The organism is Sulfitobacter sp. 1A13496, assembly GCF_043557225.1.
GTDB classification, from domain to species: Bacteria; Pseudomonadota; Alphaproteobacteria; order Rhodobacterales; family Rhodobacteraceae; genus Sulfitobacter; species Sulfitobacter faviae.
In genome coordinates, this window is sequence record NZ_JBIFFP010000008.1 from 110,558 (window position 1) to 163,710 (window position 53,153).

The window sequence follows — 53,153 nt, forward strand, 5'->3', positions numbered from 1 at the left end:
GTCATGCCCGAGGACAGCCCGCGGCTGAAGATCGCCAACACCCGCGCCTATGGCGCCGAGGTGGTGCTCTATGACCGCGCGAATGAGAGCCGCGAGGAGATCGGTGCGGCCTTGGCCGAGGAACGTGGCCTCACGCTAATCAAACCCTATGATGAGCCACAGGTCATCGCGGGCCAAGGGACCACCGGCCTCGAGATCGCCCAGCAGGCCGCCGAGGCCGGGATCGAGGAGGCCCAGGTGATCGTCTGCTGCGGCGGCGGCGGCCTGACTTCCGGCATCGCGCTGGCACTGGAGGCTGAGGCGCCGGGGTTCCGCGTGCGCCCGGCGGAACCGGAAGGCTTCGACGATGCCACCCGCTCGCTGGTTTCCGGCCAGATCGAGCGGAATGCGAAGGCGCTCGGCTCGATCTGCGACGCCATCGTCACGCCTGCGCCGGGGGAGCTGACCTTTCCGATCATGCAGCGGTTGGTGGGGCCGGGGCTGGTGGTGAGTGATGAGGAGGCCTTGCAAGCGATGGGTCATGCCTTCAACCGGTTGAAACTCGTGGCCGAGCCGGGCGGTGCCGTGGCGCTTGCCGCGGCGTTGTTCCGGGGCGGAGAGATTGACGGGGACGATGTGATCGTCACCATCTCCGGCGGGAACGTTGATGCGGATATGTTCGCCCGCGCGCTGCAGACGCTGGGGTAACGATTAGGGCAGCGCCGGCCCGCGGGGTGGTGCTGAAAGCGCCGCCCCAGGGGGGCGGGTCGGCGCTGCCCGGTGTGCCACCGGGCGGTACCTATTCGAACTGTCCCGCCTTTGACCTCCCGCGTTCGCGCGATATGCTGCACCCTCAACGCCGCCCAAAGGAGACCTCCCATGCAGATTTTCGACACCGGCGAGGTGCAACTGCACTACCGCGTCGACGGCCCCGAGGACGGCGCGCCAGTGGTCTTCGCCAACTCGCTCGGCACCGACATGCGCCTGTGGGACCCGATCCTGCCGCTGCTCGCGCCCGGCCTGCGCATCATCCGCTTCGACAAACGCGGCCACGGCCTGTCGTCCTGCCCGCCCGCGCCCTATTCTATGGGCTCGCTTATCACAGATACCGAGCGGCTGCTCGACCACCTTCAGGTGCGCAACTGCGTCTTCGTGGGCCTCTCGATCGGCGGGATGATCGCGCAGGGGCTGGCGGTCAAACGGCTCGACATGATCCGCGCGCTGGTGCTGAGCAACACCGCCACCAAAATCGGCAACCGCGACATCTGGGATGCCCGGATCGCCGACGTCGAGAAAGGCGGTATCGAAAGCCTTGCCGATGCGGTGATGGAGCGTTGGTTTTCGCCCCAGTTCCGCGCCACGCCGGAACTGGCGCTCTGGCGCAACATGCTAACGCGGCAGCCCGACGCTGGCTATGCGGGCTGTTCGGCGGCGATCTCGCACAGTGATTTCATGACGCCGACCTCCGGCCTGCGCCTGCCCGCGCTTGGCATCGCAGGGTCGGAAGACGGCTCAACCCCGCCCGATCTGGTGCGCGAGCTGATGGACCTGATCCCTGCCTCGAGATTCAAACTGATCCGCCGCGCGGGCCATCTGCCCTGTGTCGAGCAGCCGCAGGAATACGCAGAAACGCTGAACGAATTCCTCGCCAGTGTCGGACATATCCCGAAGGCGCAGGGCTGATCGTGGCGGCAGGTGTCTCTGGCAGCGAGCGGGTCAAACGCCTGCAACGCGCGCCGCATTCGCGCCCTATCGCGACGTCGGCCCTTGCCTTTGGCCCCCGCGCGGACCACATCTGACCGAATGCCGCTGCCACTGATCTTTATCCTTGTGACGGTGATGATCGATGCCATGGGCGTCGGCCTGATCCTGCCCGTCATGCCTGACCTGATCCGCGAAGTTCGCGGCGGCGGGCTGAGCGATGCGGCCCTTTGGGGCGGGGTGTTGGCCACGGGCTTTGCGGCGATGCAATTCCTTTTCGGCCCGGTGCTGGGGGGGCTCTCCGACCGTTTTGGCCGCCGCCCGGTCCTGCTGCTGGCGCTGATCGTGATGACGGTGGACTATGGCGTGATGGCACTCGCGGGCAGCATCTGGCTGCTGCTGATCGGACGGCTCGTGGGGGGCATCACGGCGGCGACCCATGCCACGGCCTCGGCCTATATGGCCGATATCTCTCCGGCGCAGGACCGCGCGGCGCGTTTCGGGCTGATCGGCGCGGCCTTTGGCGCGGGCTTTGTTCTGGGGCCGCTGATGGGCGGCGTCTTGGGCGAATATGGCACCCGCGCGCCCTTCTGGGCGGCGGCGGTGCTGGCGGCGGGCAATGCGGTGCTTGGCTGGGCCGTGCTGCGCGAAACCCTGCCCCCGACGCAACGCCGCGCTTTCGACTGGCGACGGGCCAATCCGCTGGGCGCGCTGCGCGCCCTTGGCCGACTGCCCGAGGTCGGCAGGCTGCTCGCGGTCTATTTCATCTACCATGTGGGCTTTGCCGCCTATCCGGCGGTCTGGGCCTATTTCGGGGTCGAGCGTTTTGGCTGGTCGCCGACGATGATCGGCCTTTCACTGTGCCTCTTCGGCGTGCTGATGGCGCTTGTCCAAGGCGCCTTGATCGGCCCCGTGATCCGCCGCCTGGGCGCGCGCGCCACAGTGATCTTAGGCCATATCTTTGCCCTTGCCGCCTTTGCCGCGCTGACCGTGCTGACCTCGGGCACTTGGGCGCTGATCATGACCCCGCTCGCCGCGCTGGCCGGGGTGATCCCGCCCGCGCTTCAAGGCATCATGTCGGCCCGCGTCAGCGCCGATGCGCAAGGGGAGCTGCATGGCGCGCTCAGTTCCTCCACCGCGCTGGCGATGATCCTCTCGCCGCTGACGATGACGGCGGTTTTCGCCTATTTCACCGCGCCGGAAGCTGCGCTTTACCTGCCCGGCGCGCCCTTCCTGCTGGCGCTTTTGCTGGCCCTTGGCGGCTTGGTGCTCTTTGCCAGCCGCCCTACCCCCACGTCACAAGGTGAAACTTCGCCGCAGTAGGTCCAATACCCGTCTTGCGCCACCGGCCCATCCGCGTCAGGCTGGCGAAAATTGAAAGAAAGGGACAGGCCATTGCAAACCATCAAAGCCGCCGTCTGCCATGCCTTTGACACACCGCTAAGCGTCGAAGACATCCGCATCAAAGCACCGCAATCGGGCGAGGTTGAAGTGACCTTGGATGCCGTGGCGATCTGCCATTCCGACATCCTGTTTGCCGAAGGTGGCTGGGGCGGCACACTGCCTGCCGTCTATGGCCATGAGGCCGCAGGCCGGGTCAGCGCGGTGGGGCCGAATGTGCAGGGTCTGGCCCAAGGCGACAGCGTGGTGGTCACCCTGATCCGTGCCTGCGGCAGCTGCCCCAACTGCGCCTCGGGCCAGCCGACGATCTGCGAAACCCCGCAAGCGCCCGAAGGGCCGCTGCAAACGGCGGAGGGCGCACCGCTCGTTCAAGCGATGAACACCGGTGGTTTCGCCGAGAAGGTCGTCGTCGACCGGTCGCAGGTCGTGAAAATCTCGCATGACATCCCCAAAGACGCCGCCTGCCTGATCGCCTGTGGCGTGATCACCGGCGTCGGCGCCGTGGTCAATGCGGCGGGCCTGCGGGCGGGACAAGACGTGGTGGTGATCGGCGCAGGCGGGGTCGGCCTCAACGCCATCCAAGGGGCGCGCATCGCGGGCGCGCGGCGGATCGTGGCGGTCGACATGACCGAAGACAAACTCGCCATCGCCCGCGAATTCGGCGCGACCGACACCGTGCTCGCGACCGAGGCGAAGCCGTGGCGCGCGGCCTTCAAGGCCATGGGGCGCGGGGCGGATGCCGTGATCGTCACCGTGGGCGCGATCCCCGCCTATGAAACCGCGCCGCGCTACCTCGCCGCCGGGGGCCGGGTGATCATGGTCGGCATGCCCCACAGCGGGGCCGAGGCCAGCTATGAACCGGTGGTCCTCGCCGCCCTAGGGCAAGGCATGGTCGGCTCCAAAATGGGCGATGTGGTGATCCAGCGCGACATTCCGTGGATGGTCGACCTCTATCTTCAGGGCCGCCTGCAACTCGACAGCCTGATCTCTGGCCGCTGGCGGCTGGATCAGATCAACGAGGCGATTGCCGACACCAAGACCGGCGCCGCGCGGCGCAATGTGATCGTCTTCGACCGGTCCTAAATCTGCCCCGTGGCGGGCGAACGGTCCGGCAGATCGCCGATCAGAAGGGCGCGAAAATCATTCACATTGGTCCCGGTGGGGCCAGTGTGGAACAGTGCATCTATCGCCTCGAAGGCCCCGAAAGCATCGTTGCGCTGCAAAGCGCCGCGCGGATCCACACCCGCCGCGCGCATGGCAGCCGCCGTGCCCGCCTCGACGAAGGCGCCCGCGTTATCCTCTGACCCGTCAATCCCGTCGGTATCTGCGGCCAAAGCGGTGATCCCCTCCCGCCCTTCGAGCGCCAGCGCAAGGGACAGCGCAAACTCACTGTTGCGTCCGCCGCGCCCATTGTGGCGCAGGGTGACCGTCGTCTCCCCACCCGAGAGCAGCACCAGCGGTGCAGAATGGGGAAAACCGCTTTCCTGCGCCTGCCGGGCAAGGGCCGCATGAACCAGCGCCACCTCCCGCGCCTCACCCTCGATCGCGTCCGACAGGATCCATGCGTTCACGCCCCGTGCCCGCGCAGCCTTGGCTGCGGCGGCGAGGGACAGGCCCGCAGAAGCGATGACATGGGTGGTCGTGTTGCTCGGCGCGTCCTGAGCAGGCCGCTCCGCCGCCTTTTCCAGAAACGCCATGCAACGGGGCGGCAGCTCAAGCCCCCGCGCGGCCACCTCCTCCAACACCGCCGCCGCAGTACGCCGGCCCGGCACCGTGGGGCCAGAGGCCACGGCCCCCGGATCATCCCCCGGCACATCAGAGACCACAAGGCTCACCACCTGCGCGGGATGGGCCAGTTCCGCCAAACGTCCGCCGTTGACCGTGCTGAACTGCTTGCGGATGTCGTTCATGACAGAGATCGGCGCGCCCGAGGCCAAAAGCGCCGCGTTCAACGCCTGCAAATTTTCCAGCGTCAGCCCCTCGGGCGGGGCGGGCAAAAGCGATGAGCCGCCGCCGCAGATCAGCGCGATCACCTGATCCTCCGGCCCCAGACCTTGCACCGCTTCCTGCAAGGCGCGGGCAGCCTCGATCCCGGCCTGATCGGGCACGGGATGGGCGGCCTCCAGCACCTTGATCCGCTGACAAGGCGCGCCATAGCCGTAGCGGGTGACCACGACACCATCATAGGGGTGCGGCCAGATGGCCTCGAACGCCTGCGCCAACTGCGCGGCCCCCTTGCCCGCACCGATCACCACCGTGCGCCCTTTGGGCGGCGGCGGCAGCTGGTTTTTCAGGATCAAATGCGGATCGGCGGCGGCGACGGCGGTGTCGAACAATTCGGCCAAGAACTGGCGTTTCGGGTCATTGAGGTTGGACATAGGGCACTCCGACTGCTGCAGCGATCATGGCGGCCCGTTGTCTGCTGTCAATCCGGAGGGGGCGTTCATGCTGAACAAACAGGCAGTTGCGCGCGCCCAGCAGGCCAAAGTCGGGGTCGCTGCACAGGCCCAAGGGCATCGCCGCGCGCCATTTGCTGTGCCGCCCCCCTGCGTTGAAGGCGGCGAGGAAATTGTCATCCAGCATCCACTGGTTCTGCTGCGCCACGCCCCCCGTGACGAAGACCCCGCCCCGCGCACCCATGACCAAGCCCAGATCCCCCGCGACCCCGCCAAGATACTGCACCATCAGAGCGACCGCGCGACAGGCGCTCGCGTCCTCCCCGGCCTTGGCCGCCGCGAAAATCGCCGCCGCCCCCTCCAAATGCGCCGCCTCGCCCCGGGCGGAGGCGATGGCGCGATACCAATAGGGCATGCCGGTGCCCGACAGGATCGCCTCGGCCTCGACCGCCAGCGCCGCGCCCATCTGCACCTCGGGCCGAAGCGCGATCAGCGCTTCGAAATAGGCCACTTCCTCGGCGCTATGGGGGGTGAGCCGCAGATGCCCGCCTTCGCCCGGCACCGCCGTGGGCCGCACGCCCTGCCAGACCAGAGACCCGACGCCAAGGCCCGTCCCCGGGCCGATGATCACCCGCGCCCCCGGTTGCGGTTCGGGCCCGCCCTGAAGATAGGTCACTTTCTCCGCATCCAGCGTGGCCAAAGACCAAGCCGCCGCCTCGAAATCATTGAGCAACAGCACCTTGGCGGGGTCCAAACCGCAGGCCCGTGCCAGATCATCGCGCGAGATGCTGCGCGCCGCATTGGTCATGCGCACCTGCCCGTCGACAACCACCCCGGCCACCGCCATGGCGACCCCTTCGGGCGGGCGGCCCATCTCGCTACAAAACGTCGCGCAGGCGTCGGGCAAAGTGGTCAGCCCGTCGGTGGGATGGGTGCGGCGTTCCACCACCGCCCCCGCCGGGTCTACCGCTGCGAGGCGCAGATTGGTTCCGCCGATGTCCCCTACCAAATACCACATGTGCCTGCCCCGCTGCCCTCGATACCGATGCAAGATGGCCCGCCCGCGCGGCCAAGGTCAAACAACAAAACCCGAAAGCCGAGGCTTCCGGGATTCGCATTTGGGTGCTGTCCGTTTGGATTAATCAGGGGCGATCGGCACCGATGCTTCATCGTCGCCCTCGATGACGTTTTCCTCGTCGACGATCACTTCTTCTTCCGTCTCGGGCGCGGTGGCGACTTCTTCGCCCGTCCAATAGACGATGATCCCGACGCCAAAGATCACCACAAGCGCCATGCCGATCAGGGGCCATTTGTGACGGCTTTCCTGTTTTTTGAGGTTCGTGTCCGGTGGACTCATGATCCGCTCCCTTTCGCTGTCTTCGGGCTGTGCCGCGCAGCTCTTCGCGCGGTCCTCGTTACCGGGCCAACCCGGCAAACCGCGCTAAAGTTCCCGAAAAGGGAAGGTTTCACAAAAGCGCCATCACCTCTGCCATGGCGCGACGGTAACCCGCCACGATCCGATCCCGCTGCCGGTGCCGCCCGCACGTCACCGCATGGCGGCCCGCTGACCACAGATCGGTCACCACCCGGTCCTTGGCGGCAAAGGCCAGACCGTCGAGCAATTGGTCGGGCCGCAGCGCGCAGAGCGCCGGGTCTTGGCTGTCGATCGCCACAAGATCGGCCCATTCGCCGACTGCGATCTCGCCCCGGCCCCGGCCAAGCGCTTGGGCCCCGCCACGCGCCGCACCTGTGTAAAGCGCCGCCCCGACCGAACCTTCGTCCGCCACCATCACATTGCGCGCCAAATCCCGCAGACGTTGCGAATATTCCAGCGTGCGCAATTCCTCAGTCAGCGAAATCAACACATTGGAATCCGATCCGATGCCAAACCGCCCCCCGGCGGCGAGGTAGCCCGGCCCGTTGAACGGCCCATCGCCCAGATTGGCCTCCGTCACCGGGCAAAGCCCTGCCACCGCGCCGCTGTGGGACATGGCAGCGGTCTCACCTTCCGTCATATGGGTGGCGTGGATCAGGCACCAGTTCTCGGCCACCTCGGCATTGGCCAGCAACCACTCGACCGGGCGTGCGCCAAGCCAAGCGGAGATATCCGCGACCTCTTTGGGCTGTTCGGCGAGGTGGATATGGGTCGGCACATCGGGATGGGCGGCCAGCACCTCGGCCAATTCCGCCGGAGCGGTGGCGCGCAGCGAATGGGGCGCGATGCCGACGCGGCAATCGGGGGGGAGGTCCCGCACCGCCCGCTGCGCCTGCTCAACCAGCGCGCCGAAGCGCGCCACCCCATTGCCAAAACGCGCCTGCCCCGCCTGCAAGGGCTGCTGCCCCGCCCCGCCATAGGTATAGAGCACCGGCAGATGGGTCAGCCCGATCCCCGTCTGTGCTGCCGCCGCCGCGATCCGGGCCGATAGCTCCCCCAGATCGTCATAGGGCGAGCCGTCGGGTTGGTGGTGGAGGTAGTGAAACTCTCCCACGCTGGCGAAACCGGCCTCTTGCATCTCTAGAAAGACGAAGGCCGCGATGGCTTCGATATGCGCGGGCGTCAGATGGGCGGTGAAGCGATACATCAAATCACGCCATGTCCAGAAACTGTCTTTCCCGGCCAAGCGCGTCTCGGTCATCCCGGCCATGGCGCGCTGGAAGCTGTGGCTGTGCAGATTGGCCAGCGCGGGCAGCAGGGTATCGACACGGGTGTCATCGGCCTGCGGGGCCTGCCCGGTCTCCACCTGTGTCACCCGCCCATCGGCAACCGTGATCCGAACGTCACGCGCCCATCCCTGCGGCAGTTTTGCATGTGTAGCGAAAATCATTTGACGGCCCTCTGCTTCCTTATGTATAGACATATAGCAAATAAAACCGATGTAGAAAAGTGAAACCTTAGGAGGAGGCGATAGGATGACAGCGCAGGATCGGGTCTTGGTCGATTTCACGGCGGCGACGATGGATGGCCCACAGCCCTATGGTTTGATCGAAGATGCGGCGATCGCGATTGCCGAGGGCCAGATCGCATGGGTCGGCCCGCGCGGTGATCTGCCGCAAGGCTACCGCGACCTGCCCGCCGAATCGCTGGGTCAGCGCCTCGTCACCCCCGGGCTGATCGATTGCCACACCCATATCGTGCACGGCGGCGACCGCGCGCGAGAGTTCGAGATGCGGCTGGAGGGGGCCAGCTATGAGGAAATCGCCCGCGCCGGGGGCGGCATCGTCTCAACCGTCACCGCCACCCGCGCCGCCGATGAGGCAGAGTTGCTGGCCGATGCCCTGGGCCGCATCGACGTGCTGATCGCCGAAGGGGTCACGGCCATCGAAGTCAAATCCGGCTACGGTCTGGATATCGAGACCGAGCTGCGCATGTTGCGCACCGCCCGTGCCATTGGCCAGCAGCGCCCGATCCGCGTCTCAACCACCTTCCTCGGCGCCCATGCGGTGCCTGCCGAATACGCAGGCCGCGCGGATGCCTATATCGACGATGTCTGCCTCCCTGCCCTGCGCGCCGCCCATGCCGAAGGGCTGGTCGATGCGGTCGACGGGTTCTGCGAGGGCATCGCCTTTCAACCCGCCCAGATCGCACGGGTCTTTGACCTGGCGCGGGAATTGGGCCTGCCGGTGAAACTCCATGCCGAGCAATTGTCGAACTTGGGCGGCGCGCGGCTGGCGGCCTCCTATGGCGCGCTCTCGGCGGATCATATCGAATACCTTGATGAGAGCGGCGTGAGCGCGATGGCCGAGGCGGGCAGCGTCGCCGTTCTGCTGCCCGGTGCCTTCTATACATTGCGCGAGACCCAAGCGCCGCCCATCGACCTGCTGCGCCGCCATGGCGTGCCGATGGCGCTGGCGACGGATATCAACCCCGGCTCTTCGCCGCTGAACTCGCTGCTGCTGACCCTCAACATGGGCTGCACCCTGTTCCGCCTGACGCCCGAAGAGGCGCTGCGCGGCGCAACGCAGCACGCCGCCCGCGCGCTCGGGCTGGCGGATTGCGGCATGATCCGCCCCGGCCTGCGCGCCGACCTCGCCGTTTGGGACATTAAACACCCGGCCGAGCTTGCCTACCGCATCGGCTTCAACCCGCTTCATTCCCGCATTTTCGGAGGCCAATCGTGACCACCCTGACCCTCACCCCCGGCGCGGCCACGTTGGACGATCTGGCCCGCATCTACCGCGAAGAGGCATCTGTGCGGCTCGCCCCCGCCTGCCGCCCCGCGATCGAAGAGGCCCATGCGCGCATCGCTCGGGCCGTGGCGGGCGAGGATGCCGTTTACGGCGTGAACACGGGTTTCGGCAAGCTCGCCTCGGTCAAGATCGCGGCGGAGGACACGGCGGCGCTGCAACGCAACCTGATCCTGTCGCATTGCTGCGGTGTCGGCCCCGCGATCCCGCGCGGCCATGCGCGGCTGCTGATGGCGCTGAAACTGCTGAGCCTCGGGCGCGGTGCCTCGGGCGTGCGGCTGGCGGTCGTGGACCTGATCGAAGCCATGCTGGAGCGGGGCGTGACCCCGGTGATCCCGGCCCAAGGGTCGGTCGGCGCCTCGGGCGATCTGGCCCCCTTGGCGCATATGGCCGCCGTGATGATGGGCCATGGCGAGGCGGAGTTCGAGGGCCGCGTCATGACGGGCAGCGCGGCGCTGGCCGCCGCGGATCTGACCCCGCTGGAGTTCGGCCCCAAGGAAGGGCTGGCGCTGATCAACGGCACGCAATTCTCCACCGCATTCGCGCTGGCGGGGCTGTTCGACGGATGGCAGGCCGCGAACTCGGCGCTGGTGATCTCGGCCCTATCGACCGATGCAATCATGGGCTCCACCGCGCCGCTACAGCCCGAGATCCACGCCCTGCGCGGCCATCGCGGCCAGATCGAGGCGGGCGAGACCATGCGCGCCCTGCTTGCAGGTTCGGAAATACGCGAAAGCCATGTGGCGAATGATGCCCGTGTCCAAGACCCTTACTGCATCCGCTGCCAGCCGCAGGTGACGGGGGCGGCGATGGATGTGCTGCGCATGGCCGCCGCCACGCTGGAGGTCGAAGCCAATGCCGCCACCGACAACCCGCTGGTGCTGACGGGGGCGGACCTCATCGTCTCGGGCGGGAATTTCCATGCCGAGCCGGTGGGTTTCGCCGCCGATATGATCGCCCTCGCCCTGGCCGAGATCGGCGCCATCGCGCAGCGCCGGGTGGCGCTGATCGTGGACCCGGTGCTCAGCTTCAACCTGCCGCCCTTCCTGACGCCGACCCCCGGCCTCAACAGCGGCTATATGATCGCCGAGGTCACCACCGCCGCCCTGATGAGCGAGAACAAACATCTCGCCAATCCTTGCGTCACCGACAGCACGCCGACCTCGGCCAACCAAGAGGATCACGTCAGCATGGCCGCCCATGGCGCGCGACGGCTGGGGCAAATGGTCGAGAACCTGAACCGCATCCTTGGGGTTGAATTGCTCTGCGCCGCGCAGGGCATCGATTTTCGCGCGCCGCTGGCCACCAGCGAGACCTTGCAGCGGGTGGTCGCGCGGGTCCGCGAAGAGGTCGCGACGCTGGAGGAGGACCGCTACCTCGCCCCCGATCTGGAACGCGCGGCACGGATGGTGGCGGGCGGTGAGATCACCCGCGCCGCCGCCTGCGACATGCCGGGGCTTTCCACATGACTTCCGCTGAGATCACACCCGTCGAGATCACCCGCGGCGACAGCCCCATCGTGCTCGGCCTACCCCACACCGGCACTGACCTGCCCGAGGGCATCCGGCGTGATCTGAACCCGCGCGGGCGGGAATTGACGGATACCGATTGGCATATCGACCGGCTCTACGACGGGTTGCTGCCCGGCGCGACCACGGTGCGCGCGACCTTCCACCGCTATGTCATCGACGCCAACCGCGACCCTTCGGGCGCATCGCTCTACCCCGGGCAGAACACCACCGGGCTGGTGCCGCTGACGGATTTCGACGGGCAAGACATCTGGACCACCCCGCCCGACGCAGCCGAGGTTGAGGCCCGCCGCGTGGCATACCACGCGCCCTATCACGCAGCGCTCGAGGCCGAACTGGCCCGCGTTCGCGACCTGCATGGGGTCGCGATCCTCTATGACTGCCACTCGATCCGCTCGCTGATCCCCTTCCTCTTTGACGGCCCGCTGCCCGATTTCAACATCGGCACGAACCTCGGCACCACCTGCGCGCCCAAGATCGAAACGGCTGTTGAGAAGATCTGCGCTGCAGCACCCGGCTACACGTCCGTCAGCAACGGACGCTTCAAGGGAGGCTGGACCACGCGCCACTATGGCCGCCCCTCCGAAGGGGTCCACGCGATCCAGATGGAACTGGCCCAAAGCAGCTACCTCGGCGCCGAGGCGCCGCCTTGGCCCTATGACCCCGACAAGGCCGCGCGGCTGCGCGTGCATTTGACCGATATCCTGACAACTCTGGCCGCAATGGCCCCTACCCTGAAAGGCACAGCATGAGCGATCCGCGTAAGAACACCCGTGACGTCTATCCCGCCACCGGCACCGAGCTTTCGGCGAAAAGCTGGCTGACCGAAGCGCCGCTGCGGATGCTGATGAACAACCTGCACCCCGACGTGGCCGAGAACCCGCATGAGCTGGTCGTCTACGGCGGCATCGGGCGCGCGGCGCGGACGTGGAAGGACTATGACCAGATCGTCGCCTCCCTGCGCGCGCTGGAAGAGGACCAAACGCTGCTGGTGCAATCGGGCAAGCCCGTGGGGGTTTTCCAAACCCATAAGGACGCGCCGCGCGTGCTGATCGCCAACTCCAACCTCGTGCCGCATTGGGCGAATTGGGACCATTTCAACGAACTCGATAAGAAGGGTCTAGCGATGTACGGCCAGATGACCGCCGGATCGTGGATCTACATCGGCAGCCAAGGCATCGTCCAAGGCACCTATGAGACCTTCGTCGAGGCGGGCCGCCAGCACTATGGCGGTGATCTCAAAGGCAAATGGATCCTCACCGGGGGCTTGGGCGGCATGGGCGGCGCGCAGCCTTTGGCCGCGGTCATGGCCGGGGCCTGCTGTCTGGCGGTGGAGTGCAATCCCGACAGCATCGATTTCCGCCTGCGCACCCGCTATGTCGATGAAAAGACCGACAGCCTTGATGAGGCGCTGGCGATGATCGACCGCTGGACCGCAGCGGGCGAGGCGAAGTCCGTGGCGCTTCTGGGCAATGCCGCAGATGTCTTTCCCGAACTGGTGAAACGCGGGGTCCGCCCCGATATCGTGACCGACCAGACCTCGGCCCATGACCCGGTGAACGGCTACCTGCCGCAGGGCTGGACGATGGGCGCATGGCGCGAGAAACGCGAGAGCGACCCCAAAGCCGTCGAAAAAGCCGCCCGCGCCTCGATGAAGGTGCAGGTGCAGGCGATGGTCGATTTCCACACCGCGGGCATCCCCACGGTCGACTATGGCAACAACATCCGCCAGATGGCGCTAGAGGAAGGCTTGCAGAACGCTTTCGACTTCCCCGGTTTCGTGCCCGCCTACATCCGCCCGCTGTTCTGCCGCGGCATCGGCCCCTTCCGCTGGGCGGCGCTGTCGGGCGATCCTGAGGATATCTACAAGACCGACGCCAAGGTGAAGGAAATCCTCGCTGAGGACACGCATCTGCACAACTGGCTCGACATGGCGCGGGAGCGTATCTCTTTCCAAGGGCTGCCCGCACGGATTTGTTGGGTGGGCTTAGGCGTGCGCCACAAGCTGGGGCTGGCCTTCAATGAGATGGTCCGCACAGGCGAACTCAGCGCGCCGGTGGTGATTGGCCGCGATCACCTCGACAGCGGCTCCGTCGCCTCGCCCAACCGCGAGACGGAGGCGATGAAAGACGGCTCCGACGCCGTGTCAGACTGGCCGCTGCTGAACGCGCTTTTGAACACCGCTTCGGGGGCGACCTGGGTGTCGCTGCACCACGGCGGCGGGGTCGGCATGGGCTTCTCGCAGCACTCAGGCATGGTGATCTGCTGTGACGGGTCCGAAGACGCCGACCGGCGGATCGCGCGGGTGCTGTGGAACGACCCGGCGACGGGCGTGATGCGCCATGCGGATGCGGGCTATAACGAAGCGCGCGATTGCGCCCGCGAACACGGGCTGAACCTGCCGGGTATCCTTTGAGCGCTGAGCGCTGTCGCCCACCCGCGGCGGCGGCAGCTTAATAGCGCGTGGTCAGACGGTGGCCGGGGCGGTAGGACAGCCGCACATAGGTCACCGCCTGCCCCTCCCACCACGTCGAACGCTCGACGGTAAAAACCGGATCGCCCAAGCCGCAGGCGAGGTATTCGCTCAGCCGCTGATCGGCCAGTCCGGCGGAGAGGCTGATCTCCACATCCGAAAAGGGAATGGCCGAGATCAGCCATTCGTTCGGCCCGACATCGGTGAAACTCTCCTCCCGCGCCTGCGGGAGGGTGGCGAGGTTGATCCAACGGTCCTCAAATTGATAGGGGTCGCCATCGGCGTAATGCATGCAAACCAGATGCAACGCCTCGCTCCCCGCGCCCAGTTTGAGCCGGGCGCGCAGCCAGTCGGGCGCAGGCTCGACCCGGTGGCTCACCCGCGAATACCGGTAGTCGGCGCCCTTCTCTTCGATCTCGGCCCGGACCAGCGGAATGTCGAAACGGGCCTGCCGCAGCGGGGCCATGCGCACCCGCGTGCCCGCCTTCCGCCGCCGTTCGATGAACCCCTCTTCGGCCAATTCGCGCATGGCGCGGTTGACCGTCGCCCGGGCGCAGCCATAGGTCTCGGCCAGATCGACCTCATTGGGCACAAGGCTGCCCAACGGCCACTCGCCCTTGGTGATCTTTGACAGGATGTCGGTTTTCACATCCCGGTAGGTGACTTTCATAGGGCGGCCTGCTGCGATCATGACTGTTTTACCAAGCATTACACTAGATCAATCCCCAGCCCAAGCGCCCCCGCGCGCCCCGCCCGGAGGGATACCGCCTGAGCCGGGCGCGGGTCTTGCCTCCCGCCGCATTTGCTGAAAAATTATGTGCCACCTGCCCTCTCAGCCAGAAAGGCCGCCCATGCGCGTTCAGCCCCCGAAAATCCGCACTGCCGCTTTGCTCTTGGGCCTTGGCCTGCTCGCCGCCTGCGGTGGCAAGCAGACCGAAGTCGTCGCGGTTCCGGCGGATGAGGTGGAGTGTATGGCCCGCGCGATGTATTTCGAATCCAACCGTTCCAGCCGCGACGGGATGGTGGCCGTGGGCACGGTGGTGCTGAACCGCGTCCACTCCGACGCCTTCCCCGACACGGTCTGCGGTGTGGTCGGCCAGCCCAATCAATTCGCCCCCGGCGTGATGACGAAACCGATGACCGACCGCGGCGCCCCGCTGGCCCGCGCCACGGCACTTGCCGTGCTTCAGGGGGAGCGGCATCCGAAAGTCACCCGCGCAAAATTCTTCCACGCGGCGTGGTACAATGCGAACTACAACAACATGCATTATGTGGTGACGGCGGGGGGCAATGCCTTTTACGAAAAGCGCCGCGCCCATCTTGTGACCGCGCCCAACCCGCTGCCGCCGCTCGAAGGGATCACCCCGCACTAAGGGTCACAAAACCCCGCGGGCGATCAGAATCAGCACGAGGTAACGCCCGCCCTTGGCAAGGGTGACGATCAGCAAGAACCGCCAAAGCGGTTCGCGCAACATGCCCGCGGCCAAGGTCAGCGGATCGCCGATGATCGGCACCCAACTGGCCAGCAGGCTCCAATAGCCCCAACGGCGATACCAGCCAGAGGCGCGGGCCATCTGCTTGGCCGAGAAGGGAAACCAGCGGTGATCGGCGAAATGGCTGAGGTAGCGCCCCAGCAGCCAATTGAGCAGCGATCCCAGCACATTGCCCAGCGTCGCCACCAGCCACAAAAGCGCCGTGGCATGAGCGTCCGACCACATCAGCCCCAAAAGCACCGCTTCGGACTGCGCGGGGATCAGGGTGGCCGCCAGCAGCGCCGCGAAGAACAGGCTCAGCAGGGCCAGCATGTCGGCGGCGAGGGTGGGCAAAGACGGCAGGGCATGGCGCGTCAGTAAAGACGCCGCGCCCACAGGGCAAGCCGCCCTTTGGGAAAGCGCGCAGGCTTATTTGGTCAGGATCAACTTGCCCGCCCGCGTGATGCGCAGCGTATAGGTCTGGCCGTCCAAGACGATATTCGCGGTCGAGCCATTGGGCACCAAGGCACGGGCATCATGCACGGCCTCTTGGGCCGGTTGGGCGGCGGGCGATGGATCGGGCAGTTTTTGCATCAGGCTCATGCCATCTCTCCCATTTGGCGGGCGCGTTGCAGATCGATGAGATGCTCCAGCCCGAAACCCTCGCAGGCGGCAGCATCGTTGCTGCCAAGCGCGATGTCGCGCCAGCTATTGTTGGATGGGGTCTGTAGCCGGGCATGGGCCATTGGCTCGGGCGTGGTCACGGGTGTCCTCACGGGGCGGGCTCCTTTCCATTGACATCCGGGCTTCCGACGCGCGGTGGCTTGGACGGTTTCGGCGTAAAGTCGTTCATACCCCGGCGAAACGCCCGGGTTCCTTTAACGGCTACTTAATCTGATTATTTTAGTCAAGTATAGAAACCCCGGCCCTCCCGCGTTATTCCGCGTCGATCTTCTGAATGGCACTGAAGCCTTCGAACTGCGGTGAACCCTCGTGCAGCTTGCGGGTCTGCCCCGTCCGCGCATGGGCGGCACGAAAGGCATCGCTGGTCGTCCAAGCCCGAAAATGCGCCTCGCTCTCCCAAACGGTGTGAGAGGCATAGAGGATCGCCCCCTCTGCCTCGGGCCCTTTAAGCATGTGGAAGGAGACGAAGCCTTCGCTCTCCTTCAGGTGGCTTTCGCGGTTCAGCCAAAGCGCTTCGAAAGCGGCGGCATTCTCGGGCAAGACGGTGAAACGGTTCATGGCAAGATACATGGGCCTGTCCTTTAGTTCTCGATCAGGGCGTTGCAGGGGTCGTCGCGCTCGGCGGGCTGGATGAGGCGGGTCTCATCGAAAGGCACTGCGGTCTCGGCCTCTACGAAGCCGATGGCGTGGGTCGTGACTTCGGGCGCGGCTTGGGCGATGAGGGCCGGAATGCCCCAATCGGTGCGGGCATGGCCATTGCCGGTGATCACCGCCACCGGCGGGCCGTAGGCTTTGAGCGCGTCGAGCGCGGCGCGGGCGAAGGTGGCGTCGCGGTAGCGCTGCACGGCGACCATGCCGCCCATCATCTCGCGCGGCATGGCCTCGCAATGGGCGGCGAATTGCAACTCTACCCGCGCGGCCTGCTGATCCTCCGGCAAGGGCTGGTCAAGGCCGAAGCGCGCCGCCTCAGGCCCGAAGAGCGCGGCTGCCCCCTCGCGGTACACGCGCTGCACAGCCTCCCGCGGGGCGGCGGCGCCGATAATGCGGGCGTCTCCCAAAGCGTCAAAGATCGGGACATAGATATCGAAGTGCTGCCACCCGCTCGCCGCCCAAGCCTGCGCAATCTGGCTGCGATCGGCGTCGGCCTTTGCCGCCTCTTCGGCGGTGAGCATCTCGAACACCACAGCCGTAGGACGCAGCGCCTTTAACTCAGCGGCCTGTTCGAGATGGGCATGGGGATTGTCATGCACCTCGCCCAAGATCACGATCTCGGCGGGGGTGTCAGCGTTCGCGGGCAGCGCCAGCCAGAACAGCAGCGCGGCGCAAAGACGCTTCGCGCTCACGATTTGCGCTCATCCGTGTCGGTTTTGATTTCGGGGTCGTTGTAATCGTTGGGGTCAAAGTCTTCGGGGTCGAACGGGTCTTCGTCCTCGGCGATGCCGCTGACATGGGTGGTGCCGCTTTCCTCGTCAAAGACCAACCCGTAGTTCGCCTTGCCCTCGCTTTTGTAGCGCCGAAACTCGTGGATGCCTGCGTAGACGAAAACCAGCGTGATCGGCAGCAGAATCAGAAATGCGATAACTTGGGCGTCCATGAACGCGCTCCTTTGAATGCTTGTCGGGGGCCTGTCTCACCATAGGGGGCGCGGGTGGAGGACACTGCGCGCGCGGTGATCCGGCCAAAGATCTTAACGGTCGCTGCGCCAATTGCGCGGCCTGACCAGATGCGGCCCTATCTGAACCGCCTTGTGAGAGAAAGCATTAATCCGCCCAGTTTGTTCCGCAAGCTCTATTTCGCAGGCCCTTGTTTCATTGCGTTAAACCGGCCCTTAGGCCCTCGCAGCCCCGCTCGTTTGCCCCATGCGCAGCGGCGGCGGCATCGCACAAGCGCCTATGAAACCAGCACAAACGCGCGGACTTAGGCAGCCGTTCCGCAAAAAGGGACGCGTTACAAAAGCTTCGTCAAACTTAAACATTCGTGACATTCACCACTGCGATAGCTCGCCCCGCAAACCCCGGGGGACTTATGCTCGTCATTTCTGAACTGACCAAAACATTCGGCGCGAACACAGCGGTGGCCCGCGCCAACCTAGAGGTCGACAAGCCGCAGATGATCGGAATCATCGGCCGCTCCGGCGCGGGGAAATCCACACTCCTGCGGATGCTCAACCGGCTGACCGATGCCTCCTCGGGGCAGATCCTGTTTCAGGGGCGCGATGTGACCGCCCTGCGCGGCGCGGCCCGGCGCGGCTGGCAGGCGGAATGCGCGATGATCTTTCAGCAGTTCAACCTCGTCCCGCGGATGGATGTGGTGTCGAACGTGCTGCACGGCACGCTCAACCGCCGCTCGACGCTGAGCAGCATCTTCAACCTCTACCCCGATGCCGACATCACCCGCGCCATCGAAATCCTCGACCGGCTGGGCATCGCACAGCACGCGCTCAAACGGGCCGAGGCGCTTTCCGGCGGGCAGCAACAGCGCGTCGCCATCGCCCGCGCCCTGATGCAGGACCCGCAGATCATTCTGGCGGATGAACCCATCGCCAGCCTCGACCCGATGAACGCGCAAGTGGTGATGCAATCGCTGCGCCGCATTCACGAGGAAGATGGCCGCATGGTCATCGCCAACCTTCACACGCTGGATACCGCGCGCCGCTACTGCGACCGCGTGGTGGGGATGCGCGACGGGAAAATCGTCTTTGACGGCACGCCCGAGCAGCTGACCACCGGCATGGCCCGCGAAATCTACGGTGCGGACAGCAGCTTTTCCGAAGCCGCCACCTCAACCGAGATCGAAACGCTGGACAAAGTGCCAGCCTGACACGACCCGCCCCAAAGGGCATTTTTTGCAAACGGAGACGACACAATGAAAAAGCTCATCGCCGCCGCCTTGGCAACCACGGCCCTCACCGGCACCGCCATGGCCCAAAGTGCCGAGATCGACGAATTCCGCATCGGCATCCTCGGCGGGGAAAACGCGCAGGACCGGATGAACTCCTACGAATGTCTGCGCGGCTACACCGAAGAGCGCCTTGGCGTTCCGGCCAAACTCTTTGCCCCGGCCGACTATAACGGCGTGATCCAAGGTCTGCTGGGCGGCACGCTCGACATGGCATGGCTGGGCGCTTCGGCCTATGCCGCCGTGCACCTGCAAGACCCCGAAGCGGTCGAGCCGGTGCTGGTCAAGATCAACCTCGACGGCTCCTACGGCTATCACTCCATCGGTTTCGCGCGCAAAGATGCGGGCATCAACAGCCTCGAAGACATGCAGGGCAAGGTCTTTGGCTTTGGCGATCCGAACTCCACCTCGGGCTACCTGATCCCCTCCATCGAAATCCCCCAGACGACCGGCGCCACCATGGAATCCGGCGACTACTTCGGCGAAGTGAAATTCACCGGTGGCCATGAGCAGACCATCGTCGCGGTCAACAACGGTGACGTCGACGGCGGCGTGACATGGGCCGACGGTCAGGGCAACTGGGAAGACGGCTACAACTCCGGCGCGCTGCGCAAAGCCGTGGACGCGGGCCTCGTCGACATGAACGATCTGGTGGAAATCTGGCGCTCCAAGCCGATCCCCGAAGGCCCGGTTGTACTGCGCAAGGCCCTGCCTGAAGAGGTCAAGGCGACCATGACCCAACTGGTGGATGAACTGCACGAGAAAGACGCCGATTGCGCCTACGGCGTGGCCGCGGGCGAGAGCCTCGGTTTCGATCCGATCGCGCATGACGCCTATGTTTCCATCGTCGAAGCGCGCAAGGCGAAATCCAACTGATCGCAGCGATTACAAGACATCTGGCAGGTCCCGACAACGATTGTCGGGGCCTGTCGTCATAGGGGGACGACAGATGCACCAGACCACCACCGCACCGCAGATCACGGCGGATTACCTTGCCCACACCCGACAAAAGCGGGTGATGAACATGATCCTGCTGGTCGTTTTCCTGGCCCTGCTGATCGGCGGTTTCGGCACCGCCAATGCCCGCAACGCAGGCGGTTTCTGGAACGGGCTGCCCAATATCTTTGACTTCCCCGCCGATGTACTGGGCGAGGCTTGGGAGCGCATCCATCTGCTGCCCGGCTATTTCGTGAAATACCTCCCCTCTCTGATCGAGACGGTGAACATCGCCGGGGCCGCCACGCTGATCGGCGCGCTGCTGGCTTTCTTCGCTGCCCTTCTGGCCACCCGCGGCCTTGCCCCGGCCCCGTGGCTCGTGGCGCCGCTGCGCCGCCTGCTGGACGTGCTGCGCGCGGTGCCTGAGATCGTCGTCGCGCTGGTGCTGATCTTCCTTCTAGGCGGCGGCCCGGTGCCCGCCATGATCGCCATCGCGCTGCATACCGTGGGCGCGCTCGGCAAGCTTTTCTCCGAGGTGAACGAGAACGCCTCTCTCAAACCTGTCGACGGCCTTGCCTCTGTCGGGGCGGGCTGGCTGCAACGCATGGTGCTGGGCGTCGTGCCGCAGGTCGCGCCCAACTACCTCTCCTACGCTCTGCTGCGGTTCGAGATCAACATCCGCGCCTCGGCCATCCTCGGCTTCGTCGGCGCAGGCGGCATCGGCTATGACCTGCGCAACACGATGTCTTGGGGCCAAGGCAAATTCGACGAGGCGGCGGCGATCTTTCTGCTGCTCTTCGGCACCATCATCATCGTCGACCAAGTCTCAAGCCATTTCCGCGATCGGCTGACCCATGGCCGCGCCTATAAGGACAAGGGAGCCATCCTGTGACCGACCTTACCGCTTCCACCCTCCCCGCTCAGCAGGTCGCCAGCCGTAGCTTCCGGCGCAAACGCATGGCGAGCCTTGGCGCTCCGGTGCTGATCCTTGCCTATCTCACTTACGTCTTCTTTGCCTTCGACGTGGCCGGGCTGGGTGACCGCATCAATGTGTCGAACATGAAGACGCTGGTGGCCGACAGCTATAGCTACAAAACCCATGTCGCCCGCGACAACCGCAACGGCGAGATGGAGATCGCCATCGAAGGGGAGCGCAAGGGCCGCTATGCCCCCGGCACCGCGCCTGATTGGGTCACCTTGGGCGAGACCTCTATCGTCGAGTTGGGCAACGGCCATACCGTCGAACTGGGACCGGAAGTGCGCTATGACGTGCCGGGCTACGGGCTGATCACCGCCACGCCGGGGCGCAGCGGCGTCAACGCCACCCTGCCCGACGGCCCCTTGCCCGCGTGGATCAACGCCTCGAAAAACCGTCTTGCCGTGACCACGGAGGCAGGCCGCCTGACGATCACCCGCAACCGCGCCGAGGTGTTCCGCTATTTCAACGGGTGGGAGCTGTTCTTCTTCACGCTCGACAGCCCCTACTACGGCATGTCCCCGCTTGAGCTGTTGCGCAGCGGTGAATATGGCGCGATCTGGCAGGACTTCTGGACCAACAAGATGTGGCGTCACGGCGATGTGGCTTGGGCGCTGGTCGAGACCGTTCTCATGGCCTTCCTCGGCACTTTTGGCGCGGCGATGATCGCCCTGCCGCTGGGGTTTCTTGCGGCCAAGAACTTCTCTCCGCTCGGCGTGCTGCGCTTTGCCGCGCGGCGGCTCTTTGACTTCCTGCGCGGGGTCGATGGGCTGATCTGGACCATCGTGCTGTCCCGTGCCTTTGGCCCCGGCCCGCTGACCGGCTCGCTCGCAATCCTGCTGACAGACACCGGCACCTTCGGCAAAATCTTCTCCGAGGCGCTTGAGAATGTGGATGACAAACAGATCGAAGGCATCGCCTCCACCGGGGCCGCCCCCGTGCAGCGCTATCGCTTTGGCGTGATCCCGCAGATCACCCCGGTTCTGCTGAGCCAAGTGCTCTACTATCTGGAATCCAACACCCGATCCGCCACCATCATCGGCGCGATCACCGGCGGCGGCATCGGCCTGCTGCTGACCCAAGCGATCATCACCCAAAAGGATTGGGAAGAGGTCAGCTATTACATCGTGCTGATCATTCTGATGGTCGTGGCGATGGACAGCTTCTCGGGCTGGCTGCGCCGCAAGCTGATCGCGGGCAATGGGGCGGGCCACTGATGGCGCGTCTCAAAGCGGATGCGCCCTTCCTTCACCCGGACTGCGAAGTGACTGACACGCAGTTCGGGCGCTATGTCGAGATCGGGCGCGCCACGCGCCTCGCCCATTCCGAGATCGGCGATTACTCCTATTGCGACCGCTGGTGCGACATCGCCAACACGCAAGTCGGCAAGTTCAGCAATATCGCCGCCAGCGTGCGCATCGGAGCCACCGATCACCCGATGGAAAAGGCCAGCCTGCACCACTTCCACTACCGCGCCGGGGACTACTTCGACGGGGCCGAGGATGACGCCGACTGGTTTGCCCTGCGCCGCAGCCGCCGCACGGTGATTGGCCATGACACGTGGCTGGGACACGGCGCGCAGGTCCGGCCCGAGGTAACCATCGGCCACGGCGCGGTGGTGGCAGGCGGGGCCATCGTCACCCGCGATGTCGCCCCCTATATGATCGTCGCAGGCATTCCGGCCAAACCGCTCCGCCGGCGCTTTTCCGAAAGCATCGCCGCGCGGATGGAGGAATTGGCGTGGTGGGATTGGCCCCATGACCGACTGCAAGCATCGCTCAAGGACTTCCAAACATTGCCCGCCGAAGCGTTTCTTGAGCAATACGGCTAGTCGCCGGGGTTGAGCGTCAGCGTCACCCGGTCACCCGCGAACCAAGTCACCCCATATTCCACCGGTACGCCTTCGGGGTCCACGTTGATCCCCGCCGAGCGCAGGATCGGCGCGCCTTCGGACAGCCGCAGATGCAGTGCCTGCGTGGCAGTGGCAAGCTTCGCCGTCAGCCGGGTCGAGGCGCGGGTGTAGTCCGCCACCCCGCCCTGCGCCAAAGCCGTGGTGACCGAGCGGCTGGCCGCAAGCGCCGCTAATAAGTCAGGAAACCGCGCGGCGGGAAAGATGCTGCGAAAGATCGCGATGGGCTGCTCATCGGCCAGCGACAGCCCCTCATAGACATGCACCATTGCATCCCCACCCAGCCCCAACTGCGCGGCCTCATGGGCCGAAGCCGCCCGTGTCTCCAACATCAAAACCTCCTTCGCCGGCACCCGCCCCGCCGCCGCAAGGTTCTGGTGAAAGCGCACCCGTTTGCCGATGGGATAATCCGTGGGCCGCTGCGCCACGAAGACCCCGGCCCCGCGACGGCTGTAGGTCAGCCCGCTCTCGTTCATGTCACCGATCGCGCGGCGCACCGTGTGACGGTTCACGCCAAACCGCGCCGCCAACTGCGCCTCGGTCGGGAGCCGGTCGCCGGGGGCGTATTTCCCCGTTGCGATGTCATGGGTGAGCGTGGCGGTGATGGTTTTCCAGATCGCAGTTCGGGCCATGTCGCAGAAGTTTCACATATCCAAGCTTGCGCCAGCGGAAGGCCAGCGGCTAATACTTGTCTAGTTGTATAGTAAATTAGACAAATGCACAAGGTGTCTAGATGACGGTTGAAACCAAGGAAAAGTCCCGCGACAGGCAGGCGTGGATGGGCCTGCTCGCACGGGCCGAGGCCCGCGATCTCGCCCGGCTATGGGAGGGCTTCGGCCCCCTGCCCGCCCATGAGGTGCTCCGCGCGCCTGAGATCGGCGGCGTCATGCTGCGGGGCCGGATGGGCGCTGTGGGCGATGCCTTCAACATGGGCGAGATATCGGTCACGCGCTGTTCGGTGCGGCTGACGGATGGGGCAGACGGCCACGCCTATGTGCAGGGCCGCAGCCGCGACAAGGCGCTGCAAGCGGCCCTTACCGACGCGCTGATGCAGGGCGATGCGGCGGATGAGGTCCGCGCCAAACTGCTCGACCCGCTGGCCGAGATCGAAAGCCGGCGCCGCGCCAGCCGGGCCGCCAAGGCCGCCGCCACCAAGGTCGACTTTTTCACCATGGTCAGGGGAGAAGACTGATGCAGACCCTATCGCTGACAGGCGGGTTTCGCGACGCGCCCAAAGACGCCGCTTTTGCCTTTCGCGCGGTGATGAACGCCATGGCCAAACCGGGGGAGATCAACAGCGTGACCGGGGCCGAACCGCCTGCGGGTCTCTCCACCGCCGCCGGGGTTGTTCTGCTGACGCTTTGCGACCCCGAAACGCCGCTCTACCTTGCCCCCGGCTTCGACCGACCCGAAGTGCGCGACTGGATCACCTTCCACACCGGCGCGCCCTTCGCCCCCGCAACTGCGGCACAATTCGCCTTGGGCGCTTGGGACGACCTGCCGCGCGGCGACTTCCCCCTCGGGACCGCCGCCTACCCCGACCGCTCTGCCACGCTGATCGTCGAGGTGGATGATCTACGCGCCGAGGGTGCGACCCTCTCCGGCCCCGGCATCAAAGACAGCGCGGCATTGTCTCTGCCCGAGCGTGCCGCCTTCGAACAAAACGCGGCGTTCTTCCCGCGTGGGCTGGATTTCATTTTCACCTGCGGCGACCGTCTGGCGGCGCTGCCCCGAAGCACAAAGGTGTCCTGATGTATGTAGCGGTAAAAGGCGGCGAGCGGGCGATCGACAACGCCCACGCATGGCTTGCCGAAGAGCGGCGCGGTGACGCAAAGGTGCCCGAACTCAGCGTCGCGCAGATTCGCGAGCAGATGACGCTGGCGGTGAACCGGGTGATGGCCGAAGGCTCGCTCTATGATCCTGACCTCGCCGCGTTGGCGATCAAACAGGCGCGCGGCGACCTGATCGAAGCGGTGTTCTTGATCCGCGCCTATCGCACCACCCTGCCGCGTTTCGGGGCCTCGCGCCCGATGGACACCGGCACCATGGCCTGCGACCGCCGCGTCTCGGCCACCTTCAAGGATGCGCCGGGCGGACAGGTCTTGGGGCCGACCTTCGACTACACGCACCGGCTGCTGGATTTCAAACTCGCCGCCGATGGTGAGGTGCCCCCGGCCCCCGAAGCGCCCGAGGCCGAACCGCCCGCGGAGACGCCGCACATCATGGAATTCCTCGACCGCGAAGGGCTGATGCAGCGCGACACGGACAGCAAGACCCCGCCGCGCGACCTGACGCGCGAGCCTTTGGAACTCCCCGCCACCCGCGACCTGCGCCTGCAAGCGCTGACCCGCGGTGACGAGGGCTTCGTGCTCGGCATGGCCTACTCCACGCAACGCGGCTATGCGCGCAACCACGCTTTCGTCGCGGAACTGCGCATCGGCAAAGTCGCTGTCGAAATGGATATTCCCGAACTGGGTTTCGCCATCGAGATCGGCGAGGTCGAGCTGACCGAATGCGAGACGGTGAACCAATTTGCAGGCTCCAAGACCGAGCCGCCGCAGTTCACCCGCGGCTATGGGCTGGTCTTTGGCATGTCTGAGCGCAAGGCGATCTCCATGGCGCTGGTGGACCGGGCATTGCGTTGGGAGGAGTTGGGCGAAGACAACCTCGGCGCGCCGGCGCAGGACGCGGAATTCGTGCTCTATCACGCCGACAACATCCAAGCGACAGGGTTCTTGGAGCATATCAAACTGCCCCATTACGTCGACTTCCAATCCGAACTCGAACTGATCCGCAAACTGCGCCGCGAGGCGACAGCCGCGGCGCAAGACGCACCACGGGAGGCCGCGGAATGAACCCTGCCATGACACATAGTGACCAAGACAGGCATGAGGACCGGGGCATGAACGACTACAATTTTGCCTATCTGGACGAGCAGACCAAGCGGATGATCCGCCGCGCAATCCTGAAAGGGCTGGCGATCCCGGGCTATCAGGTGCCCTTTGCCAGCCGCGAGATGCCGATGCCTTACGGCTGGGGCACTGGCGGGGTGCAAGTCTCTGCCGCGGTGCTGACGCCCGAGGATACCTTCAAGGTGATCGACCAAGGGGCCGACGACACGACCAACGCCGTCTCAATCCGCCGCTTTTTCCAAAAGACCGCTGGCGTTGCGGTGACCGAAGCCACGACCGAAGCCAGCGTCATCCAAACCCGCCACCGCATCCCCGAAGCCGCGCTGCGCGAGGATCAGGTGCTGGTCTATCAGGTGCCGATCCCCGAACCGCTGCGCTTTCTGGAGCCTTCGGAGGTCGAGACCCGCAAAATGCACGAGCTGGAGGAATACGGGCTGATGCATGTGAAACTTTACGAAGACATCGCCCAGCACGGCGCGATTGCCACGGCCTATGCCTATCCGGTCAAGGTCGAGGGGCGCTATGTGATGGACCCTTCGCCGATCCCGAAATTCGACAATCCGAAACTTGAAATGGCCGCGATCCAACTCTTCGGCGCGGGGCGCGAGCAGCGGATCTATGCGCTGCCGCCCTATACGCAGGTCGTGTCGCTGGATTTCGAGGACCACCCCTTTGAGGCGAGCAAGGCCGACCATCCTTGCGGCCTCTGCGGGGCCGAGGACAGCTATCTGGATGAGTTGATCGTCGATGACGCAGGCGGGCGTCTGTTCATGTGTTCCGACACCGATTATTGCGCGGCCCGTCAGGCCGCCGGGCATCGCGGTGCGGATGGGGCACCAGTGGTGGAGGGCATGGCATGACCCCCTTGTTGCAAGTTGAAAACATCGCGAAATTCTATGGCGCGCGGATCGGCTGCACCGATGTCAGCTTTGACCTCTTCCCCGGCGAAGTCATGGGGATCGTCGGGGAAAGCGGCTCGGGCAAGTCGACGCTGCTGAACACGCTGGCGGGGCATCTGACGCCGGATCGCGGGGCGGTGCGTTTCGACACCCGCGCCGATGGGCTGCGCGACACGGTGACGATGAGCGAGCCGGAGCGCCGGATGCTGTCGCGCACCGATTGGGCCTTTGTCCACCAGCACGCCCGCGACGGGCTGCGCATGAACGTCAGCGCAGGCGGCAATGTGGGCGAGCGGCTGATGGCCGTGGGCGCGCGGCATTACGGCGACATCCGCGCCAGCGCCACCGATTGGCTGGGCCGGGTGGAGATCAGCGAAGACCGGATCGACGACCGGCCCTCGGCCTTCTCTGGCGGGATGCAGCAGCGTTTGCAGATCGCCCGAAACCTTGTGACCGGGCCGCGGCTGGTCTTCATGGATGAACCCACCGGCGGGCTGGACGTGAGCGTGCAAGCGCGGCTGCTCGACCTGCTGCGCGGGCTTGTGCGCGAGATGGGGCTGAGCGCCATCATCGTGACCCATGATCTAGCGGTGGTGCGGCTGTTGGCGGATCGGTTGATAGTGATGAAGGATGGCCATGTGGTGGAAACCGGCCTGACCGATCAGGTGCTCGACGACCCGCAGCACGGCTATACGCAGCTTTTGGTCTCTAGCGTGCTACAGGTGTGAACATGCAAAGAAAACCATTCAATTTCAAAATTATACCGAGCAAGGCTAAACCATGATACGCGTGGAAAATGTAAGCAAATCCTTCACCCTGCATAATCAGGGCGCTGCGGTGATCCCGGTGATGCGCGGCGGTGAGTTGACCGTGGCGCGAGGCGAATGCGTGGCGTTGACTGGCGCTTCGGGCGCCGGGAAATCGACGCTGATGCGGATGATCTATGGCAACTACCTGACCGCCTCGGGCCGGATCATGGTGGGCGATCTGGATGTCGCCCAAGCCGCCCCGCGCGAGATACTGGAGCTGCGCCGTCATGTGCTAGGCTATGTCAGCCAGTTCCTGCGCGTCGTGCCACGGGTGGCAACGCTGGATGTCGTGGCCGAGCCGCTGCGCGCGGTGGGCAGCAGCGAGGCCGAGGCACGGGCGCGGGCCGGGGAATTGCTGGCACAACTCAACATCTCCGAACGGCTTTGGCAGCTCAGCCCCACGACCTTTTCCGGCGGGGAGCAGCAGCGGGTGAACATCGCGCGCGGCTTTGCGCATCCCTACCCCGTCCTGCTGCTGGACGAGCCGACGGCGAGCCTTGACGCCACCAACCGCGCCACGGTGCTGGCGCTGATCGAAGAGGCCAAGGCCCGCGGCACGGCGATCTTGGGCATTTTCCATGACGAAGCCGCCCGGGACCAAATCTGCGACCGCGAAGTGGACGTGACCCGCTTCACCCCCGGATTGGCGGCATGAGGCGCGGGCGTTTCATCGCGGTGGTGGGGCCGTCGGGCGTGGGCAAAGACAGCGTGATGGCAGCGCTGGCGGAAGCGCGGCCCGACCTCTTCCTCGCCCGCCGCGCCATCACCCGGCCCAGCGAAGCGGGCGGCGAAGACTTCGACGGGATCGACGAGGACACGTTCCTGCGGCTTGAGGCGGAGGGCGCCTTTGCCCTCAGCTGGGCCGCGCATGGGCTGCGCTATGGCATCCCCATCGCGGTCGATATGGCGCTGGCCGAGGGGCGCGACGTGCTGGCCAACCTCTCGCGCGCGGTGCTGACCGAAGCGAAGCTCAGGTTTGAGCGGTTCGAGGTGCTGTCGCTCACCGCCGCGCCCGAAGTGCTGGCCGCGCGGCTGCAGGGACGTGGGCGCGAGAGCGAAGCGGAAATCACCGCCCGGCTGGCCCGCGCCGAACGCGCCCTGCCCGACCATATCGCTGCGATCGAGATCGACAACTCCGGCCCGCTTACGCAGACCGTGGCACAGGCGCTGGCGGCGTTTTATCCCGAAAGGGCCGCGCGGTGAACCTCATGGAACATACCGTCTTCGGCCTGCCCCACCAGCGTCAGGCTGTCCAGCACGAAGGGCTGCGGCAGATGCGGCGTGATATAGGGGGCGAGCGCTGCGGTGACCTGCGGCGGATCGGCCTTGGGCAGTTTGCCGGTCAGGGTGATGTGAAAGCGGAACGCCTCCATCACATAAGGATAGCCCCATTGGCTGAGGTTGGCCTCCTGCTCTGGGGTCAGATTGGCTTGACGTCTGCGGGCCAGATCGGCCTCGGTCGGCGGCGCGCGGAAAGTATCGAGGCCGCGCACCACCTCGGCGGCCATGGCGTTGAGCGCGGCGGTGTCCCCCGCGGGCGTCAGCGCCAGAAACCGGCCCAGCGGGGTCAGCGCCAGCCCATCCAGCGTGACGGGCGCAAGCCGCCTGCAAAGCGTCTTGAACTCGGTCAGCACCCCGTCAGCCGATGCGCCTTCGGCCAGCACGAACGGCGGTTTGATTGTCGCGTGCAGCCCGTATTTGCGCGGCGTTTCGGTCAGGGCGGCCACGTCCAGCCCCGCGACCTCAGGATGCGCCACGGCACGCCCGCGCGCCAGATCCCACCCCAGCCAAGCGGCCCCAGCCTCGGCCAATGCGCCCTTGGGCGTGTAATAGATCGCGTAGCGGTCGAACTTCATTCATCTTCTCCCTGCATCCATAGATGCGCAACAAGCGTGACCTTCACATGACAAAAGAAACCATTCTCGCCAATGCCAAAATCATCCTGCCCGATGCGGTGATCCCCGGCAGCGTGGTGCTGCGCGACGGGGTGATCGCCGATATCGCAGAAGGCACCACCCTGCCCAAGGGGGCGATCGATTGCGAGGGCCGCTACGTCGCCCCCGGGCTGGTGGAGCTGCATACCGACAACCTAGAGCGCCACATGAAGCCGCGGCCCAAGGTCGACTGGCCGCACCGTGCCGCTATCATCGCCCATGACCGCGAACTGGCGGGCACCGGGATCACCACCGTCTTCGACGCGATCCGGGTGGGGTCGATCCTGTCGGACGAAGGGCGCAAACGTTACGGAAAATACGCCCGCGACATGGCCGATGAGATCCTGATGATGCGTGACAGCGGGGCGCTGGCGATCAGCCACCACATCCACCTGCGCGCCGAGATCTGTTCCGAAACGCTGGAGGAGGAACTGGCCGAGTTTGGCCCCGACGACAAGGTTGGCATCGTCAGCCTGATGGATCACACCCCCGGCCAGCGGCAATTCCGCGACGTGCAAAAGTTCGAAGATTACGTCTGTGGCAAGAACGGCCTGCCGCGGGAGGATTTCGGCGATTACGTCACCTTCCTACATGGGTTGCAGGACCGGCTTGGCGCGAGACATGAGGCGGCAGCGGTCGCGGCGGCGGCGCGCTATGGCGCGGCGCTGGCCAGCCATGATGACACCACCGCCGAACAGGTCGCGACCAGCCACGCCCATGGCGTGCGGCTGGCCGAATTCCCCACCACCCGCGAGGCGGCAGAGGCGTGCCATGCCCAAGACATCGCCACGATCATGGGCGCGCCCAACCTCGTGCGCGGCGGCTCGCATTCAGGCAATGTCGCGGCCAAGGAACTGGCGGAACTGGACCTGCTCGATATCCTGTCGTCCGACTATGTGCCCGCAGCCCTTTTGCTGGGCGCGGTGCAACTGGGCAACCTATGGGGCGACATGGCACGGGGCCTCGCCACCGTGACCCGCACGCCCGCGCATCATGCAGGGCTTACCGACCGGGGCGAGATCGCTCTGGGCGCGCGGGCCGATCTGATCCTCTTTGACATCATGAAAGACGCGCCGATCCTGGCTTCGGTCTATGCCATGGGCAACCGCGTGGCGTGACGGCGCCCTGCCCCCTGCGCATCCGCCGGTCCCGGCGGATGCGCCTCCCTTTGATCTGCGCGAAAACCCGCCCCTTGTACGAATGCGGCTTTTTGCCCTCGTCTTGTCGCTCCATAAGGCTAGGTTAAGCAAACCTGCATCTTGCAGAATAATTTAGCCGGTCATCATGGCCGACAAGTTTGAGGAAAGTGGTGCGAGAAGCATTCAGATTGGCGAGTGATCGTCTTGGCCAGATCGTCGAAGATGCGGCCAGCGAAGTTTACCTGTTTTCAGTCGAAGATTTCACCTTCACCCTCGCCAATCGCGGCGCGCGGGAGAACCTTGGCTATTCGATGGATGAGCTGCGCGGCATGGCGGCTTGGGACATCAAGCCCGAACTCTCGCGCGAGGCGTTTCTGGACCTCGTCCAACCGCTGCTGAGCGGTGAGAAGACGGCGCTGGAATATGAGACGATCCACCAACGCAAGGACGGGTCGCGCTATAACGTGCTGACCCATCTGCAATTGATCGTGACCGAGAATGACACGGTCCTCTACGCGGCCATTCAGGACATCACGAAACAAAAAGAGGCCAACGCGGCGCTGACCAAGGTCTCGGCCCGGCTGGACGCCATCCTGAGCAACACGACGATGGCCATCTTCATGATGGACGACAAGCAGCAATGCGTTTTCATGAACCGCGCGGCAGAAGAGCTGACCGGCTATCGGTTCGAGGAAACCGGAGGCCGACCGTTGCATGATGTGATCCACCACACCCATCCCGACGGGCGGCATTTCCCCATCGAAGACTGCGCCATCGACCGCGCCTTTCCCGAGAACCACCAGACCCAAGGGGAAGAGACCTTTGTCCATAAGGACGGCAGCTTCTACCCCGTGGGTTTCACCGCCTCCCCGATGAAGGACGAGACCGGCAAAACTGTGGGCACGGTGATCGAGGTGCGCGACCTGCGCGAAGAACTGCGCGCCCGCAATGCCGAGATCGAGTTCAACAACGCGCTGAAAACCAAGATCGAAGAGGCCATGGCCGAGCGGGACCGGCTTGAGGCGCAATTGGTGCAGGCACAAAAGATGGAAGCCGTGGGCCAGTTGACCGGCGGCATCGCGCATGACTTCAACAACCTGTTGCAAGTGGTGGGCAGCAACCTGCAACTTCTGTCGAAAGAATTGCCCGAGGGCGACGCCAAGCGGCGGTTCGTCGACAATGCCATGGCAGGCGTGTCGCGCGGGGCCAAGCTCACCGCGCAGTTGCTGGCCTTTGGGCGGCAGCAGCCCTTGGAGCCGAAACCGCAGAACCTTGGCCGATTGGTGCGGGGCATGGACGACATGCTGCGCCGCACGCTTGGCGAAGGGATCGAGGTCGAGACGGTGATCTCGGGGGGCCTGTGGAACTGTCTTGTCGACCCGGCGCAGTTGGAGAACGGGATCCTGAACCTCGCTATCAACGCGCGCGATGCAATGGCCCATCACGGCAAGCTGACGATCGAAGTGGGCAATGCCGCGCTGGATGATGCCTATACGCAGAACCATCCGAACGTGGCGCCGGGCCAATATGTCATGCTGGCGATCACCGACACCGGCACCGGCATCCCGCCCGAGATCATGGAGAAGGTCTTTGACCCCTTCTTCACCACAAAGGAGACCGGAGAGGGCACGGGGCTGGGCCTCAGCATGGTTTACGGTTTCGTCAAACAATCCGGCGGGCACATCAAGCTCTACAGCGAAGAGAAGCAAGGCACGACCGTACGGGTCTACCTGCCACGCACACAGCGCAAGGAGGAAAGCGCCCCGCTGCCCGCCACCACCGACACGCCCACCGGCAGTGGCGAGGTGATCCTTGTGGTCGAAGACGATGCCGCCGTGCGCGAGACTGCCGTCGATCAACTGCGCGATCTTGGCTATGGCGTGCTTACTGCCGAGAATGCGGACAGCGCGCTGGCGATCATCAAAAGCGGGGTGCAGATCAACCTGCTGTTCACCGATGTGGTCATGCCCGGCAAAATCCGCAGCCCCGAGCTTGCCCGCGAGGCCAAGGCGCATCTGCCGAATGTCGGCGTGCTCTTTACCTCGGGCTATACGCAGAACGCCATCGTTCATGCCGGACGGCTCGACGAAGGGGTCGACCTGCTGAGCAAACCCTACACCCGCGAGCGGCTGGCGCTGAAAATCCATGAGATCCTCTCGCGCCAAACCAGTGCCGACACCACCCCGCCAGCGGCGGAGGCCGCGCCGAGCGCCGATGACGCGCCGAAGGTGCTGTTGGTCGAAGACGATGCGCTGATCTGCATGGCCACGGCGGATATGCTCTCTGATCTGGGCTATGTCGTGACCGAGGCCGACAGCGTCGCCGCCGCGGAGCGCAGCCTTCAGGCCGAGCGGTTCGATGTCATGTTCACCGACCTTGGCCTGCCCGATGGCTCCGGCATGGAACTGGTGCGGCATGTGACGCAACTGCGCCCCGAGATCGCCGTGATCATCGCCTCGGGCGCCGATCCGCGGGAATATGCCGAAGGCGATGCAGAGGCGGCGCGCTATGTCAGCTTGATGAAACCCTATGACGAACATTCGTTGAAACGGGCGTTGGAGCAGTGCAAGACGGCGGCGGAATAAGGCGGCTAGGATCAGCCCGGTTTTCGATCTATGAGAAAGAAAACAAAAGAGAGGCAGATCATGCGCAGCATTACATTCGCAGCCGTTTCCACCGCTATGTTCATCGCTGGTTGCGCGGGCGTGGCCAGTGACCGCGTCATGGTCCACCGCACCGGGCCGGATGAGCTTTTGAAACTGCGGTCCGGGCCGGGCTTGGATTTCGGGATCATCATGGGGCTGCCCGACGGCACCGTCCTGAACCGCCGCGATTGCGTGACCGAGATCGGACAATTGTGGTGCCGCGTCTCCTTGGCCGATGCGCCTGAGGTGCAGGGCTATGTCTCGGCGGATTATATCTCTGACATTTGATTTATGACCTCGGGTGGCCCGTTTGCCGGGCCGCCCCCCCGACGGGCGCGGCGCTAGGGCCGCGCTGCCGCGTCCTAAGTCGATTTTCGCGCGCCTTGCTCTATCTCAGCCCTTCACACCCTTCTTCGAAGTCGCTGAAATATCTCAAGAGTAAGGAAAACCATGTGCCGCTTCCTCGCCTATATCGGACCTGAACTGCCAATCGAGTCGCTGCTCCTTGCGCCTGAGAACAGCCTGCTGAACCAAAGCCTCGACCCGGAACTGCACCCAAGCCTGCAACTGGCCGGATGGGGTTTCGCCGCCTGGAGCGACCATCTGCTGCATCCCGAAGCGCCGCTGCGCTACCACCGGCCCAAGGCCGCCTTTCACGACGACAACGCCAAATCGGTGATCCCCAGCCTTCAGGCGCACACGCTGCTGTCGCATATCCGCGCGGCCTCTTATGACGCCAGCGTGGTGCAGGCCGATGAGAACTGCCCCCCGTTCTCCTTTGACCATACGCCGTGGATCATCGCCCAGAACGGCGCCCTGCCCCATTGGCGGCAATTGCAGCGCGAACTCCTGCCGCATTGCGAGGATCGCTACCTCACCCAAATGCGCGGCACGACGGATACGGAATTCCTCTATGTGCTGCTGCTGTCCCTGCTGGCGGGCGACAGCGACGAAGACGTGCAGCGCGGGTTCGAAAAGCTGTTGCAGGTGATCTGCAAAGCCGCCCGCGACCTCGACCTCGCCGCGCTCACCAAACTCAAGATCGCGCTGGTCAGCAAGGGGCGGATCATCGGTGTCAACTTCGGCTGCGGCCATGAGGGTGAGGCGGATGTCACAGGCGATTGGCAAAAGCTGCGGGATGAGGACCTGCCCCTGTCGATGCTGCTTGAGCCGATCTACCTGCTCACCGGGGCGAATTTTCAGGACTACGCCAACACCTATGACATCGATGCCTGCCCCGAAGGGGAGGCGACCTCGGCCATCCTCGCATCGGAACCGCTGACCGAAAACGCGGAGGAATGGCTGAAGATCGAATTCGGCGAGATCGTGTTTCTGGAGCGGAAGGACGGGCTGATCCGCAAAACGGTCCGCAAGCTCGACGTGTAACTTTCAGCCATAGGAGCAGTCCATGACCGATCGTTTCCAAAACTTCGCCGACCTCTCCGCCGAGATGGCCGCAGGCGTCGATTACCGCATCCGGGCCGAGGACCGGGGCAGCGCGGTCGTCATTCTGGCCCCGCATGGCGGCACGATCGAACCCGAGACGGGCCTGATCGCCAAGGCCATCGCGGGGCGCGATCTGTCGCTCTATCTCTTTGAGGCGCTGAAGGCGGGCGCGCATGGGGATTTTCACATCACCTCGCACCGTTTCGATGAGCCGCAGGCGCTGGCGCTTGTCGGTGGCGCCGAGGGGGCCATCGCAGTGCATGGCCGCAAAGACGATGGCACCCAAACCGTATGGCTCGGCGGGCGGGACAAGGCGATGCGCGAAGCCATTGGTGCCGCCCTGCGCGCGGCGGGCTTCGGGGCAGAGGTGAACACCGCCCTGCCCGGCCTGCATGAGACGAACATCTGCAACCGCACGCGCAAGGGCGCAGGGGTCCAGCTTGAACTGCCCCGGTCGCTGAGGCGCCATCTGGCAGAGGATGCGGATTTGCTTGAAAGGTTCAGCCGGGCGGTGCGTGCCGCGCTTTAGTTGGAAGTGGCAGGCCCGGCTGGCGGGCCTGCCGAGGGGCGCTTAGCCCTTTTTCTGGAACAGGATCACCAGCAGCGCCAAAAGCGACGAGCCCAGCATCAAGAGCAGCGACACGGCGTTCAGCAGCGGGGTCGACCCCTCTTTCAGCCGGTCGAACATGGCAATGGTCAGCGGCGCGTCGGAGCCCACGAGCATCAGCGTGGTGTTAAAGTTCTCAAAGCTCATCAAAAAGGCCACCACCACGGCCCCGACCATTGCAGGCGCAAGGAACGGCAGCGTGATCGTGCGCACCGCCGTCAGCCGGTCCGCGCCAAGGTTCAGCGCCGCCTCCTCCAAGGTCCGGTCGAATTTCTGCAACCGGGCCGAGATCACGAGCGTGGCGATGGTGGTGATAAAGCTGAACTGCCCAAGGATCACCAACAGCAGACCGGGGCGCAGCGCCTGAATGTCGATCTGCGCCAAGTCCCAGACGCCATTGGCCAGAGTTGAGGAGAACACCAGCACAGAGATGCCTAAGACGATGCCGGGGATCACCAGCGGCAGCAGCATCAGCACATAGAGGAACCCCTTGCCACGGAACTCATAGCGGTTGAACAAAAAGGCGTTGGTCGTGCCCACGCAGACGGAAAGCACCGCCACGCAAAGCGCCACAAAGGCCGAGGTGCCGACCGCGCGCAGAATGCCGCGTTCGTGAAAGACGCCGATCTGCGGGCGCTCCTCGCCAAAGAACCAATTCCACGTGAACCCCTCCCACGGGAGAGAGGGGAACTGGCTGTCGTTGAAGGCAAAGACCGCCACCACGGTCAGCGGCAGGGCCAGATAGAGAAAGAACAGCGCTACATAGCCACCATAGACAATGCGAAAGCTGCGCGATTGCGGGATTGTCGGGATCATTGGATCACCCCATCGTTTCCTTGAGGGTCCGGCCCGTCAGCCAGAGCATCCCCCAGACGATCACCGAAGACAGCACCAAAAGCATAAAGCCAAAGGCGGCGCCCAGCTCCCAATTGGAGCGCACGATGAACTGGTTATAGATCATTTCGGTGAACCACAGGCTGTCCTTGCCGCCCAGCATGGTCGGCGTCAGGTAGTTGCCCAAGCTCAGCATGAAGACCACGATACAGCCCGAAACGATGCCGGGCATGGCATGGGGGATGATGATCTCACGCAAGACGGAAAGCCCGCTGCCGCCCAGATCATAGCCCGCCTCGATCACGCTGTCGTCGAGGCTTTCCAGCGTGGTGACAAGCGGCACCACCATGAAGAGCATAGAGGTATAGACCAGCCCGACCATCATCGTGGCATCGGTGTAAAGCAGTTCCACCGGACGGTCCGCCAGCCCCACCCATTGCAACAGGTTCGAGACGAGACCGGTCTCGCGCAGCAGGATCATCCAGCCAAAGGTACGCACCAGTTCCGAGACGTAGAATGGGATCAGGCAGAGCAGGAACAACACCTGCTGCAAGCGCCCCTTCGCCATTTTGGCGATGTAATAGGCCACCGGAAAGGCGATCAGCAGCGTCAGCGCGGTTGCCAGCACTGACATCACCGCCGTGCGCCAAAAGGTGCGCAAGTAAAGTGGCTCGGTCAGCGCCTTTTCATATTGCGCGAGACTGGTTTCATAGAAGCCGAAACTGATCCGCTCGCGCAGCGAAATCAGCAGCATGTCGATGTGCGGGATGATGATCAAAAGCCCCAGCCACAGCACCAAGGGCGTCAGCAGCAGGTAGAATGTCAGTCGGGATTGGCTGCGCATCACGCGACCCCAAAGCAGGTCGCCTGCCCCGCGCCCCAGCCGATATGCACCACGTCGCCGCGTTTCAGGCTTGAGAACTCCCCCGATTGCGGCAGCGTGACTTCGAGCGTCTCACCCACATCATCCTGCACCAAGACGCGGGAAGCCGCGCCGTTGAACAACAGGCTGGTGACGGTGCCCTTTAGCTGATTGTCGAACCCCGACAGCGCATCGGCACTGGCAGCCAGCCGAATGGATTCAGGCCGCACGAAAATCTCGGCCTTTGCCCCTTGGGCAAGGCCCACGCCGGTGGCGCGCATGGCAAGCCCGCTGGCGGTGCGCAGTTGCAGGGCGTCGCCCTCCACCCGTTCGATCCGGCCTTTCCAGCGGTTCGACTCTCCGATGAAACCGGCGACGAAGGGCGTTTCGGGGCGGTAGTAGAGGTCTTGCCCCCGGCCCACCTGCTCGAACTGGCCATTGCTCATCACCGCGATCTGGTCGGACATCACCAGCGCTTCGGATTGGTCGTGGGTGATATAGACGAATGTCGTGTCAAAGGCGGCTTGCAAGGCCTTTAGCTCAACCTTCATATGTTCGCGCAGCTTGAGGTCCAGCGCCCCCAGCGGCTCATCCAGCAGCAGCACGTCAGGTTCTAACACCATGCAGCGCGCGATGGCGACCCGTTGCTTCTGCCCGCCCGAAAGCTCATCCGCCTTGCGCGCGCCGATGCCCGGCAGGCCGATCCGGTCAAGCGCCTCATCGACCTTGCGCGCGATCTCGGCCTTAGGCATGCCGCGACGGCGCAGCCCGTAGCCGATATTCTCGGCAATCGTCATCATCGGGAAAAGCGCCAGATGCTGGAACACCATGTTCACCGGGCGCTTGTTCGGCGGCGTATCGAGCACCGAGCCGCCCTTGATCCGAATGTCACCAGAGGTGGGGTCGAGAAACCCCGCGATCATCCGCATGATTGTTGTTTTGCCGCAGCCCGAAGGCCCGAGGATGGAGAAGAAACTGCCGGGCGGCACCGTGAAGGAGACGTTGTTAACAGCGGTGGTATCGCCGAACCGCTTAACGAGGTCGACGCATTCCAGATCTGGGGTCATGTGAATTCCGTATAAAGATGCGACACCCCCAATATGAGGGTGCCGCTCGTAGGGTCAGTTATCAGTTGGCAGCTTGGACGCGGTCCAGCACTTCGCCTTCGATGGTTTCCAGACCGGCGGGCACCGGCGGATACCATTTGATATTGTCGACAGCTTCTTGCGGGAAGCTGTTCTGATACTTGGTTTTCAGGCTGTCTTCGGCAAACTCATCCGCCCCTGCGGAGGCGGTGAAGTTGCCCGCCGCTGCGGTGATCATCGCCGCGATTTCCGGCTGCATGACGAAGTTGATCCACTCATAGGCCACATCGTCGGCCTGCCCTTTGGCGGGCAGAACGAAGGTGTCGATCCAGCCCAGCGCACCCGAGGCCGGGGCCACGAAGGTGATGTCGGCGTTGTCGTCGTTCAGCTTCCAGCCGCCGGTGTCCCATGCCATGGAGGCGGTCACCTCGCCCGAGCGCAGCAGATTCATCAGCTCATCGCCGCCGCCCCAGTAGGTTTTGACGTTCTCTTTGCATTCGATCAGCTTCTCTTCGACCTTGCCCATGATCTCGGCGTATTTCGCCTCGTCGTCGTAGGCGGCAAAGGGGTCTTCACCCATGGCGAAGGCGAAACCGATCAGCGTCGGACGCTTCAGGCGGTAGGACACTTTGCCTGCCACTTCGGGCGCGCAGAGGTCGGTGTAATCCTTGACGGTGTCACCCGCTTCGGCGGTATTCATCACCAGACCGGAGGTGCCCCAGACGTGCGGCACGCCATAGACATCGCCGTTCACGGTGGTGTTGGCCATGGTCGCGTCGAGCATGGAGGGGATGAAAAGCTCTTTGTTCAGCTTGGAGACATCGATCGGCTTGTAGATGCCGAATTCCATCTGCGGCCCCATAATGCGGTCTTGCGAAGGCTGGGCGAGGTCGAAACCACCGCCGCCTGTGGCGCGCAGCTTGGCGATCATCTCTTCGTTGTTGGATTTCGTGACTTCGACGGTATGGCCGGTCTCTTCTTCGAATTTCGCGACCACGTCCTCAGGTGCGTAGCCGCCCCATGTCAAAAGGCGCAGCGTGTCGGCTTGGGCCACGGAGGCGAGCCCCGCCAGCATGGTGCCGGCCAGCAGAATGGTTTTTGTCATGGGAAATCCTCTTTCTAGTGTACTCATTGTCGGCAGAATGCGCGCGTTAGACCAGTTGGTCAATTTATACTTCGACGCATCGCGGCTCCTTGTGGCCTGAGAGTGCAAAAGATTTGTGACAGTGGCGGAAAATGCCGTTTGTTTTAGCAGGGTTGCTTTCGGCGGCAGCAGCCATGCGCCAAGGGGCTGACGGGGCCGCCTGCGCTTTCGGGGGCCAAGGGGAATGCACCTCTTCGCGGTCCGAGCCGCCCATTTTTCGAGGTGATCCACAGCCTCGCGCCCCTGCTCCCGACCACTTACCTTTACCCAAAAGACACAGGCAGCACCTCGCCCACATCATGCCCCTTGAGATTCCTGACGGTTTCTATAAGGAATCGCCGCAACGCCGTCCGGGGGGTGCTTTTCCGGGTCCGGGCCGTTTGAGTAAGGGGAAATTTGATGAAGCCGACACATGCATTTGCTTGCCTTGCCGCGGGGATGATTCCCGCCGCTGGCCAAGCGCAGAGCGCTAACGACGAAGCCTTTCTGGGCACCATCGTCCTTGAGATGCCAGCCGTTCCGGGGATGGAAGACGATGACATCTCAATTTCCAGCGAAGGGCTGGCGCTGAGCAATCCTGCGGACCTGTCCGAACTTTTCGTGGCCGAGCCGACCATCGCGGTGGGCAGTTCGATCCCGATGTCGCAAAAGGTCTATGTCAACGGGATCGAGGAGAACAACCTCGCCATTTCCATCGACGGCGCGCGGCAGAACAACAAGGTGTTCCACCACAACACCACCACGCTGATCGACCCCGCCCTGCTGAAAGCCGCCCGCGTCGACCCCGGCGTGGCCCCCGCCGATGCGGGCCCCGGCGCCTTGGGCGGCGCGCTGGCCTATGAGACCAAAGACGCGAGCGACCTGCTGGCCCCGGGCGAGACCTTTGGCGGGCGCTACAAGCTGGAATACGACAGCAACGGCGACATCTTCTCGAACAGCCTGTCGGTCTATGGCCGCGAGGGCGGGTTTGAATACCTCGGCTTTGCAAAGGTCGCCGATGGTGGGCTGCGCGAAGATGGCAACGGGGACGAGATCATCGGATCCGGCACCGACCTGCTCAGCGGGCTGGGCAAACTGGCCTATGAGGCGCAAAGCGGCGACCGGGTCGAGCTGTCTTACGAACGTGTGGTCGACGATGAAATCCGGCCCTACCGGGCGAACCTCGGTGCCATCGTCGGGGGCCGCCCGCTTCCCGCAGACCGCCCCTATGATCTGGAGCGCACCAATATCGTCCTGAGCTACAGCGACACCACGCCGACAGCGATGTGGAACCCCACCGCGCGGCTGGCCTATAGCGGGACCAAACTGGTCAACGACGAGTCGGCGCTGTCGACCAATTCGATCACCAGCGGTGAGACGGTGAGCCTGAGCGGCGAGTTCTCCAACCGTTTCGCGCTGAGCTGGGGTGAGTTGAACGCAGGTCTCGACTTCTACTCCGACGAAGCCGATCTGGACTATCTCGCCCTCTCCTCCGGCGCGCGTGAGGCGGCGACTGAGAAACTCAGCAATATTGGTCTTTTCGCCCAAGCGCGGATGGAGCCCACAAGCAATGCGCGTCTGTCCTTCGGTGCGCGGGCCGATTTTCAGGATTTCGAGGGCACCGATGGTTCCTCGCAGTCTGAATCGGGCCTCTCGGGAAATATCTCGGGCGAATATGATGTCTCGGACGACCTGACGATCAGCGCGGGCTATTCCCACGTCTGGGGCGGTCTGGAACTGGCCGAGAACTATATCCTCAACCCCGCGTGGGACTATAGCTCCGGCATCGAGGAAGTCACCGCCGATAACCTCTACCTCGCCGCGAATTACACCATGGGCGCATGGGTCGTCGACGGCAAGCTGTTCGCCACCAACATCGACAACGCCCGCGCTGCCAGCTATCGCGCTGGCCCGGCCTTCACGGCGGATGTGCAATCGCGCGGCTTTGAACTAGGCCTCGGCACCGCATGGGAAGATGGTTTCTTCCGCGCTGGCTTTGCCCGTATCGACACCGAAATCAATGGCCGGTCTGCCGATTCCTACTACGGCAACTATCTGACCATGCCGATGGGCGATTTCCTGACCTTCCAAGTGGCGCATCGTTTGAACAACGGCGTTCTTTTGGGTGGCGATGTGCAGGTGGCCTTTGACTTTGACGATACCTATGACGCCGCCACAGGCGGCAGCGGGCCGGAGTTAGACGGCTACACGATCGCCAATGTCTTTGCCGAATACACGCCCAAGCGGATGGACAACCTGACCCTGCGCGCCGAGGTGAACAACCTCTTTGATGAGCAATACAGCAGCCGCGCAACCTATGGCCAAGAGTTCGTGGGCGAAGTGGAGCCGCTGACCGAACCGGGCCGCTCTATCCGCCTCAGCGCCGAGATCGTCTTCTGATCAAAGGCTACGCTTGGTCGGACCCCGGTTCGGCCTTTTTCCCGGCGCCCATTGCGGCGCCGGGATTTTCTGTGAAGCGGCGGCCTATTCGACCGTCCAAACCATGTTCTTTTCCGTTTCCCGGAAGGCGAAAGTTTCAAGATGCCGGTCAATGACACTATGCAGCGCAGGCACCATCTCAGGATCGTCGAGCGTCGCCGTGACGGTGAGGCCTTTGCTGTCCGCCGTCATATAGGCCGTGCCCATCTCGAAAGCGGCCCAGCCCTTCTCACTGTCGTAAGATGTCTCGATCTTATGGCCGAAATGTTTGCACAGCTGCTGCAAGTATTTCGAGCCGTTCTCGGTTTGGTAAAATCCTGTGGTCGTCGGCATGGCGCTCTCTCCGGATGCATTTTCTGCCTTAGTCCTAAGCCGGGCTTTTGGAATGGTAAACACCGGCCCTGCTTCCCCTCCTCCCTGATGAAAGAGTTACCGCTATGATCAAACCCCTTGCCCTCTTGGCCCTGCTTCTCGCCACGCCCACGCTGGCCGAGACCGTGACGGTCGACACCGCGCGCGGCCCCGCCGAGGCGCCGCTCACCCCCGCGACGGTCGCGGTTTACGATCTGGCGGCCTTCGACAGCCTCACCGCGCTTGGCGTTGCGCCGCAGGGTTTGGTGCGCCCGGTCTATCTGTCCTACCTCGAAGAGGCGGCAGCGGGGACCGAGGTCATCGGCTCCCTTTTCGAGCCGGATTACGAGGCGCTTTTTGCCCTGAACCCCGACCTGATCATCGCCGGGGGCCGGAGCTCCGAACAGGTGCCGGAACTGGCGCGGATCGCACCGACGCTGGACATGACCATTTGGCAAGACACCATTGGCGAAGGGCTGACCCGGCTGGAAGCCTATGGCAAGATCTTTGACAAAGAGGATGAGGCCGCAGCCCTGACGAGCGCCTTTCAAGACAAGCTCACCCAGACCAAAGAGGCGCTGGCGGGCAAAGGCCGCGCGCTAATCGTGATGACCAACGGCCCCAAGATCAGCGCATATGGGGCCGGCGGTCGCTTTGGCTGGCTGCACGAGGCGCTTGGTCTGCCCGAAGCGGTGCAGGATGTCGAGATGGCCAACCATGGTGAGGCGATCAGCTTTGAATTCATCCGCGAGGCCAACCCCGACATCCTGCTGGTGATCGACCGGATGGCGGCCATCGGTCAGGAAAGCGAAGGCGCGCGTGCCACGCTCGACAACGCATTGGTGCATGAGACGACCGCATGGAAAACCGGCCAAGTCGTGCACCTAAGCGCCGCGCCCATCTACATTGCAGGCGGCGGCATCCAGTCGATGACCCGCACGCTGGATGAGATCAACGCCGCCCTGACGGAGCAGTAAGCCCGTGGCGCTTGCCCTTGCCTGTCTCCTCGTGATCCTGTCGGTCGCCTCGCTTTTCGTCGGGGTGATCGACCTGTCTTGGGCGGCGCTTTGGTCTGATCCGGCTGCCTTGGAACTGCTGGTGGTCAGCCGCGCGCCGCGCACCATCGCCGTGGTGATCTCGGGCGGGGCCTTGGCGGTGAGCGGGGCCATCATGCAGATGCTGGTGCGCAACCGTTTCGTCGAACCGATGACCGCGGGCACGGGCCAAGGCGCGGCGCTTGGCATTCTTTTGGTCACCCTCTTCGCGCCGGGGGCCTCCATCTTCGTCAAGATGGTCCTCGCCTCCCTCACCGCCCTTGCGGCGGGCGCGGGATTTTTGGCCATCGTGCAACGCCTGCCCCCGACCCAGCCTCTGCTCGTGGCGCTGGTAGGGCTGATCTACGGCGGCATCCTTGGGGCGGCGGTCACCTTCATCGCCTATCAGGCGGACCTGCTGCAATATGTCGAGATTTGGATGAACGGTGAGTTCTCCGGCGTGTTGCAGGGCCGGTATGAGTTGCTTTGGCTGGTGGCGCTGGTGGCGGCGCTGACCTATCTCGCCGCCGATCAATTCGCGATCATCGGCATGGGCCGCACGGCCAGCATCAACCTTGGCCTGAACTACGGGCAGACGATGGTGCTCGGGCTGCTGGCCATTTCCATCGTCACCGCCCTAACCGTAGTGACAGTGGGTCTCATCCCCTTTGTCGGGCTGGTCGTGCCCAATATCGTGGCCCGGCTCGCAGGCGACAATCTGAGGCGGAGCCTGCCGCTCACCGCGATGACCGGCGCGGGCCTCGTGCTGCTGTGCGACATTCTCGGGCGGCTGATCCGCTATCCTTATGAGATCCCCGTGGGCACGGTATTCGGCGTGGTGGGCGCCCTGCTGTTCCTGTGGTTGCTGCATGGGCCAAAACGCCATGTATCCTAAGCGTCTTTGGTGGCTTCTGGCGCTGTTGGGCCTCTGCATCGCGCTCTACCTCGGACTGGGGGCGCGGGGGAACTGGGGCTTTGTCCTATCGTTTCGCGCCAATAAATTGATCGCCCTGCTGCTGGTCGCCGTCTCGGTCTCGACCGCCACGGTGCTGTTCCAGACCATCACCCGCAATCACATTCTGACGCCTTCGGTCATGGGGTTCGATGCGCTTTATCTGCTGACGCTGACGGTGCTGATCTTCGTGCTCGGCGGCCAGACTTTTACCCAACTCCCAGAAATCGCGCAGTTTCTGGTGAACAGCCTCCTGCTGATGGGGGCCGCACTGGCGCTTTTCGGCACGCTCTTGCGCCGCGGCGGGCATGATCTGTTTCGCATGATCCTGACGGGCATCATCTTTGCCGGGCTGTTCCGGTCAATCTCAAGCTTTCTGCAACGGGTCATCGACCCTAATGAATTCATGGTCGTACAAGCCAACGCCTTTGCCCGTTTTGGCCGCGTCGACACCCCGCTTCTCACCCTCGCCGCCCTCTTGACCGGCGGCGCGCTGATCGCCGCTTGGCGGATGCGCCACCGGCTCGACGTGCTGTCGCTGGGCGATGAAAGCGCCGTCAACCTCGGCGAAGACCCGAAGCGCGGCATGTTTCAAGTGCTGGTCCTCGTGTCGATCCTCGTCTCGGTCTCGACCGCGCTGGTGGGGCCGATGGCCTTTCTCGGCCTCTTGGTGGTCAGCGTGGCGCGCCAGATCACCCCGGTGATGTTTCATAGCGTCATGCTGCCCTCGGCGGGACTGGTATCGGCCATCACGCTGGTCGGCGGGCAGATGGTGCTGGAGCGCGCCCTGCGCTCTTCGACCCCGCTTGTCGTCATCGTCGATGTGCTTGGCGGCCTTGTCTTTCTAATCCTGCTGCTGCGGAGGAAACCCAGATGATCACCATCCGTGACCTGAACCACGATCGGGACGGCAAGCCGACCCTGCGCGAGATTGATCTGACCTTGCAGAGCGGCGGAATAACCGCACTGATCGGCCCCAACGGCGCGGGGAAATCGACGCTTCTGTCGCTGATCGCCCGGCTGATCCCGCTTCAGCAGGGGCAGATCATGGTCGATGACCTGCAAATCGGCGCCTGCGCGAACGACGCATTGGCCCGACGCTTGGCCATTCTGCCCCAAACCAGCGATGCGGCCCCCCTGCTGACGGTCCGTGAGTTGGTGAGCTTTGGCCGCTACCCCTACCACAAGGGCCGCCCGACCGCAGAGGACCGCGAAAAGGTAGAGGCGGCACTGGCGACCTTCGACCTTGCCCCCCTTGCCGAGCGCCGCCTCGACACGCTGTCAGGCGGTCAACGCCAGCGCGCGCAGGTGGCCATGACCTTCGCGCAGGAAACGGATTATATCCTGCTCGACGAGCCGCTTAACAACCTCGACATCGCGGCCTCGCGCGGCCTGATGCACACATTACAAGACCTCGCCCGCACCCATGGCCGGACCATCGTGATCGTGCTGCACGATATCAATTACGCCGCCGCCTACGCCGATCAAATCGTGGCGATGAAGGACGGACGGATCACGCATCACGGTGCAGCGCGAGAGGTTGTGACGGATGCGATGCTTTCGGAGGTTTATGGGACTTCGGCCCGGGTGCATCGTATTGGGGATACGGTTGTGGTGGCGGTTTGAGGGGGGGGGTGTATGGGGCAATTGGCCAAGGTCGCATCCCATTTTTGCGCTACAGGAGAAGAGCGTTCCATCCCCTCCTGAGAACGAGAAAAGCCGCCTATTGAGGCGGCTTTATCTAATTGATCTCTATGAGAGATTGGCTCCGGCGGTAGGGATCGGAGCGAATTTCGGATCTAGGCATTCAAGATTTTGTTATTGCTCACTTTTAAATCCATCGAAGCATGCTCATTTTTCTATATGTGCAACCAACTGTGCAACCATTTGTGAAACTTTTCAAGCCGTGGACCAATCGCCTCGAAGCCGCGGTGCTTAGCTATTGCCGTGGCTGGACCGAAGGCTTTCAGACCCGTTGATGCGCGCCGGTCAACAACCGAATTTCGGCAATTCGTGTTTTTTCCGCATAAGAGTTCTGAAATGCGATCGGCTGAAAACTCACGCTCTTCGACCATCGTTACTGCGATCCGAAGGATATCTTTTCGGTAGGTCTGGATGATCTTACGGGCGATCTCCTCCGCGGCTCCTAAACAATTCTCCACATCGGCGTTTGCAGCGTGTGCGGTTCCGTACCGCAGTGTGATATCGATCGGAATGTGCGCAAGCTGAGTACCCAAGCCCCATTCAAATAGGGCGCGGCCAGCGAGGCGCGTTGCTTCGGCGAGGTCCGAGCTGGGCCCAAGCCCGGCTCCGTTAGAAACACTGCCCAGGATAACCTGTTCCGCAGCCCGCCCGGCCATCAGCGTCGCAATACGGTGCCGGACAGTTGTTTGGCATTCCAAGGGGCTTTCCGGAATTTCAACGGATCCGCCAGTGTTTGTCAGCACAGCCTTTCTGGCGGGCGGAATGCCGAGATGATGGGCAACGACGATGTGACCGGCCTCGTGGACAGCCATACGCCAGAGCAGGTATTGATCATGAGGCCGTGCGATCCTTGATGCGGCATCCTGCAGGTGTTGGTCTTGCAATTCAACGGCTTCTGATCGAGCCAATCCGAGCGCTTCGCGAACAATTCCCACAACCTGGGCTCCGGATGCTCCCAACAGCTGATTTGCGATGGGCGCAAGGTCAAACTGGCCTTCGGGCTTTCCGATTGCCTTCGCGAGAATGCGGATGATCGCAGCGCGTTCCGGATGGCCGATCTGCAAGTGGGTGTCGAAACGTCCGGTGCGGATGATCGCCGGGTCAATCATATCGCGGTAGTTCGTGGCCCCCATCACCACCACGCCCGGCGTGTCGTTGAGCACGGACAGGTGTTCGAGCAGCCCATTGACCACGCCGACAATGTAATCGTTTCGGCGGCTAGGCACGTTCCGGTGGGTGAAGGAGTCCAACTCGTCGAGAAAGAATACACTGGGGGCGTTCCGGATGGCTTCGTTAACCTTGTCAGACAGTGCGCGAAGCATGTCACCTTGATGGCCATGCCGCTGACAATCGGAATAGCTTGTCGAGATCAGAGGCACCTCAAGGGAACCCGCCAATGCCGCTGCGAGCAACGTTTTACCGTTTCCCGGCGGGCCATACAAAAGGACGGAAGCGGGGACCTCTGACCACGCCAGGTTTCTGGAACGCCACGCTCCGATGTCAGCGACCAAACGATCCATGCGGTCGCGTGCGGCGTCATTCAGCACAACATCTTCCAAGGTTTTTCCGGTAGGTTTCCGGAGGCGGGCCGCTGCGTCTGCAAGGGTTCTTGCGACAGTGAGTGTCGTCGGTTCGCGAAATGCGCTCTCAATGACTGCAAGCGGCAAGGCGGCAAGAGAACTGGACTCCGAGAGCAGCGTGCGGAGATTTTCCGTGGCAACCTCGCCAGTCGCAGAATGCGTGACCCGCAGGACCTCAATCCAGATTTCAGCCGATAGCGGCGGGAGGTGGAGAGCACTTTGACACATCGCGCGTCCGACGGGGGGAAGAGAAGCGAGGCCCTGGGTGAGAACGATAACTTTCGCACCTTTGCGAACCGCAGAAGCGATGGCATTCTCAAAATGCTCTCCCCGCTTCTCTGTTTCGCTTTTGGAGCCCGTCAGCGCCTCTTGTTGAACGACGATTTCGAAGCCCCGCCACCGGCTATCCAAATGATGATCCAAGTCTGAAAGCCACTCCAGGATCCGCTCGATCTCGCGCCGAACAGCTTTCAGGTCTTGGGAGGATGCGACCGCAAGCTGGGTGAAAGACCGCGACTTCGTAAAGACTTCGATGTCTTTGTCGCTTTGAAGCAAGGTCGCGAAGCGCGCGGCGTAGAGCAATGAAGCCACTGGAGGCTGAGGCAAAGGGCTGGTGCGATGGGTATCAAGTTCCTCCGCCCAAGGGTCACAGCGCTCTGCGATGGCTTCCGCGACCTCGCTGTCGGTCATTCCGGAAGCCGCTGGTGTCGCGGAATAGAGCGCATCGAAACGCGCCTGAAGCGGTGTGAGCATCGCGTCGAAACTGGGCGGCACGCCAGTACCGACGGCGAGGTCGCAGGTCTCCGCGTCAAAATCAGCAGGTGAGCCGCTGATGACGCGGGCTTCCGCGACACGGTCGCGATGCCAAAGGGCAATGCGACGCAAGAGAGGGCGCATGATCGAGCGAACATGCGGAGAGAGCGCGCTGGCGCGCGGGTTCAATGATAGTGGTGCCATAGGGGAAAGGTTCCGGAAACGATGGGAGGGAGGAAGCGCAGCGCAGGGCGCGGCTACGCTTCGGTATCAGTAGGAGGTCAGAATGGAGGCATGTCCGAAGTCGGATCCCAACCGTCGACGACGGCATCGAGAAGGTCGGAAATAAAGGCCTCCGCACGATGGTCATAAATTTCACTAACAGTACGGAGGTGCTGTTCGAAATTCTTAGACGGCACGATCAGGTCGGGCCAAGAAGCTGCAATGAAGGAGTGCAGTGCCTTTTCGATGCGGACAGCCTGATGTCCCGTTGTCATCGGGATGTCGCGAATGACGGCCCCCTTGGTCACCAGCGGGTCATGCTGGACCTGCCGCACCCGGTATTCCGGATTGCTGCTGTACCCCAGTTTGATCACCGGAGATTCCGGAAGCTGGAAGCGGAGGAGGTAAATCTTGCTCGGCTTGGATGTCCAGCTTTCACCGCAGCTGGCGCAGTCGACGTCGCCGTGCCGCATGTTTGCAATCGTCACGTTTTGCCGGTGGCCGCAGGCGTGTTCGTATCGACGATAGCTGGCATGCTTGCGGTCTGCATTGCAGATCAACTGCCAGCCCTGCGCTTCTGCCTCTCTGGCATGACGTGCTCTCAAACAAATACCGCAGCTCAATTTGTGCCCACCAGCCGCCGCGGTCTCGACACGTGTATGCTGCCGGCGATCGGCATGGCCGCAGGGCAACTCGTAAAGGCCGTAGCGTCGCTTACCTTTTGGGTCAGGTCCTAGAAGGGTAGCACCATAGCCCGCGGCGGCATTCTCGCGGCGCGTTCGGATACAATGAGGACATTCTGGATTGTGATCTCGAACAACGCTGACGCGCTTCAGAGTCGGCGAACCACAGGTCTTGCACCCAAGAACGAGGTGCTCATGACTGACGGCACGGCCTACGATGGCAAAGCCTTTTGCATCTGCGGCTTTCTTCCAATTCGCGAGAATGGGCCCGTGGTGAACTCGTCGGAATTTTCCATCGATTGGAAAGGCGTAGATAGAATTGGTGATAGGCATTCAAGACTCCAATCGAATCTGTCGCGCGCCGGAGGAAGGAGCGGTCGCGGGGTGGGGTTTTGGGAAGGAAAGCTGCCGCATCGAAGCCGTGCGAGGCGCACCAAAAGGAATAGTGCGGCAACTGATTTCGCGTCCGATCAGCGCAGGCTCATGACGACCAAGTTCGCGCTGTAGGCTTCCAAGAGGCAAAACGCTTCTTCCAGCAGGTCGGCCACTCCGGGGCACGCCTTTCTGTGCTTCTTTGCGCTCGACAGGATGTGCGCGCCATGAAGACTGACACAAGTTGGTTTCGGGGCCTGTTCCGGAATGGTCTCAAGCATCCGTGCCGCGGCTGCTTGCAGATCCGGGTGCCCATCTTGCGTATTCTGAACGGCGTGCAGCGACTGGATGCAGGCTGCCCAAACCGATGCTGCGGCATGGCCCAGTTTTGCGCGGCTAGGAGCATTCGACGGTGCCGCGAAATACTCCCAATCCGCACGGAGCGCCGCGAAGAGAAGATCCAGAGTATTCCGGAACTCCAGACGGTCGGGAGACGCGAACTCAACAGAGGGTTCAGCCCCGTTCGGTGCCGTGGTAGTATGTGTGTCAGCCATAATGATCTCCATCTGATCGTTTCGGTTAGCGAAAGCGGAGGAGTTGCAGCTTCTCCGCTTTCGTGCTTCCATATGATATCAAGAAATCAAACCTGTCAATAGGCAATATCATGAAATCACGCGGACGCCCAAGAGTCGACACTCAACCGGTCATGGTTAGGATGCCAACAGAACTTTTAGCGGCCCTAGACGAGGCGCGGCGAGTGGATGAAGATCTCCCCAGCAGGCCGGAATTGATCAGGCGGATCATTGAGGACTGGGCTGCGCGGCGAAGGCGGGAGAGTTAGTTTTCATTGCAGTGACTAGGCTATGCTAAACCTAAAAAAATCGACCAGCCGGGGTCTATATTTGACGCAAGCAAACCATATCCGAACGCGGCGAGCGCGTATGTTCGCCGTTGCCTAGAGCCATTACTTTGGGCGGGGAGGAGCCATTCGCCGCTGTTGCGAGGGGGGATTGCGCTGGAACAGTAGGAGCAGACGTTCAGATGGGCATGAAACCGAATGGCACGCGGCACCCCCGCAAGTCTCCTCCGAGCCCAAGAAGACTTCGTAAATATCTGGAGGCTTCGGTGGCAGGATAGATGCGCTTGTCGCGAACGGCCCGAAGCGGTTTTCAGTCAGTGCCGCGGCGAGTGTCTGCTCACCGCCCGGAGCAACCGGGTCAGCTCTCGGCCCATTCCCGACCTTCAGAACACTGCTTCGACGCTGCTTCGCAGCAGCATCAAGCGGACATTGATCCGAACCACTGCTCTTAGAAGGGAAATGACGCGCTGACTTGACCTCTCCGTGAGACAGCGCGTCAGCTGTTCAGCGGAAACGCGCTGCGTTCTCTGCGGCCGCAGCCTCCGTATCGCCCTGACCGAAAGCCGACGATCGCGGCTCCGGCAGTTGCAGCGCCTCCTGGACCCGCGGCATGGCGTCAATGCGGTCGAACCACGCTTGCAGGTTCGGCAATCCGTCGACGCTCACCGTGGCCCAGAAGTAGCTGCGCGCCCAGGGGTAGGTCGCGATATCCGCGATGGACATCGCATCGCCGACCAGCCAGTCGCGCCCGGCAAGCCGCGTATCCAGCACTTCCAGCAGGCGGCGGCTCTCGGTCACGTAGCGGTTAACGGCATAGGGCACCTCGTCGCCATTCGGCTTGGCGATCCGCTGGAAGAACATTGCCTGGCCCATCATCGGGCCGATCCCGCCCATCTGGAACATAAGCCATTGCAGCGTCTCCGAGCGCTCCTTGAGATCGTGGCTGAGGAAGCGGTCGTATTTCTCGGCGAGATAACACAGGATCGCACCGCTCTCGAACACGGCGAAGTCATCCGCGCCGCGATCCACGATGGTCGGAATGCGCCCGTTCGGATTCAGGCGCAGATAATCCGGCGCCTTCTGCTCCTTCTTGCCGAAATCGATCGGCACCAGCTCATAGTCGATCTGCGCTTCGTGCAGGAAGATCAGAGGCTTCCAGCCGTTCATTGTGTTGGCGGTGTAGAGGACAATGTCAGGCCGCGTCATTAGAAAACTCCCCGAAGGTCATTGCCAGATGGTCGTCGAACCGGGCAAGATCTGTGGTTACGTCGGGGTTCTTCATCACGTCGAAAGCCCCGAAAGTCGGCAGCGGCGCCATGCCGAAGAACTTGGCGTTCAGATGGACCGGGCGCAGGAGGTCGTCCAGGGACATGCCCTCGAAGAACGGCTCTGCCGGGTCGTCGAAGGCCTCAGCCGGGGCGTTCAGCGTTGCCGAGATCATGTAACGGGTTCCTGCCAGCTTGCCGCCCATGCCGTAATTCGCTTTCGGTGCGGCAGCGCTACGCCCGTCGCCGTTGCTAAGCTGCCCGCCCATGCCGACCGTGTAGATCTCGTCCATGTATTTCTTGAACGACCACGGCACGCCCATCCAGTTCACCGGGAACTGCAGGACGACCCCGTCCGCCCAGAGGTGGCTGTCCACCTCGGTCTGCACATCGTAACCGGCTGCCACCGTAGTCAGGCGGACCTCGTGTCCCTGCGCCGCAAATGTGGCCTTGGCGCGCTCTACCAGCGTTTCGTTGAGTTTACCGGGGGCAAATTCATAGGGTTGCGCGCCGTTCAGAATGTAGATCTTGCTCATGTCGTCTGTTCCATCGTTGCTGCGCCCGCTTGACATAGGCGGGGTCCGGGATGAGATGAATGTGGTGGGCAGCAAAAACAACCAGTATACTTTTTGTAACCTAAGCCGGAACAGATCAGCGGAGCGCGAAACGATGGATGCAAAGATCGAAATAGACGGTGCTGGCCGACGGAGCGCGGCAAATGCCTGCACCGAGCCCTGCGCGATCGAGCGTGGCATGCGGATCATCGGAGGGAAATGGACTGGCTCTATCCTTTGGCACGTCAAAGATGGGCCGGTGCGGTTCAACGACCTCGCCCGGATGATCGGCGGCGCATCCAAGAAGATGATCACGGAACGCTTGCGGCAACTCGAAAACCAGGGGCTGGTTAGGCGCGAAGTCTGCGACACTGCTCCGATCACCGTGGTTTACGAAATCACCGACTTGGGGCGCACAGCCTTGGGTTTCCTGGACGAACTGCGCAAGTGGAGTGAGGGCCTGCAGAAGAGTTTGACCACCGAAAAGTGATGGCCTGTAGATGGCATGATCGGCCCAAAGGAGACATTGACCGACGGTCGCAGTGCCGCAATGCAGCTTCCCCAAAGCGGACGTTGTCGGCGGAGTGCAGCATTTTGGTATGGTCAATGACCGCAATGCGGACAAAGCGCCATTTTGCTGCGGCTGCGCAAATGGCTGCTTTAGGCCTGGCGCACCAATAGAACATTGCAGCAGGACACGTCGGTTAATCCGTATAGCTTCGGCAGGCATCGACCCCTACGGCTGTCGAGGCAAGTAGTTGATCTGCGTCGCGGATGAGATCAGCAATCCGCCTGTCCGCAAGGCGATACCGGACGAACCGACCTTCGTTCCTGCGACTGACCAGACCGCAATCCAAAAGGCAGCGCAGATGGTTCGAGACATTGGGCTGACCAAGACCTGTTTGGGTAACGATTTCCTGCACGCTGCGTTCGTCCGACAGTAGCGCATCGAGGATCGCAAGACGGCTGGGGTCGCCGAGACCCCGGAAGAGCTTTGCCCGCGGCTCAAGGGTGTCAGCTGCCGAAAGATCGTCTTGAATGTTTTGCAATGTCATATCATTATCCACTGATATGTTAGCGGCGACTTCTTTCGCACGCTACCTTCAAGAGGATCGCATATGAGCCGAGCAGATAACACCACATTGCCTACAACGTCTTTGCCGATCCGGATGCGGGTGCATGGCATGGACTGCGCCAAGGATGCCGCCGAGATCGAACGGGCCGCTCGGTCTGCGGGCGTGGCTGAAGGCGATGTGAAGGTGTCTGCCGCAACCCATGTCATGACATTGCGGATCGCCGAAGACGACTTGCCGAAAGTGCGTCCAGCACTGGACGCAACCGGCTATGGCTTTGAGCTGATCAAGAGCGGGGATACATCGTCCGATCCGGCTTACAAAGACCCGAGCTATCGCCGCGCGCTCTGGATCGTAGTCCTGCTCAATCTCGGCTACGGGGTGATCGAGATGTTCGGCGGGTTCCTGTCCGGATCGCAAGCTTTGAAAGCAGATGCCCTGGATTTTTTGGGCGACGGCGCAATCACCTTTCTGGGCC

At 63.5% G+C, this 53,153-nt stretch carries 57 protein-coding genes and 1 pseudogene (1 of these 58 cut by a window edge); 34 read left to right on the forward strand and 24 right to left on the reverse strand.

Annotated features, from left to right (window positions below; all coding sequences use genetic code 11):
* The 4 genes from ACGYLX_RS16250 to ACGYLX_RS16265 form a co-directional block, all read left to right on the forward strand.
* Positions 1 to 687, forward strand: partial view of a threonine/serine dehydratase gene (locus ACGYLX_RS16250; RefSeq protein WP_394450791.1) — the 3' portion only. The gene continues 285 nt to the left of window position 1, outside the view; 687 of the gene's 972 nt are visible here — the last part of the coding sequence; its start codon lies off the left edge, out of view; it ends in the stop codon at positions 685 to 687.
* A gap of 171 nt (positions 688 to 858) precedes the next feature.
* Positions 859 to 1,662 carry a 3-oxoadipate enol-lactonase gene (gene pcaD, locus ACGYLX_RS16255; protein ID WP_394450793.1) on the forward strand — a complete coding sequence of 268 codons (804 nt, stop codon included), beginning with the start codon at positions 859 to 861 and terminating at the stop codon, positions 1,660 to 1,662.
* A gap of 120 nt (positions 1,663 to 1,782) precedes the next feature.
* Complete coding sequence (locus ACGYLX_RS16260) at positions 1,783 to 3,003, forward strand: TCR/Tet family MFS transporter (RefSeq protein ID WP_394450796.1); 1,221 nt, start codon at positions 1,783 to 1,785, stop codon at positions 3,001 to 3,003.
* A 72-nt stretch (positions 3,004 to 3,075) separates the two neighbouring features.
* Positions 3,076 to 4,164, forward strand: a complete 1,089-nt coding sequence (locus ACGYLX_RS16265; RefSeq protein WP_394450798.1) for a zinc-binding dehydrogenase — start codon at positions 3,076 to 3,078, stop codon at positions 4,162 to 4,164.
* On the opposite strand, the gene ACGYLX_RS16270 is transcribed toward ACGYLX_RS16265, so the two are convergent.
* From ACGYLX_RS16270 to ACGYLX_RS16285, 4 genes are all read right to left on the reverse strand, one after another.
* The gene (locus ACGYLX_RS16270; protein ID WP_394450800.1) at positions 4,161 to 5,459 is read right to left on the reverse strand and encodes a glycerate kinase; all 1,299 of its coding nucleotides are present in this window, start codon (positions 5,457 to 5,459) and stop codon (positions 4,161 to 4,163) included. The genes ACGYLX_RS16265 and ACGYLX_RS16270 overlap by 4 nt on opposite strands.
* Positions 5,443 to 6,495, reverse strand: coding sequence for an ROK family protein (locus tag ACGYLX_RS16275; RefSeq protein ID WP_394450802.1), 1,053 nt, complete (start codon positions 6,493 to 6,495; stop codon positions 5,443 to 5,445). The genes ACGYLX_RS16270 and ACGYLX_RS16275 overlap by 17 nt, the downstream gene beginning before the upstream one ends.
* A gap of 120 nt (positions 6,496 to 6,615) precedes the next feature.
* Complete coding sequence (locus ACGYLX_RS16280) at positions 6,616 to 6,834, reverse strand: hypothetical protein (protein WP_209217373.1); 219 nt, start codon at positions 6,832 to 6,834, stop codon at positions 6,616 to 6,618.
* A 109-nt stretch (positions 6,835 to 6,943) separates the two neighbouring features.
* On the reverse strand, positions 6,944 to 8,302 hold the full coding sequence (locus ACGYLX_RS16285) for a formimidoylglutamate deiminase (protein ID WP_394450805.1): 1,359 nt from the start codon (positions 8,300 to 8,302) through the stop codon (positions 6,944 to 6,946).
* An 85-nt stretch (positions 8,303 to 8,387) separates the two neighbouring features.
* Between ACGYLX_RS16285 and hutI the strand changes: the two genes are divergently transcribed.
* Genes hutI through hutU form a run of 4 tightly spaced genes read left to right on the forward strand, consistent with a single transcriptional unit; the run spans position 8,388 to position 13,607 of the window.
* On the forward strand, positions 8,388 to 9,596 hold the full coding sequence (gene hutI / locus ACGYLX_RS16290) for an imidazolonepropionase (protein WP_394450806.1): 1,209 nt from the start codon (positions 8,388 to 8,390) through the stop codon (positions 9,594 to 9,596).
* Positions 9,593 to 11,131, forward strand: a complete 1,539-nt coding sequence (gene hutH, locus ACGYLX_RS16295; RefSeq protein ID WP_394450808.1) for a histidine ammonia-lyase — start codon at positions 9,593 to 9,595, stop codon at positions 11,129 to 11,131. The genes hutI and hutH overlap by 4 nt, the downstream gene beginning before the upstream one ends.
* A gap of 11 nt (positions 11,132 to 11,142) precedes the next feature.
* Positions 11,143 to 11,943: an N-formylglutamate deformylase gene (hutG, locus tag ACGYLX_RS16300; protein ID WP_394450872.1), complete on the forward strand. Its 801-nt coding sequence runs from the start codon at positions 11,143 to 11,145 to the stop codon at positions 11,941 to 11,943.
* Entirely contained in the window at positions 11,940 to 13,607 is a 1,668-nt protein-coding gene (gene hutU / locus ACGYLX_RS16305) for a urocanate hydratase (RefSeq protein ID WP_394450811.1), read from the forward strand. Before hutG ends, hutU begins: the two co-directional genes overlap by 4 nt.
* Before the next feature lie 37 nt (positions 13,608 to 13,644).
* Here the strand turns inward: hutU and ACGYLX_RS16310 are convergent, their stop codons facing one another.
* On the reverse strand, positions 13,645 to 14,334 hold the full coding sequence (locus ACGYLX_RS16310; RefSeq protein ID WP_394450813.1) for a UTRA domain-containing protein: 690 nt from the start codon (positions 14,332 to 14,334) through the stop codon (positions 13,645 to 13,647).
* Between the two features lie 181 nt (positions 14,335 to 14,515).
* On the opposite strand from ACGYLX_RS16310, the gene ACGYLX_RS16315 reads away from it, so the two are divergent.
* On the forward strand, positions 14,516 to 15,037 hold the full coding sequence (locus tag ACGYLX_RS16315; protein WP_394450815.1) for a cell wall hydrolase: 522 nt from the start codon (positions 14,516 to 14,518) through the stop codon (positions 15,035 to 15,037).
* Positions 15,038 to 15,040: 3 nt separating this feature from the next.
* On the opposite strand, the gene ACGYLX_RS16320 is transcribed toward ACGYLX_RS16315, so the two are convergent.
* The 6 genes from ACGYLX_RS16320 to ACGYLX_RS16345 form a co-directional block, all read right to left on the reverse strand.
* Positions 15,041 to 15,469 (reverse strand): YqaA family protein, encoded by a 429-nt coding sequence (locus ACGYLX_RS16320; protein WP_394450875.1) that lies wholly within the window; start codon positions 15,467 to 15,469, stop codon positions 15,041 to 15,043.
* 96 nt (positions 15,470 to 15,565) lie between these two features.
* Entirely contained in the window at positions 15,566 to 15,730 is a 165-nt protein-coding gene (locus ACGYLX_RS16325; RefSeq protein ID WP_082851946.1) for a hemin uptake protein HemP, read from the reverse strand.
* Positions 15,731 to 15,735: 5 nt separating this feature from the next.
* The gene (locus tag ACGYLX_RS16330) at positions 15,736 to 15,912 is read right to left on the reverse strand and encodes a hypothetical protein (protein ID WP_394403127.1); all 177 of its coding nucleotides are present in this window, start codon (positions 15,910 to 15,912) and stop codon (positions 15,736 to 15,738) included.
* A 160-nt stretch (positions 15,913 to 16,072) separates the two neighbouring features.
* Positions 16,073 to 16,390 (reverse strand): antibiotic biosynthesis monooxygenase family protein, encoded by a 318-nt coding sequence (locus ACGYLX_RS16335; protein ID WP_394450817.1) that lies wholly within the window; start codon positions 16,388 to 16,390, stop codon positions 16,073 to 16,075.
* An 11-nt stretch (positions 16,391 to 16,401) separates the two neighbouring features.
* Positions 16,402 to 17,163 carry a ChaN family lipoprotein gene (locus ACGYLX_RS16340; protein WP_394450819.1) on the reverse strand — a complete coding sequence of 254 codons (762 nt, stop codon included), beginning with the start codon at positions 17,161 to 17,163 and terminating at the stop codon, positions 16,402 to 16,404.
* Complete coding sequence (locus ACGYLX_RS16345) at positions 17,160 to 17,414, reverse strand: hypothetical protein (protein ID WP_209217383.1); 255 nt, start codon at positions 17,412 to 17,414, stop codon at positions 17,160 to 17,162. The genes ACGYLX_RS16340 and ACGYLX_RS16345 overlap by 4 nt, the downstream gene beginning before the upstream one ends.
* Positions 17,415 to 17,845: 431 nt before the next feature.
* On the opposite strand from ACGYLX_RS16345, the gene phnC reads away from it, so the two are divergent.
* From phnC to ACGYLX_RS16370, 5 genes are all read left to right on the forward strand, one after another.
* The gene (phnC, locus tag ACGYLX_RS16350; RefSeq protein WP_394450821.1) at positions 17,846 to 18,640 is read left to right on the forward strand and encodes a phosphonate ABC transporter ATP-binding protein; all 795 of its coding nucleotides are present in this window, start codon (positions 17,846 to 17,848) and stop codon (positions 18,638 to 18,640) included.
* 45 nt (positions 18,641 to 18,685) lie between these two features.
* Complete coding sequence (phnD, locus tag ACGYLX_RS16355; protein WP_394432194.1) at positions 18,686 to 19,594, forward strand: phosphonate ABC transporter substrate-binding protein; 909 nt, start codon at positions 18,686 to 18,688, stop codon at positions 19,592 to 19,594.
* A gap of 73 nt (positions 19,595 to 19,667) precedes the next feature.
* Positions 19,668 to 20,546: a phosphonate ABC transporter, permease protein PhnE gene (gene phnE, locus ACGYLX_RS16360; protein WP_271691894.1), complete on the forward strand. Its 879-nt coding sequence runs from the start codon at positions 19,668 to 19,670 to the stop codon at positions 20,544 to 20,546.
* 65 nt (positions 20,547 to 20,611) lie between these two features.
* Complete coding sequence (gene phnE, locus ACGYLX_RS16365) at positions 20,612 to 21,847, forward strand: phosphonate ABC transporter, permease protein PhnE (RefSeq protein ID WP_394450877.1); 1,236 nt, start codon at positions 20,612 to 20,614, stop codon at positions 21,845 to 21,847.
* On the forward strand, positions 21,847 to 22,461 hold the full coding sequence (locus ACGYLX_RS16370) for a chloramphenicol acetyltransferase (protein ID WP_394450823.1): 615 nt from the start codon (positions 21,847 to 21,849) through the stop codon (positions 22,459 to 22,461). Before phnE (ACGYLX_RS16365) ends, ACGYLX_RS16370 begins: the two co-directional genes overlap by 1 nt.
* On the opposite strand, the gene phnF is transcribed toward ACGYLX_RS16370, so the two are convergent.
* Positions 22,458 to 23,171 (reverse strand): phosphonate metabolism transcriptional regulator PhnF, encoded by a 714-nt coding sequence (gene phnF / locus ACGYLX_RS16375; RefSeq protein WP_394450825.1) that lies wholly within the window; start codon positions 23,169 to 23,171, stop codon positions 22,458 to 22,460. The genes ACGYLX_RS16370 and phnF overlap by 4 nt on opposite strands.
* Positions 23,172 to 23,272: 101 nt before the next feature.
* Between phnF and phnG the strand changes: the two genes are divergently transcribed.
* The 7 genes from phnG to phnN are packed head-to-tail and all read left to right on the forward strand — an operon-like array spanning position 23,273 to position 28,362.
* Positions 23,273 to 23,731: a phosphonate C-P lyase system protein PhnG gene (gene phnG, locus ACGYLX_RS16380; protein ID WP_394450827.1), complete on the forward strand. Its 459-nt coding sequence runs from the start codon at positions 23,273 to 23,275 to the stop codon at positions 23,729 to 23,731.
* On the forward strand, positions 23,731 to 24,291 hold the full coding sequence (gene phnH / locus ACGYLX_RS16385) for a phosphonate C-P lyase system protein PhnH (RefSeq protein WP_394450829.1): 561 nt from the start codon (positions 23,731 to 23,733) through the stop codon (positions 24,289 to 24,291). Before phnG ends, phnH begins: the two co-directional genes overlap by 1 nt.
* Entirely contained in the window at positions 24,291 to 25,394 is a 1,104-nt protein-coding gene (locus ACGYLX_RS16390) for a carbon-phosphorus lyase complex subunit PhnI (RefSeq protein WP_394432180.1), read from the forward strand. Before phnH ends, ACGYLX_RS16390 begins: the two co-directional genes overlap by 1 nt.
* 47 nt (positions 25,395 to 25,441) lie before the next feature.
* Entirely contained in the window at positions 25,442 to 26,311 is an 870-nt protein-coding gene (locus ACGYLX_RS16395) for an alpha-D-ribose 1-methylphosphonate 5-phosphate C-P-lyase PhnJ (RefSeq protein WP_394450879.1), read from the forward strand.
* Positions 26,308 to 27,078 (forward strand): phosphonate C-P lyase system protein PhnK, encoded by a 771-nt coding sequence (gene phnK, locus ACGYLX_RS16400; protein ID WP_394450832.1) that lies wholly within the window; start codon positions 26,308 to 26,310, stop codon positions 27,076 to 27,078. The genes ACGYLX_RS16395 and phnK overlap by 4 nt, the downstream gene beginning before the upstream one ends.
* A 52-nt stretch (positions 27,079 to 27,130) precedes the next feature.
* Positions 27,131 to 27,814, forward strand: coding sequence for a phosphonate C-P lyase system protein PhnL (gene phnL, locus ACGYLX_RS16405; RefSeq protein ID WP_394450834.1), 684 nt, complete (start codon positions 27,131 to 27,133; stop codon positions 27,812 to 27,814).
* Positions 27,811 to 28,362 carry a phosphonate metabolism protein/1,5-bisphosphokinase (PRPP-forming) PhnN gene (gene phnN, locus ACGYLX_RS16410; protein ID WP_394450835.1) on the forward strand — a complete coding sequence of 184 codons (552 nt, stop codon included), beginning with the start codon at positions 27,811 to 27,813 and terminating at the stop codon, positions 28,360 to 28,362. Before phnL ends, phnN begins: the two co-directional genes overlap by 4 nt.
* Here the strand turns inward: phnN and ACGYLX_RS16415 are convergent.
* On the reverse strand, positions 28,338 to 29,015 hold the full coding sequence (locus ACGYLX_RS16415) for a DUF1045 domain-containing protein (protein ID WP_394450837.1): 678 nt from the start codon (positions 29,013 to 29,015) through the stop codon (positions 28,338 to 28,340). The two genes, phnN and ACGYLX_RS16415, sit on opposite strands and share 25 nt — an antisense overlap.
* Positions 29,016 to 29,062: 47 nt before the next feature.
* Between ACGYLX_RS16415 and ACGYLX_RS16420 the strand changes: the two genes are divergently transcribed.
* The 5 genes from ACGYLX_RS16420 (at position 29,063) to ACGYLX_RS16440 (ending at position 34,852) form a co-directional block, all read left to right on the forward strand.
* Positions 29,063 to 30,211 carry an alpha-D-ribose 1-methylphosphonate 5-triphosphate diphosphatase gene (locus ACGYLX_RS16420; RefSeq protein ID WP_394450839.1) on the forward strand — a complete coding sequence of 383 codons (1,149 nt, stop codon included), beginning with the start codon at positions 29,063 to 29,065 and terminating at the stop codon, positions 30,209 to 30,211.
* A gap of 209 nt (positions 30,212 to 30,420) precedes the next feature.
* Positions 30,421 to 32,817 carry a PAS domain S-box protein gene (locus ACGYLX_RS16425; RefSeq protein ID WP_394450841.1) on the forward strand — a complete coding sequence of 799 codons (2,397 nt, stop codon included), beginning with the start codon at positions 30,421 to 30,423 and terminating at the stop codon, positions 32,815 to 32,817.
* Positions 32,818 to 32,877: 60 nt separating this feature from the next.
* Complete coding sequence (locus ACGYLX_RS16430) at positions 32,878 to 33,165, forward strand: SH3 domain-containing protein (RefSeq protein WP_209217398.1); 288 nt, start codon at positions 32,878 to 32,880, stop codon at positions 33,163 to 33,165.
* A 162-nt stretch (positions 33,166 to 33,327) separates the two neighbouring features.
* Complete coding sequence (locus ACGYLX_RS16435; RefSeq protein WP_394450843.1) at positions 33,328 to 34,263, forward strand: class II glutamine amidotransferase; 936 nt, start codon at positions 33,328 to 33,330, stop codon at positions 34,261 to 34,263.
* 22 nt (positions 34,264 to 34,285) lie between these two features.
* Entirely contained in the window at positions 34,286 to 34,852 is a 567-nt protein-coding gene (locus tag ACGYLX_RS16440; RefSeq protein ID WP_394450845.1) for a poly-gamma-glutamate hydrolase family protein, read from the forward strand.
* A 42-nt stretch (positions 34,853 to 34,894) separates the two neighbouring features.
* Here ACGYLX_RS16440 and ACGYLX_RS16445 read toward each other — a convergent pair whose 3' ends face one another.
* From ACGYLX_RS16445 to ACGYLX_RS16460, 4 genes are all read right to left on the reverse strand, one after another.
* The gene (locus ACGYLX_RS16445) at positions 34,895 to 35,746 is read right to left on the reverse strand and encodes an ABC transporter permease (RefSeq protein ID WP_067261320.1); all 852 of its coding nucleotides are present in this window, start codon (positions 35,744 to 35,746) and stop codon (positions 34,895 to 34,897) included.
* A 4-nt stretch (positions 35,747 to 35,750) separates the two neighbouring features.
* Positions 35,751 to 36,608 carry an ABC transporter permease gene (locus tag ACGYLX_RS16450; protein ID WP_394450848.1) on the reverse strand — a complete coding sequence of 286 codons (858 nt, stop codon included), beginning with the start codon at positions 36,606 to 36,608 and terminating at the stop codon, positions 35,751 to 35,753.
* Positions 36,608 to 37,693, reverse strand: a complete 1,086-nt coding sequence (locus ACGYLX_RS16455; protein ID WP_394450851.1) for an ABC transporter ATP-binding protein — start codon at positions 37,691 to 37,693, stop codon at positions 36,608 to 36,610. The genes ACGYLX_RS16450 and ACGYLX_RS16455 overlap by 1 nt, the downstream gene beginning before the upstream one ends.
* A gap of 61 nt (positions 37,694 to 37,754) precedes the next feature.
* Complete coding sequence (locus tag ACGYLX_RS16460) at positions 37,755 to 38,816, reverse strand: extracellular solute-binding protein (protein WP_394450853.1); 1,062 nt, start codon at positions 38,814 to 38,816, stop codon at positions 37,755 to 37,757.
* Between the two features lie 438 nt (positions 38,817 to 39,254).
* Here ACGYLX_RS16460 and ACGYLX_RS16465 point away from each other — a divergent pair, with 438 nt between their 5' ends.
* A complete protein-coding gene (locus tag ACGYLX_RS16465) occupies positions 39,255 to 41,234 on the forward strand; it encodes a TonB-dependent receptor domain-containing protein (RefSeq protein WP_394450856.1) in 1,980 nt (659 codons plus the stop codon).
* A gap of 84 nt (positions 41,235 to 41,318) precedes the next feature.
* Here the strand turns inward: ACGYLX_RS16465 and ACGYLX_RS16470 are convergent, their stop codons facing one another.
* Positions 41,319 to 41,606 (reverse strand): DUF2218 domain-containing protein, encoded by a 288-nt coding sequence (locus ACGYLX_RS16470; protein WP_067261313.1) that lies wholly within the window; start codon positions 41,604 to 41,606, stop codon positions 41,319 to 41,321.
* Between the two features lie 104 nt (positions 41,607 to 41,710).
* On the opposite strand from ACGYLX_RS16470, the gene ACGYLX_RS16475 reads away from it, so the two are divergent.
* From ACGYLX_RS16475 to ACGYLX_RS16490, 4 genes are read left to right on the forward strand one after another with little or no spacing between them, the layout of a single operon-like run.
* A complete protein-coding gene (locus ACGYLX_RS16475; protein WP_394450858.1) occupies positions 41,711 to 42,601 on the forward strand; it encodes a siderophore ABC transporter substrate-binding protein in 891 nt (296 codons plus the stop codon).
* Between the two features lie 4 nt (positions 42,602 to 42,605).
* Positions 42,606 to 43,553 (forward strand): ABC transporter permease, encoded by a 948-nt coding sequence (locus ACGYLX_RS16480; RefSeq protein WP_394413262.1) that lies wholly within the window; start codon positions 42,606 to 42,608, stop codon positions 43,551 to 43,553.
* The gene (locus ACGYLX_RS16485; protein WP_394450860.1) at positions 43,543 to 44,487 is read left to right on the forward strand and encodes an iron chelate uptake ABC transporter family permease subunit; all 945 of its coding nucleotides are present in this window, start codon (positions 43,543 to 43,545) and stop codon (positions 44,485 to 44,487) included. The genes ACGYLX_RS16480 and ACGYLX_RS16485 overlap by 11 nt, the downstream gene beginning before the upstream one ends.
* Positions 44,484 to 45,236 carry an ABC transporter ATP-binding protein gene (locus ACGYLX_RS16490; protein ID WP_394450863.1) on the forward strand — a complete coding sequence of 251 codons (753 nt, stop codon included), beginning with the start codon at positions 44,484 to 44,486 and terminating at the stop codon, positions 45,234 to 45,236. Before ACGYLX_RS16485 ends, ACGYLX_RS16490 begins: the two co-directional genes overlap by 4 nt.
* Positions 45,237 to 45,469: 233 nt before the next feature.
* On the opposite strand, the gene ACGYLX_RS16495 is transcribed toward ACGYLX_RS16490, so the two are convergent.
* The 3 genes from ACGYLX_RS16495 to ACGYLX_RS16505 all read right to left on the reverse strand — a co-directional run bounded on the left by ACGYLX_RS16495 (position 45,470) and on the right by ACGYLX_RS16505 (position 49,478).
* Positions 45,470 to 47,779 (reverse strand): AAA family ATPase, encoded by a 2,310-nt coding sequence (locus ACGYLX_RS16495; protein ID WP_394450865.1) that lies wholly within the window; start codon positions 47,777 to 47,779, stop codon positions 45,470 to 45,472.
* Between the two features lie 149 nt (positions 47,780 to 47,928).
* Positions 47,929 to 48,885: a GIY-YIG nuclease family protein gene (locus tag ACGYLX_RS16500; protein WP_394393652.1), complete on the reverse strand. Its 957-nt coding sequence runs from the start codon at positions 48,883 to 48,885 to the stop codon at positions 47,929 to 47,931.
* A gap of 137 nt (positions 48,886 to 49,022) precedes the next feature.
* Positions 49,023 to 49,478 carry a hypothetical protein gene (locus tag ACGYLX_RS16505; protein ID WP_394393651.1) on the reverse strand — a complete coding sequence of 152 codons (456 nt, stop codon included), beginning with the start codon at positions 49,476 to 49,478 and terminating at the stop codon, positions 49,023 to 49,025.
* Positions 49,479 to 49,639: 161 nt separating this feature from the next.
* Between ACGYLX_RS16505 and ACGYLX_RS16510 the strand changes: the two genes are divergently transcribed.
* Positions 49,640 to 49,765: a ribbon-helix-helix protein, CopG family gene (locus tag ACGYLX_RS16510; protein ID WP_394377500.1), complete on the forward strand. Its 126-nt coding sequence runs from the start codon at positions 49,640 to 49,642 to the stop codon at positions 49,763 to 49,765.
* A 522-nt stretch (positions 49,766 to 50,287) separates the two neighbouring features.
* Here the strand turns inward: ACGYLX_RS16510 and ACGYLX_RS16515 are convergent.
* The gene (locus ACGYLX_RS16515; RefSeq protein ID WP_394393646.1) at positions 50,288 to 50,989 is read right to left on the reverse strand and encodes a glutathione S-transferase family protein; all 702 of its coding nucleotides are present in this window, start codon (positions 50,987 to 50,989) and stop codon (positions 50,288 to 50,290) included.
* On the reverse strand, positions 50,976 to 51,584 hold the full coding sequence (locus ACGYLX_RS16520) for an NAD(P)H-dependent oxidoreductase (protein ID WP_394450868.1): 609 nt from the start codon (positions 51,582 to 51,584) through the stop codon (positions 50,976 to 50,978). The genes ACGYLX_RS16515 and ACGYLX_RS16520 overlap by 14 nt, the downstream gene beginning before the upstream one ends.
* Before the next feature lie 133 nt (positions 51,585 to 51,717).
* On the opposite strand from ACGYLX_RS16520, the gene ACGYLX_RS16525 reads away from it, so the two are divergent.
* A complete protein-coding gene (locus ACGYLX_RS16525; RefSeq protein ID WP_394393642.1) occupies positions 51,718 to 52,092 on the forward strand; it encodes a winged helix-turn-helix transcriptional regulator in 375 nt (124 codons plus the stop codon).
* Between the two features lie 214 nt (positions 52,093 to 52,306).
* Here ACGYLX_RS16525 and ACGYLX_RS16530 read toward each other — a convergent pair whose 3' ends face one another.
* The gene (locus ACGYLX_RS16530; RefSeq protein ID WP_014132722.1) at positions 52,307 to 52,657 is read right to left on the reverse strand and encodes a helix-turn-helix transcriptional regulator; all 351 of its coding nucleotides are present in this window, start codon (positions 52,655 to 52,657) and stop codon (positions 52,307 to 52,309) included.
* 63 nt (positions 52,658 to 52,720) lie between these two features.
* On the opposite strand from ACGYLX_RS16530, the pseudogene ACGYLX_RS16535 reads away from it, so the two are divergent.
* Positions 52,721 to 53,153 (forward strand): annotated as a pseudogene (locus tag ACGYLX_RS16535) (cation transporter); the annotation flags it as partial.

What these genes read in the sequence shown, in the direction of transcription:
- pcaD (WP_394450793.1), top strand. Translation starts at nt 859, where the DNA reads ATGCAGATTTTCGACACCGGCGAGGTGCAACTGCACTACCGCGTCGAC.
- ACGYLX_RS16260 (WP_394450796.1), top strand. Translation starts at nt 1,783, where the DNA reads ATGCCGCTGCCACTGATCTTTATCCTTGTGACGGTGATGATCGATGCC.
- ACGYLX_RS16270 (WP_394450800.1), bottom strand. Translation starts at nt 5,459, where the DNA reads ATGTCCAACCTCAATGACCCGAAACGCCAGTTCTTGGCCGAATTGTTC.
- ACGYLX_RS16275 (WP_394450802.1), bottom strand. Translation starts at nt 6,495, where the DNA reads ATGTGGTATTTGGTAGGGGACATCGGCGGAACCAATCTGCGCCTCGCA.
- ACGYLX_RS16280 (WP_209217373.1), bottom strand. Translation starts at nt 6,834, where the DNA reads ATGAGTCCACCGGACACGAACCTCAAAAAACAGGAAAGCCGTCACAAA.
- ACGYLX_RS16285 (WP_394450805.1), bottom strand. Translation starts at nt 8,302, where the DNA reads ATGATTTTCGCTACACATGCAAAACTGCCGCAGGGATGGGCGCGTGAC.
- hutI (WP_394450806.1), top strand. Translation starts at nt 8,388, where the DNA reads ATGACAGCGCAGGATCGGGTCTTGGTCGATTTCACGGCGGCGACGATG.
- hutU (WP_394450811.1), top strand. Translation starts at nt 11,940, where the DNA reads ATGAGCGATCCGCGTAAGAACACCCGTGACGTCTATCCCGCCACCGGC.
- ACGYLX_RS16310 (WP_394450813.1), bottom strand. Translation starts at nt 14,334, where the DNA reads ATGAAAGTCACCTACCGGGATGTGAAAACCGACATCCTGTCAAAGATC.
- ACGYLX_RS16315 (WP_394450815.1), top strand. Translation starts at nt 14,516, where the DNA reads ATGCGCGTTCAGCCCCCGAAAATCCGCACTGCCGCTTTGCTCTTGGGC.
- ACGYLX_RS16320 (WP_394450875.1), bottom strand. Translation starts at nt 15,469, where the DNA reads ATGCTGGCCCTGCTGAGCCTGTTCTTCGCGGCGCTGCTGGCGGCCACC.
- ACGYLX_RS16325 (WP_082851946.1), bottom strand. Translation starts at nt 15,730, where the DNA reads ATGCAAAAACTGCCCGATCCATCGCCCGCCGCCCAACCGGCCCAAGAG.
- ACGYLX_RS16335 (WP_394450817.1), bottom strand. Translation starts at nt 16,390, where the DNA reads ATGTATCTTGCCATGAACCGTTTCACCGTCTTGCCCGAGAATGCCGCC.
- ACGYLX_RS16345 (WP_209217383.1), bottom strand. Translation starts at nt 17,414, where the DNA reads ATGGACGCCCAAGTTATCGCATTTCTGATTCTGCTGCCGATCACGCTG.
- phnC (WP_394450821.1), top strand. Translation starts at nt 17,846, where the DNA reads ATGCTCGTCATTTCTGAACTGACCAAAACATTCGGCGCGAACACAGCG.
- phnD (WP_394432194.1), top strand. Translation starts at nt 18,686, where the DNA reads ATGAAAAAGCTCATCGCCGCCGCCTTGGCAACCACGGCCCTCACCGGC.
- phnE (WP_271691894.1), top strand. Translation starts at nt 19,668, where the DNA reads ATGCACCAGACCACCACCGCACCGCAGATCACGGCGGATTACCTTGCC.
- phnE (WP_394450877.1), top strand. Translation starts at nt 20,612, where the DNA reads ATGGCGAGCCTTGGCGCTCCGGTGCTGATCCTTGCCTATCTCACTTAC.
- ACGYLX_RS16370 (WP_394450823.1), top strand. Translation starts at nt 21,847, where the DNA reads ATGGCGCGTCTCAAAGCGGATGCGCCCTTCCTTCACCCGGACTGCGAA.
- phnF (WP_394450825.1), bottom strand. Translation starts at nt 23,171, where the DNA reads ATGGCCCGAACTGCGATCTGGAAAACCATCACCGCCACGCTCACCCAT.
- phnG (WP_394450827.1), top strand. Translation starts at nt 23,273, where the DNA reads ATGACGGTTGAAACCAAGGAAAAGTCCCGCGACAGGCAGGCGTGGATG.
- phnH (WP_394450829.1), top strand. Translation starts at nt 23,731, where the DNA reads ATGCAGACCCTATCGCTGACAGGCGGGTTTCGCGACGCGCCCAAAGAC.
- ACGYLX_RS16390 (WP_394432180.1), top strand. Translation starts at nt 24,291, where the DNA reads ATGTATGTAGCGGTAAAAGGCGGCGAGCGGGCGATCGACAACGCCCAC.
- ACGYLX_RS16395 (WP_394450879.1), top strand. Translation starts at nt 25,442, where the DNA reads ATGAACGACTACAATTTTGCCTATCTGGACGAGCAGACCAAGCGGATG.
- phnK (WP_394450832.1), top strand. Translation starts at nt 26,308, where the DNA reads ATGACCCCCTTGTTGCAAGTTGAAAACATCGCGAAATTCTATGGCGCG.
- phnL (WP_394450834.1), top strand. Translation starts at nt 27,131, where the DNA reads ATGATACGCGTGGAAAATGTAAGCAAATCCTTCACCCTGCATAATCAG.
- phnN (WP_394450835.1), top strand. Translation starts at nt 27,811, where the DNA reads ATGAGGCGCGGGCGTTTCATCGCGGTGGTGGGGCCGTCGGGCGTGGGC.
- ACGYLX_RS16415 (WP_394450837.1), bottom strand. Translation starts at nt 29,015, where the DNA reads ATGAAGTTCGACCGCTACGCGATCTATTACACGCCCAAGGGCGCATTG.
- ACGYLX_RS16420 (WP_394450839.1), top strand. Translation starts at nt 29,063, where the DNA reads ATGACAAAAGAAACCATTCTCGCCAATGCCAAAATCATCCTGCCCGAT.
- ACGYLX_RS16430 (WP_209217398.1), top strand. Translation starts at nt 32,878, where the DNA reads ATGCGCAGCATTACATTCGCAGCCGTTTCCACCGCTATGTTCATCGCT.
- ACGYLX_RS16435 (WP_394450843.1), top strand. Translation starts at nt 33,328, where the DNA reads ATGTGCCGCTTCCTCGCCTATATCGGACCTGAACTGCCAATCGAGTCG.
- ACGYLX_RS16440 (WP_394450845.1), top strand. Translation starts at nt 34,286, where the DNA reads ATGACCGATCGTTTCCAAAACTTCGCCGACCTCTCCGCCGAGATGGCC.
- ACGYLX_RS16445 (WP_067261320.1), bottom strand. Translation starts at nt 35,746, where the DNA reads ATGATCCCGACAATCCCGCAATCGCGCAGCTTTCGCATTGTCTATGGT.
- ACGYLX_RS16450 (WP_394450848.1), bottom strand. Translation starts at nt 36,608, where the DNA reads ATGCGCAGCCAATCCCGACTGACATTCTACCTGCTGCTGACGCCCTTG.
- ACGYLX_RS16455 (WP_394450851.1), bottom strand. Translation starts at nt 37,693, where the DNA reads ATGACCCCAGATCTGGAATGCGTCGACCTCGTTAAGCGGTTCGGCGAT.
- ACGYLX_RS16460 (WP_394450853.1), bottom strand. Translation starts at nt 38,816, where the DNA reads ATGACAAAAACCATTCTGCTGGCCGGCACCATGCTGGCGGGGCTCGCC.
- ACGYLX_RS16465 (WP_394450856.1), top strand. Translation starts at nt 39,255, where the DNA reads ATGAAGCCGACACATGCATTTGCTTGCCTTGCCGCGGGGATGATTCCC.
- ACGYLX_RS16470 (WP_067261313.1), bottom strand. Translation starts at nt 41,606, where the DNA reads ATGCCGACGACCACAGGATTTTACCAAACCGAGAACGGCTCGAAATAC.
- ACGYLX_RS16475 (WP_394450858.1), top strand. Translation starts at nt 41,711, where the DNA reads ATGATCAAACCCCTTGCCCTCTTGGCCCTGCTTCTCGCCACGCCCACG.
- ACGYLX_RS16485 (WP_394450860.1), top strand. Translation starts at nt 43,543, where the DNA reads ATGTATCCTAAGCGTCTTTGGTGGCTTCTGGCGCTGTTGGGCCTCTGC.
- ACGYLX_RS16490 (WP_394450863.1), top strand. Translation starts at nt 44,484, where the DNA reads ATGATCACCATCCGTGACCTGAACCACGATCGGGACGGCAAGCCGACC.
- ACGYLX_RS16500 (WP_394393652.1), bottom strand. Translation starts at nt 48,885, where the DNA reads ATGCCTATCACCAATTCTATCTACGCCTTTCCAATCGATGGAAAATTC.
- ACGYLX_RS16505 (WP_394393651.1), bottom strand. Translation starts at nt 49,478, where the DNA reads ATGGCTGACACACATACTACCACGGCACCGAACGGGGCTGAACCCTCT.
- ACGYLX_RS16510 (WP_394377500.1), top strand. Translation starts at nt 49,640, where the DNA reads ATGCCAACAGAACTTTTAGCGGCCCTAGACGAGGCGCGGCGAGTGGAT.
- ACGYLX_RS16515 (WP_394393646.1), bottom strand. Translation starts at nt 50,989, where the DNA reads ATGACGCGGCCTGACATTGTCCTCTACACCGCCAACACAATGAACGGC.
- ACGYLX_RS16520 (WP_394450868.1), bottom strand. Translation starts at nt 51,584, where the DNA reads ATGAGCAAGATCTACATTCTGAACGGCGCGCAACCCTATGAATTTGCC.
- ACGYLX_RS16525 (WP_394393642.1), top strand. Translation starts at nt 51,718, where the DNA reads ATGGATGCAAAGATCGAAATAGACGGTGCTGGCCGACGGAGCGCGGCA.
- ACGYLX_RS16530 (WP_014132722.1), bottom strand. Translation starts at nt 52,657, where the DNA reads ATGACATTGCAAAACATTCAAGACGATCTTTCGGCAGCTGACACCCTT.